46 protein-coding genes (2 of these 46 cut by a window edge) are annotated in these 57,671 nt (G+C 61.8%); 25 read left to right on the forward strand and 21 right to left on the reverse strand.

What is annotated here, in order from left to right; translation table 11 throughout:
- The 3 genes from CKW11_RS28720 to CKW11_RS00625 form a co-directional block, all read right to left on the reverse strand.
- Positions 1-604: the 5' portion of an acyltransferase gene (locus tag CKW11_RS28720; protein WP_256582006.1), read on the reverse strand. 251 nt of this gene lie to the left of the window's left edge; 604 of the gene's 855 nt are visible here — the first part of the coding sequence; its start codon is at positions 602-604; its stop codon lies beyond the left edge, outside the window.
- Between the two features lie 79 nt (positions 605-683).
- Positions 684-1,724, reverse strand: a complete 1,041-nt coding sequence (locus CKW11_RS00620) for an FUSC family protein (protein ID WP_177439972.1) — start codon at positions 1,722-1,724, stop codon at positions 684-686.
- A gap of 46 nt (positions 1,725-1,770) precedes the next feature.
- On the reverse strand, positions 1,771-3,396 hold the full coding sequence (locus CKW11_RS00625) for an NADP-dependent glyceraldehyde-3-phosphate dehydrogenase (RefSeq protein ID WP_064587355.1): 1,626 nt from the start codon (positions 3,394-3,396) through the stop codon (positions 1,771-1,773).
- 373 nt (positions 3,397-3,769) lie between these two features.
- Between CKW11_RS00625 and CKW11_RS00630 the strand changes: the two genes are divergently transcribed.
- From CKW11_RS00630 to CKW11_RS00695, 14 genes are all read left to right on the forward strand, one after another.
- Positions 3,770-4,123 carry a cytochrome c5 family protein gene (locus CKW11_RS00630; protein ID WP_095135482.1) on the forward strand — a complete coding sequence of 118 codons (354 nt, stop codon included), beginning with the start codon at positions 3,770-3,772 and terminating at the stop codon, positions 4,121-4,123.
- Positions 4,124-4,199: 76 nt separating this feature from the next.
- Complete coding sequence (locus CKW11_RS00635) at positions 4,200-5,528, forward strand: D-arabinono-1,4-lactone oxidase (protein WP_177439973.1); 1,329 nt, start codon at positions 4,200-4,202, stop codon at positions 5,526-5,528.
- 74 nt (positions 5,529-5,602) lie between these two features.
- The gene (locus CKW11_RS00640; protein WP_177439974.1) at positions 5,603-6,811 is read left to right on the forward strand and encodes a DSD1 family PLP-dependent enzyme; all 1,209 of its coding nucleotides are present in this window, start codon (positions 5,603-5,605) and stop codon (positions 6,809-6,811) included.
- A gap of 273 nt (positions 6,812-7,084) precedes the next feature.
- Positions 7,085-7,696 carry a transposase gene (locus tag CKW11_RS00645; protein ID WP_007969141.1) on the forward strand — a complete coding sequence of 204 codons (612 nt, stop codon included), beginning with the start codon at positions 7,085-7,087 and terminating at the stop codon, positions 7,694-7,696.
- A 57-nt stretch (positions 7,697-7,753) separates the two neighbouring features.
- The gene (locus tag CKW11_RS00650; RefSeq protein ID WP_095135488.1) at positions 7,754-9,352 is read left to right on the forward strand and encodes a ShlB/FhaC/HecB family hemolysin secretion/activation protein; all 1,599 of its coding nucleotides are present in this window, start codon (positions 7,754-7,756) and stop codon (positions 9,350-9,352) included.
- A gap of 12 nt (positions 9,353-9,364) precedes the next feature.
- Positions 9,365-11,164 carry a DUF2341 domain-containing protein gene (locus CKW11_RS00655; RefSeq protein WP_095135490.1) on the forward strand — a complete coding sequence of 600 codons (1,800 nt, stop codon included), beginning with the start codon at positions 9,365-9,367 and terminating at the stop codon, positions 11,162-11,164.
- Between the two features lie 11 nt (positions 11,165-11,175).
- Complete coding sequence (locus tag CKW11_RS00660) at positions 11,176-11,601, forward strand: biopolymer transporter ExbD (RefSeq protein ID WP_095135492.1); 426 nt, start codon at positions 11,176-11,178, stop codon at positions 11,599-11,601.
- 3 nt (positions 11,602-11,604) lie between these two features.
- Positions 11,605-12,309 (forward strand): energy transducer TonB, encoded by a 705-nt coding sequence (locus CKW11_RS00665; RefSeq protein WP_095135494.1) that lies wholly within the window; start codon positions 11,605-11,607, stop codon positions 12,307-12,309.
- A 39-nt stretch (positions 12,310-12,348) separates the two neighbouring features.
- On the forward strand, positions 12,349-14,046 hold the full coding sequence (locus CKW11_RS00670; protein WP_095135496.1) for a putative porin: 1,698 nt from the start codon (positions 12,349-12,351) through the stop codon (positions 14,044-14,046).
- 18 nt (positions 14,047-14,064) lie between these two features.
- Positions 14,065-14,694, forward strand: a complete 630-nt coding sequence (locus CKW11_RS00675; RefSeq protein ID WP_095135498.1) for a DNA repair protein — start codon at positions 14,065-14,067, stop codon at positions 14,692-14,694.
- A 29-nt stretch (positions 14,695-14,723) separates the two neighbouring features.
- Positions 14,724-15,194, forward strand: a complete 471-nt coding sequence (locus CKW11_RS00680; protein ID WP_095135500.1) for a YbjN domain-containing protein — start codon at positions 14,724-14,726, stop codon at positions 15,192-15,194.
- The gene (locus tag CKW11_RS00685) at positions 15,191-16,138 is read left to right on the forward strand and encodes a peptidylprolyl isomerase (RefSeq protein WP_095135502.1); all 948 of its coding nucleotides are present in this window, start codon (positions 15,191-15,193) and stop codon (positions 16,136-16,138) included. Before CKW11_RS00680 ends, CKW11_RS00685 begins: the two co-directional genes overlap by 4 nt.
- Positions 16,139-16,296: 158 nt before the next feature.
- On the forward strand, positions 16,297-17,277 hold the full coding sequence (locus CKW11_RS00690; protein ID WP_095135504.1) for a LysR family transcriptional regulator: 981 nt from the start codon (positions 16,297-16,299) through the stop codon (positions 17,275-17,277).
- Between the two features lie 186 nt (positions 17,278-17,463).
- Complete coding sequence (locus CKW11_RS00695; protein ID WP_095135506.1) at positions 17,464-17,973, forward strand: GNAT family N-acetyltransferase; 510 nt, start codon at positions 17,464-17,466, stop codon at positions 17,971-17,973.
- A gap of 112 nt (positions 17,974-18,085) precedes the next feature.
- Here the strand turns inward: CKW11_RS00695 and CKW11_RS00700 are convergent, their stop codons facing one another.
- Entirely contained in the window at positions 18,086-18,778 is a 693-nt protein-coding gene (locus CKW11_RS00700) for an aspartate/glutamate racemase family protein (protein WP_095135509.1), read from the reverse strand.
- A 205-nt stretch (positions 18,779-18,983) separates the two neighbouring features.
- On the opposite strand from CKW11_RS00700, the gene CKW11_RS00705 reads away from it, so the two are divergent.
- Complete coding sequence (locus CKW11_RS00705) at positions 18,984-19,475, forward strand: hypothetical protein (protein ID WP_095135511.1); 492 nt, start codon at positions 18,984-18,986, stop codon at positions 19,473-19,475.
- A 130-nt stretch (positions 19,476-19,605) separates the two neighbouring features.
- Here the strand turns inward: CKW11_RS00705 and CKW11_RS00710 are convergent, their stop codons facing one another.
- Together CKW11_RS00710 and ccoN are read right to left on the reverse strand one after the other, a co-directional pair.
- A complete protein-coding gene (locus CKW11_RS00710; RefSeq protein WP_095135514.1) occupies positions 19,606-19,824 on the reverse strand; it encodes a CcoQ/FixQ family Cbb3-type cytochrome c oxidase assembly chaperone in 219 nt (72 codons plus the stop codon).
- Between the two features lie 18 nt (positions 19,825-19,842).
- Entirely contained in the window at positions 19,843-21,270 is a 1,428-nt protein-coding gene (gene ccoN / locus CKW11_RS00715; protein ID WP_047294666.1) for a cytochrome-c oxidase, cbb3-type subunit I, read from the reverse strand.
- Between the two features lie 347 nt (positions 21,271-21,617).
- Here ccoN and CKW11_RS00725 point away from each other — a divergent pair, with 347 nt between their 5' ends.
- The 3 genes from CKW11_RS00725 (at position 21,618) to CKW11_RS00735 (ending at position 25,027) form a co-directional block, all read left to right on the forward strand.
- Complete coding sequence (locus tag CKW11_RS00725) at positions 21,618-23,291, forward strand: nitrite/sulfite reductase (protein WP_095135516.1); 1,674 nt, start codon at positions 21,618-21,620, stop codon at positions 23,289-23,291.
- A complete protein-coding gene (locus tag CKW11_RS00730) occupies positions 23,288-23,767 on the forward strand; it encodes a DUF934 domain-containing protein (RefSeq protein ID WP_047602172.1) in 480 nt (159 codons plus the stop codon). The genes CKW11_RS00725 and CKW11_RS00730 overlap by 4 nt, the downstream gene beginning before the upstream one ends.
- A gap of 285 nt (positions 23,768-24,052) precedes the next feature.
- Positions 24,053-25,027: a hypothetical protein gene (locus CKW11_RS00735; RefSeq protein ID WP_047602174.1), complete on the forward strand. Its 975-nt coding sequence runs from the start codon at positions 24,053-24,055 to the stop codon at positions 25,025-25,027.
- Positions 25,028-25,158: 131 nt separating this feature from the next.
- On the opposite strand, the gene CKW11_RS00740 is transcribed toward CKW11_RS00735, so the two are convergent.
- A complete protein-coding gene (locus tag CKW11_RS00740) occupies positions 25,159-27,519 on the reverse strand; it encodes a tetratricopeptide repeat protein (protein ID WP_095135518.1) in 2,361 nt (786 codons plus the stop codon).
- 215 nt (positions 27,520-27,734) lie between these two features.
- On the opposite strand from CKW11_RS00740, the gene CKW11_RS00745 reads away from it, so the two are divergent.
- A complete protein-coding gene (locus tag CKW11_RS00745) occupies positions 27,735-28,412 on the forward strand; it encodes a DUF3313 domain-containing protein (RefSeq protein ID WP_095135520.1) in 678 nt (225 codons plus the stop codon).
- 134 nt (positions 28,413-28,546) lie between these two features.
- Here CKW11_RS00745 and CKW11_RS00750 read toward each other — a convergent pair whose 3' ends face one another.
- The 14 genes from CKW11_RS00750 to CKW11_RS00815 all read right to left on the reverse strand — a co-directional run bounded on the left by CKW11_RS00750 (position 28,547) and on the right by CKW11_RS00815 (position 45,785).
- A complete protein-coding gene (locus tag CKW11_RS00750; RefSeq protein ID WP_095135522.1) occupies positions 28,547-31,051 on the reverse strand; it encodes a fused MFS/spermidine synthase in 2,505 nt (834 codons plus the stop codon).
- A gap of 193 nt (positions 31,052-31,244) precedes the next feature.
- Positions 31,245-32,834 carry an arylsulfatase gene (locus CKW11_RS00755; RefSeq protein ID WP_095135524.1) on the reverse strand — a complete coding sequence of 530 codons (1,590 nt, stop codon included), beginning with the start codon at positions 32,832-32,834 and terminating at the stop codon, positions 31,245-31,247.
- A gap of 71 nt (positions 32,835-32,905) precedes the next feature.
- Entirely contained in the window at positions 32,906-33,928 is a 1,023-nt protein-coding gene (locus CKW11_RS00760; RefSeq protein ID WP_095135526.1) for an HAD family phosphatase, read from the reverse strand.
- Positions 33,925-35,340, reverse strand: coding sequence for a BatD family protein (locus CKW11_RS00765; protein ID WP_095135528.1), 1,416 nt, complete (start codon positions 35,338-35,340; stop codon positions 33,925-33,927). Before CKW11_RS00765 ends, CKW11_RS00760 begins: the two co-directional genes overlap by 4 nt.
- The gene (locus CKW11_RS00770) at positions 35,337-36,917 is read right to left on the reverse strand and encodes a VWA domain-containing protein (protein ID WP_095135530.1); all 1,581 of its coding nucleotides are present in this window, start codon (positions 36,915-36,917) and stop codon (positions 35,337-35,339) included. The genes CKW11_RS00765 and CKW11_RS00770 overlap by 4 nt, the downstream gene beginning before the upstream one ends.
- 1 nt (position 36,918) lies before the next feature.
- The gene (locus CKW11_RS00775) at positions 36,919-37,911 is read right to left on the reverse strand and encodes a VWA domain-containing protein (protein ID WP_095135532.1); all 993 of its coding nucleotides are present in this window, start codon (positions 37,909-37,911) and stop codon (positions 36,919-36,921) included.
- Entirely contained in the window at positions 37,898-38,500 is a 603-nt protein-coding gene (locus CKW11_RS00780) for a DUF4381 domain-containing protein (RefSeq protein WP_095135534.1), read from the reverse strand. The genes CKW11_RS00775 and CKW11_RS00780 overlap by 14 nt, the downstream gene beginning before the upstream one ends.
- Positions 38,497-39,432: a DUF58 domain-containing protein gene (locus CKW11_RS00785; RefSeq protein ID WP_095135536.1), complete on the reverse strand. Its 936-nt coding sequence runs from the start codon at positions 39,430-39,432 to the stop codon at positions 38,497-38,499. Before CKW11_RS00785 ends, CKW11_RS00780 begins: the two co-directional genes overlap by 4 nt.
- Complete coding sequence (locus CKW11_RS00790) at positions 39,429-40,409, reverse strand: MoxR family ATPase (protein ID WP_095135538.1); 981 nt, start codon at positions 40,407-40,409, stop codon at positions 39,429-39,431. Before CKW11_RS00790 ends, CKW11_RS00785 begins: the two co-directional genes overlap by 4 nt.
- Before the next feature lie 22 nt (positions 40,410-40,431).
- Positions 40,432-41,382, reverse strand: a complete 951-nt coding sequence (locus CKW11_RS00795; RefSeq protein WP_047602192.1) for a transporter — start codon at positions 41,380-41,382, stop codon at positions 40,432-40,434.
- Positions 41,383-41,394: 12 nt separating this feature from the next.
- Positions 41,395-42,798, reverse strand: a complete 1,404-nt coding sequence (locus tag CKW11_RS00800; RefSeq protein ID WP_095135540.1) for a DUF1254 domain-containing protein — start codon at positions 42,796-42,798, stop codon at positions 41,395-41,397.
- Between the two features lie 13 nt (positions 42,799-42,811).
- On the reverse strand, positions 42,812-44,263 hold the full coding sequence (locus CKW11_RS00805) for a DUF1254 domain-containing protein (RefSeq protein WP_095135542.1): 1,452 nt from the start codon (positions 44,261-44,263) through the stop codon (positions 42,812-42,814).
- Positions 44,264-44,273: 10 nt separating this feature from the next.
- Positions 44,274-45,065 (reverse strand): hypothetical protein, encoded by a 792-nt coding sequence (locus CKW11_RS00810; protein ID WP_095135550.1) that lies wholly within the window; start codon positions 45,063-45,065, stop codon positions 44,274-44,276.
- Positions 45,066-45,359: 294 nt separating this feature from the next.
- Positions 45,360-45,785 (reverse strand): YciI family protein, encoded by a 426-nt coding sequence (locus CKW11_RS00815; protein WP_095135552.1) that lies wholly within the window; start codon positions 45,783-45,785, stop codon positions 45,360-45,362.
- 328 nt (positions 45,786-46,113) lie between these two features.
- Here CKW11_RS00815 and tpx point away from each other — a divergent pair, with 328 nt between their 5' ends.
- From tpx to CKW11_RS00845, 6 genes are all read left to right on the forward strand, one after another.
- A complete protein-coding gene (gene tpx / locus CKW11_RS00820; RefSeq protein WP_095135554.1) occupies positions 46,114-46,614 on the forward strand; it encodes a thiol peroxidase in 501 nt (166 codons plus the stop codon).
- Positions 46,615-46,789: 175 nt separating this feature from the next.
- The gene (locus CKW11_RS00825; protein ID WP_027613731.1) at positions 46,790-48,097 is read left to right on the forward strand and encodes an MdtA/MuxA family multidrug efflux RND transporter periplasmic adaptor subunit; all 1,308 of its coding nucleotides are present in this window, start codon (positions 46,790-46,792) and stop codon (positions 48,095-48,097) included.
- On the forward strand, positions 48,094-51,195 hold the full coding sequence (locus tag CKW11_RS00830) for an MdtB/MuxB family multidrug efflux RND transporter permease subunit (RefSeq protein WP_095135556.1): 3,102 nt from the start codon (positions 48,094-48,096) through the stop codon (positions 51,193-51,195). The genes CKW11_RS00825 and CKW11_RS00830 overlap by 4 nt, the downstream gene beginning before the upstream one ends.
- Before the next feature lie 142 nt (positions 51,196-51,337).
- A complete protein-coding gene (locus CKW11_RS00835; protein WP_095135558.1) occupies positions 51,338-54,445 on the forward strand; it encodes an efflux RND transporter permease subunit in 3,108 nt (1,035 codons plus the stop codon).
- Positions 54,442-55,902, forward strand: coding sequence for an efflux transporter outer membrane subunit (locus tag CKW11_RS00840; protein WP_095135560.1), 1,461 nt, complete (start codon positions 54,442-54,444; stop codon positions 55,900-55,902). The genes CKW11_RS00835 and CKW11_RS00840 overlap by 4 nt, the downstream gene beginning before the upstream one ends.
- A gap of 253 nt (positions 55,903-56,155) precedes the next feature.
- Positions 56,156-57,671, forward strand: the 5' portion of a protein-coding gene (locus CKW11_RS00845) for a bifunctional diguanylate cyclase/phosphodiesterase (RefSeq protein WP_095135562.1). The gene runs 566 nt beyond the window's last position; the window shows 1,516 of its 2,082 coding nt (coding positions 1-1,516); the start codon lies at positions 56,156-56,158; the stop codon falls past the right edge of the window.

Below are 57,671 nucleotides of genomic sequence, written 5' to 3' on the forward strand. Positions count from 1 at the left end.
CGATCATTTCCCAGGCGCGGGTGGGCAGCATGTAGAAGGCGAACGTCGGGTTGACGCGGGTCACAACGATGGACGCCAGCAGCGAAATCAGCGCCACGGCCAGCAAGGCAAAGCGGGTTTTATCGGCACCGAAGAACCGGTGCAGTCCCATCAACAACACGGGATAGAGCAGGTAGAACTGCCACTCCACCGACAATGACCAGGTGTGCAACAACCAGTTTTCATGCAGCGGCGCCGCAAAATAATTGCCGCTTTCAGCAAAGCTGAAGTTCGAGCTGAACAGCAGGCTGCTCTTGATCGTACGGATGGTTTCGCGCAAGTCGTCCAGCGGCAGATAAAGGTAGCCGAAGACCAGCAGCGCAACGCACAGAACCAGCAGGGCGGGAATGATGCGGCGGGCGCGGGAGGCGTAGAAACCGAGGAGGGAAAAGTTCTGCTGTTGCACACCCTTGAAGATGATGCCGGTCATCAGGAACCCGGAGATGACGAAGAACACGTCTACGCCGACGAATCCGCCTGCGAACCCGGGCACCTTGAAATGGAACAGCACCACCGACAAAACGGCGAGCGCGCGTAACGCGTTGATATTCGTCCTGAACTGCATTTTGCATCCATGTACACGTCCGTTGTGAGCCGCATTGTAGTGATGATGTCGGCTTTGTTACATGGATTTTTCCGTTGATTCAGATGTTCCAGCGCGGCGCCGTCATCGCCAGACGCTGACGCAGCTCACCAATGTTCGCGGCCAGTTGTCGGGTCAGCAAACGGTGACCGTCCAGCGTGCTGTAGACCGGTGTGTCGAGGCTGGCGTCAGGCAACTCCAGCGGGCGCTGCAGGCGTTGCGTGGCGCCGGACTTCAAGGCCCGGGCCATACCGATCAACTGTATGCGGATCACCCGGTGTTCGGCCCGCAGCGCTGATTGCAGGTGCGCCATGGCTTCGGGGTCGTTAGCATCCGGGCGGGTGTTGCCGAGGATCTCCAGAGTGCTGACGCACATCCGCAGGTTGCGTTGAATCGCGTCCAGTTCGGTCATGGAGATTTTCACTTCCTTGGACACCGAAGGCATCAGCGAGCGCAGTTGCACCATCACCGTGGTCACCCGGCCCATCAGCTTCAGATGTTCATCGGCGCTGACCGGTTGGCCGCTGATGATCCGCCCGTACAACGTGGCGCAGTCGCGCAAGGCATCGGCCAGGTTGTAGCGCCACGAATACACCGCGTACAGCGGCAGAGCGAAGGAAAACGCCAGGGCCAGGGCGATGCCGATCAGGATGTCGACCCCGCGCCACAAGCCGTCGGTGATCGGGTTGTCGCCGTGCCCGGCAACGATGAACACGGTAATTGCCGAGAGCAGGGCGGTGTACCCACCCTTGCCGATCGCGTGATAAGAAAAGAAGCCGCAGACCACCGCCATGGCAAAGTAGGTCAGCCACGGCAGGCCCAGCCACGCCTGTTGCGCCACCAGCAGCAGACCGACGCCGGCACCGATCAGGGTGCCGGTGGCGCGTTCGGCGGCTTTCTTGCCGATGTTGCCGTGGTGTTGCAGGCCGCCGATCACCACCAGCATGGTCACCGACGCCCACTCGCCGTGGGGCAGGTTGATGCCGGTGGTCAGCAGGATGGTCGCCAGCAGCCCCAGCGCTACCCGCACCGCGTGAATCAGTCGGGCGTGCCGGTAGCGGCGGTACGGGTCCAGCAACGGACGCAGGATTCGCCGCAGCAGCGGTGGCAGTCGTTGGGTGCTGAAGGTGCTCAGTGCAAAGTCCTCGTCAGAAGATGTAGTCGGTGGTCAGGAAGCTCGAATCGCGGCCGCGAATGATTTCGCTGATCAGGTCTTTGTTGCTGTCCTGGAACTTGGTTGCCACCAGTGTGCGGATCGAAAACACCCGCAGGGCATCGTGTACCGACAGCGTGCCTTCGGCGGAGTTCTTGCGCCCGTTGAACGGGTAGGTGTCCGGGCCGCGCTGGCACTGGGCGTTGAGGTTGATCCGCCCGACCTGGTTGGCGAAAGTGTCGACCAGTCGACCTATCGCCACCGGGTTGGTGCCGAACAGGCTCAGTTGCTGGCCGAAGTCCGATTCCAGCACGTAATCGATCACGGTATCGAGGTGACGGTACGGCACGATCGGCACCACCGGGCCGAACTGTTCTTCGTTGTACACGCGCATCTGCGGTGTCACCGGGTACAGCACCGCCGGGTAGAAGAACGACTCCCGGCTCTCGCCGCCGTTCGGGTTGACCACTTGTGCGCCCTTGCTCTGCGCATCGGCCACCAGACCGTGCAGGTAATCGACCTTGCCCGACTCCGGCAATGGCGTCAGCGCCACGCCGCTGTCCCACGGCATGCCCGGTTTCAGCGTAGCGAGTTTGGCGTTGAATTTTTCGATGAAGGCGTCGACCACGTCTTCGTGCACAAACAGGATTTTCAGCGCGGTGCAGCGCTGGCCGTTGAACGACAGCGAACCGGTGACCGCTTCGCTGACCGCATTGTCCAGATCGACTTCCGGCAGGACGATGCCGGGGTTTTTCGCGTCCAGGCCCAGCGCAGCGCGCAAGCGGTGTGGTTTCGGATGCAGTTTTTTCAGGTCGCTGGCAGCCTTGTTGGTGCCGATGAAGGCGAAGATGTCGATCTTGCCGCTGGCCATCAGTGCGCTGACGGTTTCGCGGCCGCTGCCGTAGATCACGTTGATCACGCCGGTCGGGAAGCTGTCGCGGAACGCTTCGAGCAACGGGCGGATCAGCAACACGCCGAGCTTGGCCGGTTTGAACACCACGGTGTTGCCCATGATCAGTGCCGGAATCAGCGTGGTGAAGGTTTCGTTCAGCGGATAGTTGTAAGGCCCCATGCACAGTGCCACGCCGAGCGGCACGCGACGGATCTGGCCGAGGGTGTCCTGTTCCAGTTCGAAACGGCTGGAGCGGCGGTCGAGTTCTTTCAGTGCATTGATGGTGTCGACGATGTAGTCGCAGGTGCGGTCGAACTCTTTTTCCGAGTCCTTGAGGTTCTTGCCGATCTCCCACATCAGCAGCTTGACCACGGCTTCGCGCTGCTGGCGCATCCGGCCGAGGAACGCCTCGACATGCTGAATGCGTTCGGCCACGCGCATGGTCGGCCACAGGCCCTGACCACGATCGTAGGCACGCACGGCGGCGTCGAGCGCGGTGAGGGCGGTGTCGGCATCCAGCAGCGGGGTGCTGCCGAGAATCACTTGTTCATCGCCGTTTTCACCGTGCAGGTACACCGGGCTGCGCACCGTGGCGAGCGGGCCGTCCCAGCGCCGCAGTTCACCGTCGACGAGGTATTCGCGTTGCTCGACCTGACCGTCGAGGCGGTATTTTTCCGGGATGTCGCTGACAGAAGGGAACAGATTGCCAAGGATGTTTGCTGTGGTCATGTCGCTACCCCGTGTTGATGTCCGTATTCAGATCAAAAAGTCTTTACAGGTTATACGCCTGAATGCGCCGACATTTAAACCCGCCAATGTCACGCGAATGTCACGCAGATCCCCGGAGCAGAGCTTTGACTGGTTTATGAAATCCACTGTGGGAGCGAGCTTGCTCGCGAATGCGTCCTTTCAACTGACATCCTCATTTGCTGACACACCGCATTCGCGAGCAAGCCCGCTCCCACAGTTGAATCGGGTTGCCTGAACACTTTCTACTGGCCCCGTTTGCCCCCATCGTTGTCCCGCAATGCCCTCAGCCCGCTGCCGTGCCTGCCTTAAGGTGGGATCACAACAATAAGCGCTGCCATCCTTGAGGATCGTTATGCGGGCAATCCCACTCACTTTACTGCTGGCGCTGTCCATGACGCTGTGCGGCTGCGACGAAAAATCCGCACCGCCGGCGACCACTCGCAACGCCACCCCCTCCGACCCGGCCCTGGCGCAGATCTACGTCAACAGCTGCCAACTGTGCCACGCCAATCCGGCTGCCAATGCGCCGCTCACTGGTGATCGTCAAGCCTGGGAACCACGCATCCGCCAAGGCGCCGACACGCTGCTCGACCACGCCATCAATGGCTACAACGGCATGCCGCCGATGGGCCAGTGCGTCGAGTGCACCGAAGAACAATTCCTGCAACTGATCGGCTTCATGGCCGACCAGCCCCTCCCACAGTAAGGGCGCGCGCATGAGCATGGATCTGACACGGCGTCAGTTGTTGCAACGGGCAAGCATCGTCGGCGCGTTCAGTGCGTTGGCGGCCAATCCCGCGCTGGGGCAATTGATGCGCGCACCACGGCTGATTCCCTGGCGCAACTGGTCGGGCGGGCAGAGTTGCCTGCCGGCGGCGCGGCTGGCGCCGAAGAACCTCGATGAACTGACCGCCGCGATCCGTCAGGCTCAGGGCAAAATCCGCCCGGTCGGTTCGGCACATTCGTTCAGTGCGCTGGTGCCCACCGACGGCACGCTGCTGTCGCTGAGCTACTTCACCGGGCTGCTCGACCACGACCCGAAAACCCTGCAGGCCGAATTCGCCGCCGGCACGCCGATGTCGCGCATGGGCGTGCCGCTGAAGGGCGTCGGCCAGGCCCTGCAGAACATGGCCGACATCGATTACCAGACCCTCGCCGGGGCGATTGCCACCTCGACCCACGGCACCGGCACAACCTTTCAGTCGTACTCGGCGCACGTCTGCGGCATGCAACTGGTGACGGCCAATGGCGAGGTGCTGGACTGCGACAGCCAGCGCCACCCGGAAGTGTTCAACGCCGCGCGGGTGTCCCTTGGGGCACTGGGCGTGGCGACGAAAATCCGTCTGCAAAACCGCCCGGCCTATCGCCTGCGCGAGCGCCAGTGGATCGCCAGGACCGAAGAGCTGCTGGAAGACCTTGACAAGAACACCCGGGAAAATCAGCACTGGGAAATGCTCGTGGTCACCCATTCCGACTACGCCTTGTCCATCGCCCTCAACGAAACCAGCGATCCGGCCACGCCGCCGATTCCGCCCGAAGAGGAGGGCGGCAATGAGTTCGTGACCCTGATCGAGAAGATCGACAAATACGGCAGCGACTTCCCCGAGCTGCGCCGCACGCTGCTCAACAGCCTGCGGCATATGGCGAGTTTCGATGATCGGGTCGGCGACTCGTTCGACATCTACGCCAACGTGCGCACCGTGCGCTTCAACGAGATGGAATACTCGGTGCCCGCCGAACACGGCCCGGCCTGTCTGCGTGAAATCCTCAAGCTGATTCAGGACAAGGACCTGCGCACCTGGTTTCCCATCGAGTACCGCTACGTCAAGGCCGACGACATTCCGCTGAGCATGTTCGAGGGCCGCGACAGCTGTTCGATCTCGGTGCACCAGCATTACCAGATGGATCACCACAACTTCTTCGCCGCGGTCGAGCCGATCTTCTGGAAGTACAACGGCCGCCCGCACTGGGGCAAATTGCACACGCTCAACGCGAAGAATCTGCAACCGCTGTACCCGCGCTGGCGCGAGTTTGTCGACGTGCGTCAGGCACTGGATCCGAGCGGGCGCTTTCTCAACGCGCATCTATCGTCGATTTTGGGGGGGAACTGATGGCGGTCAATCGACGCAATTTTCTCCTCGGCACGCTGGGTGTCGGCGCTTTGTTGGTGGGCGTGGGCGCCTGGCTGCGACCGAGTGATCGTGGCGGCCCGTACAGCGAGTATTTCCGCGCGCTGAATAAAGAGTTGAAGGACAACGGCCCGATGCGCCCGGTGCTGCTGATCGATCTGGATCGCCTCGATCACAACATCGACGTGGTGATGCAGTCGGTCAAACGCGGCGGCAAGCAATTGCGTCTGGTGGAAAAATCCCTGCCGTCACCGGGATTGTTGAGCTACATCGCACAACGGGCCGGGACGCAAAAACTCATGTCGTTTCACCAGCCGTTTCTCAATCACGATGCGCTCACGTTTCCGCAGTCCGACATCCTGCTCGGCAAGCCGCTGCCGGTGCGTTCGGCCGAGCTGTTCTATCAAACACACAAAGGCCCGTTCGATCCGTCCAGACAGTTGCAATGGCTGCTCGACGGGCCTGAGCGCTTGCAGCAATACCTCGCGCTGGCAAAGAGTTTGGGCACGCGGATGCGCATCAACATCGAACTGGATGTCGGCTTGCATCGGGGCGGGGTCAGGGATGTAAATGTGCTGGGGCAGATGCTCACGCTGATCAGCGCCAATCCACAGCATCTGCAGTTCGCCGGGTTCATGGGCTACGACCCGTTTGTGGGCATGGGCGTGCCGGGGATACTCGGCTCACCGGAAGACCTGTTCGCCAAGGTGATGGTGATTTATCAACGTTGCGTGGATTTCACTCGCCAGCAGTTCCCGGCGTTGTGGAACGAGAACCTGTGCCTGAACACCGCCGGCAGCCCGAGTTACCGCATCCACGAAAACGAAAAGCTGAGCACCGAGGTTTCGGTGGGCACGGCGATGCTCAAACCGACGCATTACGACCTGCCGTCGCTGGTTGACCACGTGCCGGCGACCTACATCGCCACCCCGGTGCTGAAGAGTACCGGTGCGGTGAATATTCCGGCGCTGGATGACAAGTCGACTTTGTTCTCGTGGTGGGACACCAATCAGCGCCAGACCTTTTTCATCTACGGCGGTTACTGGATGGCCGAGTTCGAATCGCCGCCGGGGTTGCAGAGCAATGGGGTGTATGGGCGTAGTTCGAATCAGGAAATGGTCAACGGTTCCAACGCCGTCGGCCTGACCGTCGAGGATCAAGTGTTTCTGCGCCCGACCCAGACCGAAGCTGTCCTCCTGCAATTCGGTGATCTGCTGGCGGTGCGTGACGGCAAGATCGTCGACACCTGGCCGGTCTACACCTGATCCCAAGCAACCACCCATCTCCTGTGGGAGCGGGCTTGCTCGCGAAAGCGTCCTGTCAGTCAGCATCTATTTGACTGTCACACCGCATTCGCGAGCAAGCTCGCTCCCACAGGGTTTTGTGTTGTCTGTCAAATCCGGATCAATTTCTGTAATGAAGCTTTTATGACAAAAGTTCGGTAGCACATAGCCAGTCCGGTCATGCCTATGTAACGCGCTTGAGGGGCCCAACGGGGCGCTTTTCACAAGCCGAGGCGGGACGCCGGGAGTGAGGCAATGGGGACTATGGAACGCTACTCGAAAGTGGGCATGCAGGAACTCGATCAGCGCCTGTCGAAGATCGTCGAAGCGGCGCGCAAGAAGCCGGTTTCGGTGTATCGCTACGGCGCGCCGTGGGTCTGGATCGTCTCGCAGGATGACTGGCAAGGAGCCTTGAAAGAGGTCTCCAGCTACATTCCGCCAGGCCATTCGCTGGTGTTGCTGCGCCCGCAGATCGACGACTTGCTCGACGCCCATCAAGGCCTTCTGCACGAACTGAATGCCGAGCCCGGCATGCTCATCCCCGCGCAAACCGTCATGCACATCCTGCTCCTGCAACTGCTGTATTCGGTGCCCAGCGAGCAGCAACTGTATGAACAACTCAATTACAACCTGCTGTTCCGCTGGTTCGTCGGTCTTGGCCTGAACCAGAAAGTCTGGAGCTTCAACGTCCTCAGTCGCGACATCGCCACGCTGCTCAACAACCCGCGTGCGGTGCAGCTCATTCAGAAAATCATCGGCGAAGTGTTCTGCGGTGCCTTGCTGCAAATGCCCGAGTTCTCCTTGAACTTCGCGCTGCTGCACACCTGGCTCGGCAAGCACAGCGGTGCCTCGACAGTCAGCAACTGACGCAACACACAAGGCGCGCTACAGCGCCAACAGGTCATCGCGAATTCAGGGGGTAGTGTGGATCAGATTTTCACGTCACGGCTGGCGCTGTGGGGCTGGCTGCTGGTGACGGCCGGCGCGCAACCGGCATTCGCCGAAGAGGCTGCCGAAAGCGCTGCGCCGCAACGTCTGGTGGACGTCAACGAATACTTCGTGCGCGGCAACACCGTGCTCGACGCGCGGGCCATCGAAGAGGCGGTGTATCCGTTTCTCGGCCCGCAAAAAGCCATGACTGACATCGAAGGCGCCCGCGATGCCTTGCAGAAGGCTTATCAGCAGCGGGGCTACCAATCGGTGTTCGTCGAGTTGCCGGAGCAAGCGGTAGCGGACGGCATCGTCTATCTGCAAGTCAGCGAAACCAAGGTCGGCCGCGTGCGTGTGGTCGGCGCCAAACACTATTCGCCGCTGGACATCCGCGACAACGTCCCGGCGCTGAAAGAGGGTGAAGTGCCGGACTTCGCCAAGGTTCAGGGCGAACTGGCGCAACTCAATAAAACCCCGGGCCGCCAGGTCATGCCGCTGGTGCGCGAAGGGCAACGCCCCGGCACCATGGACGTCGATTTGCAGGTCGAAGACCAGAACCCGTGGAGCGCCAGCGTCGGCCTCAACAACGATTACAGCGCCGACACCGAGAAGCTGCGCGCCGTGACCAGCCTCGGCTACAACAACCTCTGGCAGCTCGGCCACAGCATCAACCTGACGTACTTCACCGCGCCGCAGGACACCGACAACGCCAAGGTCTGGTCGGCTTCCTACACCGCGCCGCTGACCGAGCGCTGGAGCGTGCAGTTCTCCGGTTACCAGTCCGACAGCAACGTCGCCACCATCGGCGGCAGCAACGTGCTGGGCAAGGGCCATTCCTACGGCGTGTCGGCGATCTACACGTTGCCGTCCAGTGGCAACTGGTCGAACTCGCTGTCGGCGGGTATCGACTTCAAGGACTTCGACGAACGCCTGACTCTGTCCGGCGAGAGCGACAAAGTGCCGCTGAAATACGCGCCGTTCACCTTCGCCTACAACGGCTTCCGCTACACCGAAAAGAGCCAGCTCGGCCTCGGCCTGAGCCTGGTCGCGGCCACCCGCAGCATTTTCGGCTACGGCAGTTCCGACGAAGACTTCGACTACAAACGCTACCGCGCCAACCCGAGTTTCGCCGTGGTCAAGGGCGACAGCAACTTCACCTGGACCTTCGACAACGACTGGCAGAGCGCGAGCAAAGGCGCGTTCCAATTGGCGTCGGGGCCGCTGGTTTCCAACGAACAGTTTTCCGCTGGCGGCGCGACCTCGGTGCGCGGCTATCTGGCGGCCGAGCGCACCGGTGATGACGGCGTGCTGCTCAGTCAGGAGCTACGTACCCCGTCGCTGGCGAAATACGCCGGCAGCTGGATGCAGGAATGGCGCTTCTACGCCTTCGCCGAAGGCGCGCAACTGTATCTGCGTGACGAGTTGCCGGACCAGGACGCCAGTTATGCCCTGGCCAGCGTTGGCCTCGGCACCCGCGCCAGCCTGAGCAAATGGCTGTCCGGCAGCCTCGACTGGGGCTACCCGTTACTCGAAGGGCCGAACACCTCGAAGCAGGAATCGCGCCTGCACTTCAACCTTCAAGCCACTTTCTAAAGGAGCACGTTCATGCAGCGCCTCATTCTTTCGTTGTTGATCTGCCTGGGCTTCGTGCTCCCGGCCACGGCGCAGGCCTGGTGGCAGGACGACTGGCATTACCGCAAACAGATCGCCTTCGACACCACACCGCAGGGTGCCGGGATCAATCAGGCGCTGGGCCGCACTGCATTGCTGGTACGCCTGCACACCGGCAACTTCACCTTCGACGGGGTCAAGGAAGACGGCGCGGATTTGCGCTTCGTCGCCGCCGATGACAAAACCGTGCTCAACCACCAGATCGAAAGCTTCGACGCGCTGATGGGCATGGCGCTAATCTGGGTCGATGTGCCGAATGTCGAGGGCGGTCAGCGTCAGGACATCTGGATGTACTACGGCAATCAGAAGGCCCCGGCCACCGGCAACGGCCAGTTGACCTTCGATCCGAATTACACCGCGCTGTATCACTTCGACGGCGCCACCGGCACCCCGGCCAAGGACACCACCGCCTACGGCAACACCGCGCAAAGCGCCACCGGCGCGGCGATTGACGGCGTGGTCGGGCGCGCCTTGCAGTTCAGCGGTCAGCCGTTGTTGCTGCCGGCCAGTCCGTCGCTACAACACAGTGCTGGCAGCGCGTTCACCTTCAGCGCCTGGCTGCGTCTGGATCAGGCCAATGGCGAGCAACTGATCCTCGCCCGCCGCGAAGGCGCCAACAGTCTGCTGGTCGGGGTCAATCAAGGCGTGCCGTTCGTGGAGATCGACGGCCAGCGCGCCGTGGCCACGCAGCCGCTGAATCCAGGGCAATGGCAGCACGTCGCGCTGACCGCCGAAGGTTCGAAAGTCAGCCTGTACATCAATGGTCGTGAAGGCACGACGCTGGCTCAGGCGATGCCGGCGTTCAATTCAGTGATGGCGATTGGCGCCGATCCGGCCGCTGGCCCGTACCAGCCATTCGTGGGCGCCATCGACGAACTGCGCCTGTCGAAAGTCGCGCGTCCGGCGCCGTTGCTGCTGGCCGACGCCACCGCGCAAGGCGCCGAGTCGAAACTGGTGGCCTACGGCGTCGACGAGGAACAGTCCGGTTTCGGTTTCGGCAGCCTCGGTTTCCTGCTCAACGCGGTACCGGTGGACGCATGGGTGATCATCGCCGTGCTGGTGCTGATGATGTTCCAGTCGTGGATCATCATGCTGCGCAAGAACCGCACCCTCAGCCGCGTGAGCAAGGCCAACGAGGACTTCCGCGAGCAGTTCGCCAAGGTCGGCACCCGTCTGGAAATGTTCGCCGATGACGCGCAACTGGCCCAGCGTCTGCAGCACTCGCCGCTGTGGCGCCTGTACTCGGTGGCGGTCAAGGAAATCCGTACCCGCCGCGAGCAGGGCGCCGATACCTCTTCGGTGTCGGCAGCGACCATTGAAGCGATTCGCTGCTCGATGGACGGCGTGCGCACCCGCGAGAACCAGGCGCTCAGCTCGAAACTCTCGACCCTGTCCAACGCCATCGCCGGCGGCCCGTACATCGGCCTGCTCGGCACCGTGCTGGGGATCATGGTGGTGTTCCTCGGCACGGCCATGGCCGGCGACGTCAACATCAACGCCATCGCGCCCGGCATGGCTGCCGCATTGCTCGCCACCGCCATGGGCCTGTTCGTCGCGATCCCGGCGCTGTTTGGCTACAACCGCCTGATCACCCGCAACAAGGAAGTCAGCGCCGACATGCGCGTGTTCGTCGACGAGTTCATCACCCGTCTGGCGGAGATGCACGGCGAGAGCCAGTTCAGTGAGTCGTCGCATCAGCGCGGTCATCACGCCAACCACTCCGTACCGGCCTGAGGAGCACTGCCATGGCGTCCGTAAATGCCTCCCACGACGATGACGAAGATGCAGCGGTGGACAGCATCAACATCACCCCATTGGTCGACGTGCTGATGGTGGTGCTGGTGATGTTCATCCTCACCGCCACCGCGCAGGTCTCCGGGATCCAGATCAACCTGCCCAAGGCTAGCGCCTCGGTGTCGCTGTCGGAAGCCAAGACCAAGGCGATTTCGGTCAACGACGGCGGTCAGGTGTTCCTCGATGCCTACCCGGTGACCCTGGCCGAGCTGGAAGACCGCCTGCGCATCGAGAAAGCGCAGAGCCCGGACTTCCCGGTGATCGTGCGCGGCGACGCCACGGTGCAGTACCAGAAGGTCATTGAAGTGCTGGATCTGTTGCGCCGGCTCGAACTGTCTCAGGTCGGTCTGGTGACCGGCAAACCGACGCAGGGCTGAGTGATGACCGCACAACTTCCGATCGAGCCGCTGCCGGTGAAACGCTCGCCGTTGCGTTACCTGAAGTGGGGCGCCGGGCTGCTGCTCGGCGCGCTCGCCGCGTGGTTTCTGTGGCAGTGGGCCAACGACATGAGCGGCGTGCGCCGTGAAGCGCCGAAGGTGCCGACGATCATTCCGTTGCCGCCACCGCCACCGCCACCTCCGGAAAAACCGCCGGAGCCGGAAACCCCGGTGGAAGAAAAAGTCGTCGAGCCCGAGCCCACGCCCGAGCCGCAAGAGGTCAAGCCTGAGGAAGAGGCGCCGCCATCGCCGGCGGACGATCTGGCCAACCCGATGCAAATGGACGGTGACGCGCAGAGTGGCAACGACGCTTTCAACATCGGCGCCGGCAAGGGCGGCGGCATGGCCGGCGCGGGTGGCGGACGCCTGGGCACCGGCACTTACAGCCAGTTCCTCGCATTCACTTTTCAGCGTTTGCTGCGCGAAAACCCCGACCTGCGCAACCTCGCATTTTCGCTGCAGGCCGATGTGTGGCTGAGCAGCGTCGGCGAAATCACCCGGGTCGAGCTGGTCAAGTCAAGCGGCAAGCCCGAGATCGATACCCAGGTGCTGGCGGCGCTGCGTAACGCACCGCACCTGAGCGAACGGCCACCGGCCTCCATCACCTTGCCTGTGCGCCTGTCCCTGCAAGGGCGGCGTCCGGGTTAACCGAATTCATAAAGCTGTATGAAAAGGAGTTGTGTGCAGATGATTTCCAACGTGAATCGATTGTCCCTGGCGGTCGGCATGGTCATCGCGACCCTGGTCGGTCAGGCCGCGGCAGCGCCTGCGCCCTCGGAGAACGCCACGATCAATCTGATCCGCTTGCTGGTCGAGCAGGGCATTCTGAAACAGGACAAGGCCGACGCGCTGATCGCTCAGGCGCAGAACGAAGCGGCGCAGGCCAAGCAGGCCGCCGCTTCCACCGCCGTAGCGGCCGGGCCGGTGGCGGCACCAGGCGATGTGCGCGTGCAGTACGTACCGGCCGCGGTGCGCGACCAGATCCGCGATCAGGTCAAGGCCGAAGTCATGGCCACCGCCAAGCAGGAAAACTGGGCGGCGCCCAATACCTTCCCGGACTGGGCGTCGCGCATCAGCTTCGACGGCGACATCCGTCTGCGTGACGAGTCGCGCTACTACTCGGGCAGCAACAGCAACGAAATCGTCGACTTCGCCAAGCTCAACAACAACGGCCCGTACGACGTGAACCCCAACAGCAGCACCAATCTGCCGCCGTTGCTCAACACCCGTGAAGATCGCACCAACCAATTCCGCCTGCGCGCACGGCTCGGCATGAAAGCGGTGATCTCGCCGGAATGGATCGCCGGCATCCGCATCGGTACCGGCTCGGACAACAACCCGGTGTCGACCACGCAGAACCTCGGCGGCGGTTTCGCCAAGAAAGACATCTGGCTCGACCAGGGTTACCTGAACTGGAAACCCACCGACGAGCTGACCCTGACCGGCGGGCGCTTCGCCAACCCGTTCATGTCCACCGACATGCTCTATTCCAACGACCTGAACTTCGATGGCGTGGCGGCGATTTTCGACCACAAGCTCAATCGCGACTGGGGCGTGTTCGGCACCGTTGGTGCGTTCCCGGTGGATTACACCAACGACACCAGCACCAGCAACGGTTTCGACAAGGAAGAAAGCGACAACAAGTGGCTGTACGGCGCGCAGCTCGGCGCCAAGTGGGCGATCAACAGCAACAACCGCCTCAAGGGTGCGTTGGCTTATTACCGCTTCGACGACATTCAGGGGCAGCGTTCCAACCCTTGTGAGCCGTGGGCCGGCGCTCCGGGCTGCGACACCGATGGCAGCCGTGCGGCGTTCATGCAGAAGGGCAACAGCGTATTCCTGCTGCGCGACATCACGCCGAATCCCGCCAACCCGACCACCACACCGCAGCCACAGTTCGTCGGCCTGGCGTCGGAGTTCAACCTGCTCGACCTGAACCTGGTGTGGGACGCCGATCTGCCAGAGGACTTCAAGTTGCGCAGCCAGGGCAACTACATCCACAACCTCGGTTACGACGAAGGCGACATGCGCAAACGCTCCGAGGGGCAGATCGTCAACAACCTCAACAGCAACGGCGAGATCGAAAGCGGCGCCAATGCGTGGATGGTCCAGTTCACCCTCGGCAACGCGCTGGACCTGAAGAAGCAGGGCGACTGGAATATGTTCGCCGGCTACAAGTACATCCAGCCGGACGCCTTGCCCGATGGCTTCAACGATTCCTCGTTCCACCTCGGCGGCACCAACGCCAAGGGCTATTTCCTCGGTGGCAATTACGGTCTGGCGAAGAACGTCTACGCCACCGGCCGCTGGCTGAGCACCGAGGCGGTGTACGGCGCGCCGTTCGACATCGACGTCTTGCAGCTTGAGATCAACACGCGCTTCTAAGGCGCCGGGAGTACGGTCATGCACGCACGAGTTTTTCTGATGGGGCTGAGTCTGTTCATCGCTCAGGGGGCGAGTGCCGAAGGCATGGAAGAGCGTCTGCGTACCCAGTTGCGCAGCACCACTCAGCAGTTGCAGGCCCTGCAAAGCCAGCAGGCCCAGGCCAGCGCCGCGCAACTGGCGGCGCAGAACGAAACCAAGGCCGCTCAGGCGCAGATCAGGCAATTGACCGCCGAACTGGCCAAGGCCAAAGGCGTCGCCGAGCAGTTGGCCAGCCAGCAGCAGAACCTGCACAGCCAGGCGCAAGCGCAAGTCGCCGCCAGCAGCGAACAGGTCGGCAAGTTCAAGAAGGCCTACGACGAGTTGCTGGTCATGGCCCGTGCCAAAGAGGCAGAACGGTCTAAGCTTCAAGCGCAATTGGCTGAACGTGACACACAAGTGCAGCAATGTTCAGTCAAGAATCAGCAGATGTATGGCGTCGCCAAGCAGATCCTCACAGCCTACGAAAACATCGATGTGGCCGAGGTGATGAAGATCCGCCAGCCCTTCGCGGGCAGCGCCCGGGTCAAGTTCGATGAACTGGCTCAGGGCTTTGGCGATGAACTGTACAAGACTCAATTCGATGCGCCACAAGCTGCGATTGCGCACTGATTAAAAGACTCATAGACAAGGAAGAAGTAATGACTCAATTGATCTCCCACGTATCCCCACAATCCCTGACCGATGTCCTGCAAGCCGCCGGTTATCGCGTCAACCAGACCGAACAGAACGGCATCGTACAGTTGCTCAGCGCCAGTCAGGGCATCGGTTACGCCGTGCGTTTCGGCAACCCGGCGGTGGAGCAGGGCAGCTACGTCGATTTCACTTTCAGCTGTGCGCTGCGGGTGCAAGGTGAGTTGCCACAAGGCGTGGCCGAACAGTGGAACGCCACCCGGCGTTTTGCGCGGTTGTCGCTGCAGGGCGAGTTTCTGGTGATGGAAATGGACGTGGTGCTGGCCGCCGGTGTGAGCAACGATCACCTGCGCGGCAATCTGGAATTGTGGGATCGCCTGTTGCAGGAGTTCATCGTCTACCTGCGTGATTTCAGCCAGGCGGCGCAAGCCTCGACGGCCAAAGTCGCTTCCGCTGAGCAAGAGGAAGTCGCGCTGTGAAAAAGCCTGCCATGGTGATCGGCGCCGGGGCAGTGGCGCTGTTGGTGGTAGCCGTGGCGCTGGTGCTGCGACCGGGCACTGACCCGGTCGCAGCGCAGCAATCGTCGCCCTTGGCGGCGGTTGCTGTGGGGCCTGCGGTAGCGCGGTTGGGCAATCAGCAGGTGACGCCGCAGGAGTTGCAGGCGTTGTTGGCCACGGTCCCGCCGGCGACTCGCGAACAATTGCGCGGCAACCGTGAAGCGCTGGAACGCTGGATTCGTGCGCGTCTGGCTGAGAAAGCCGTGCTGGAGCAGGCCGACGCTCAGGGCTGGGCGCAGCGTCCGGACGTGGTGCGGCAAACCCGCGCGGCCACCGAGCAGATCGTCTTTCGCGATTACCTGCGCTCGGTCAGTACGGTGCCGGCGGACTACCCGAGTACGGCCGAGTTGCAGCAGGCATACGACGCTGGCAAGGGCAACTGGCAGACTCCGGCGTTGTACCGGGTGAGCCAGATTTTCCTCGCTGTGCCGGATGCGCAGAGCCTGGAAACCGTGCGCAAACAGGCGACCGAGCTAAGCAAGAAAGCCCAGAGCACGCCGGGGGATTTTGCCGCGCTGGCGACTCAGTATTCGCAGGATCGGCAGACTGCCGAGCGCGGCGGCGATACCGGGCTGCAACCGTTACAGCAATTGGTGCCGGAGGTACGGGGTGCGGTGGCGAAGCTGAAGGTCGGCGCAGTGTCAGACCCGCTGCAGAGTGCAGCCGGTTTCCACGTGATCAAACTCACCGAACAGCAACCGGCACGTACTGCGACCCTCGACGAACTGCGCGATCAACTGACCCAGGCCTTGCGTGCGCAACGGCAGGAGCAGATTGCTCAGGCGTATCTGGACGGGATGCTCAATACTGCGACTTTGAGTATTGATGGGGCCGAGCTGAACAAGGTCCTCGAAACCAACCATTAGAACACTGGCACACCACAAACCCTGTAGGAGTGAGCCTGCTCGCGATAGCGGTGTGTCAGGCAAAGAGATGTCAGCTGTGCCGACGCCATCGCGAGCAGGCTCACTCCTACAAGGGATCTGCGCAATGTCTAAATACAAAGATCGACAGGGAGTCATCGATGTCATTCACCGAACCCGCAGGACGACAGGGTAGCCCCGACTATCGCTGGGCACAGGGCGAACGCGAGCCGTGGCTGGCGCAAGCCGCGACCATTGATGCCGAGGTCGCGCAATATTTTCTGGTCAGTGCCCGTTGCGGTTGCTTCATGCAGGCGGCGCGCAGCCTCAACGTGCGCTCGACCTTGCTGCGCAAACAACTGGCGCAGCTCGAGCAGGAACTGCAGCACTCGCTGTTCAGCTTTCAGGGCAGCGCCCTGAGCCTGACCCGCGAGGGCCAGCAACTGCAGGCGCAACTGGTGGCGCTGGCCCACGAACGCAAACTGCCGGTGGTCGAGCAGCCGCTGGTGCGTCTGGCGGTAGCCGAATCGATCCTGCATGACATCCTCGGTCGCGACCTGATCGCATTGCTGCGGCGCAATGCCAGCGTGCGCCTGGAGATCATTGCGCTGGACAGCGAACTGGCGCTGCGTGCGGTCAGTGCCGACGTGGTGCTGTGGCTGGCCCACGGCGAAACCCCCAGCCCCGGCCCGACCTTCGCCACCAGTCAGCCGCAGGCCCTGGCGCGTCTGGATTACCTGCCACACATCGCCAAACGCTATTCCCGGGTCACCGCGCGCCCGGCGAGTGCCGATGATCTGAGCGATTTCATGCTGGTGCAATGGCAGCATGACCGGCAGATCGCCAGCTTTCGACCATGGAATGAGCTGGTCGAACAACGCCTGGCCGGCGTGGTGCAGATGCAGTCCTATGAGCTGATGCTGGAAATGATCCGCTGCAGCGCCTGCATCGGTTTGTTGCCGGCGTACATGAGCCGCTTCGATCGCGGGTTGATTGCGCTGCCGGGGCTGTTTGACGAGCCGATGCAGTTGCAGGCATGGCTGGCGGTCAACGCTGAATCCCGGGATGTCGCCGAAGTGCAAACCCTGGTCGAACTGATCCAGCACACCTTCAACGAACGCCAGGAATGGTTTCAGACCTGATCTTCCCAACACCCCCAATCCCCTGTGGGAGCGGGCTTGCTCGCGAAAGCGGTCTGAAATTCAACATCTGTGTTGCCTGACACACCGCTTTCGCGAGCAAGCCCGCTCCCACATTTTGATATTCGCCAGCCAGACGCTCAACGGTTTAGAGTAAGTGGCCACCCATCGATCCAGGAAGGATCCGCCATGCCCGACCACAACCCCGCCATCACCCTCGAACGCTTCAACGAATCGCATATCGAGGCCGTCACCGCGCTGTACAACGATCCAGCCGTGACCCGGCAGGTGCTGCAGATGCCGTTTCAGTCCACCGAGATCTGGCGGCAACGGCTGCTGGCGGAGAGCGAGCGGATGGTCAAACTGGTGGCGCTGCATCAGGGCGCGGTGGTCGGTCATCTTGGGCTGGAAAATTATTCACGAATTCGCCGCGCCCACGCCGGCAGTGTCGGCATGGCGGTCGCTGTGGCGTGGCAGGGCAAAGGTGTCGGGTCGAAACTGCTGGCGGCGGCGCTGGACGTCGCCGACAACTGGATGAACCTGCACCGGGTCGAACTCTCGGTGTACGCCGACAACCAGGCGGCCATCGGTCTCTACCGCAAGTTCGGCTTCGAGAACGAAGGCCTGTTTCGTGACTACGCCGTGCGCGACGGGCAATGGGTCGACACCCTGAGCATGGCCCGTCTGCGTCGTCGATAAGCCAAAAATCCTGTGGGAGCGTGGCTTGCCGGCGAAGAGTCACCGCGGTTTTTCAGGTATCACGCGTCATCGTTCTTCGCGGGCAAGCCACGCTCCCACAGGTTCTGTGAAGTCAGTCATCCACAGCGAACGCCACCGCCGCCTGCGCATGCAGCTCGGTGGTGTCGAGCAGGGGCAGGGCGCTGTGTTCGGGTTTGACCAGCAGGCCGATTTCCGTGCAGCCGAGGATGATCGCCTGGGCACCGCGCGCGGTCAGCGTTTCGATCACTCGTTGATAGATTTTGCGTGATTCGGCACTGATGACCCCGACGCACAGTTCGTCGTAGATGATCCGGTGCACGTCCTTGCGCTCGGCGTCGTCCGGCACCAGTACCGTCAGACCCTGTGCAATCAGACGCTGCTTGAGAAAGTCCTGCTCCATGGTGAACGCCGTGCCGAGCAGACCGACTGTGCGCGCGTCAATGTCCAGTGCCGCCTGCGCCGCCGGCTCGGCAATGTGCAGGAACGGAATGCTGATCGCTGCCTGAATCTGCGCCGCGACCTTGTGCATGGTATTGGTACACAGCACCACGCATTCGGCACCGCCGGCTTCGAGCCTGCGTGCGGCATCCACCAGAATCGCCGCTGCGTCGTCCCAGCGCCCGGCGTGCTGGGCCTGTTCGACCGGGCCGAAGTCGACGCTGTACATCAGGATTGGCGCCGAACGCAGCGGGCCGAGTCGGTCACGAACCTGTTGATTGATGAGACGATAATATTCAGCGCTGGATTCCCAGCTCATGCCGCCGATCAGGCCGATGGTGCGCATTGAAATTCCTCGAACAATGACCCGTATTGGAAAAGTCGGGCTCCGGCCGAGTGTCCATCGGTTCAACGACGGATGCCAGTACAAAGCAACTGTACCGTTGATCCTGTTGCCAAGTGTCACGGTGCCGGCGCTCAAGGTTTAACGTACGCCGGCGCTTCGATCTGTCACTATCGACTATCGCAGGCTCTCCCCGAGGAACGTACCGATGAACGACGTACAACAACTGGGCGAAATGCTTCGTCACTATGCCGAGAGTGAAGCGCACAAGAAGCAATTGTTCGAAACCCAGTCACAGGCGTGGGCCAGCCGCATCACCGAGCTGTTCGGCCAGATCCAGCAATGGCTGGAACCGGTGCAGGCACCGAACCTGCTGGAGGTGAGCCGCGAGGCTTACGTCGCATTCGGGCCGAGCACACCGGTGGAAACCTCGACCTTCAAGACCGAGAAACTGAGCATCGTGATTGCCGGCAAAGCGGTGGAGTTCGTGCCGGACGTGATGGGCAGCGCCGGGCAGATTTCCCTGGCGGTGATGGGCCTGACGGCGGCGCGCTATGGCAGCATTTCGCTGGTCGGCTTGCCCAGCGGCGAGTGGCAATGGCGCAAGACCAATGGCCTGAAGGATCCGGACACCTTTTTGTTTGATGCGGATTTTCTCGCCCAGCAGTTGCAGAGCCTGATTCCGCGCGACCGCGCCTAGATCTCAGGATTTGCACAAGTCCCCTGTAGGAGTGAGCCTGCTCGCGATAGCGGTATATCAGTCACCATAAAGTTGGCTGAATGACCGCAATCGCGAGCAGGCTCACTCCTACAAAGGGGCGGTGGTGGGGTTACATCTCGAGGTTCACCCAGCCCGGTTTCGCCTCTTCCGGCGCCACCGACTTCACGGTTTTGCCCGTCGCCAGTTCCACCCGCCGTGCCACCTCCGGATCATCGGCAAACGGCACCATGCTCGCGTCGTCGAGGCTCTCTGAGGTCTGGTGGCGCAGGCAGTACTCCACCGCCAGCCACAGAAACACCACCCCCAGCACATTCAAGAAAATATCCATCCTCTGCGGCTCCCTGCCTCAGGCGATCTGCGCTTGGCTGCGTGCCAGCGCCACGTCGGCGACCCGCACCGTGCGCCAGACGTTGTAGGCCATCAGCAGCATGCCGCTGAGGAAGAACACCCCGCCGGCAAAGCGCACGATGAACCCCGGATGACTGGCCTGTAGCGCTTCGACGAAGGAATAGGTCAGCGTGCCGTCCTCGTTGATCGCCCGCCACATCAGGCCCTGGGTGATGCCGTTGACCCACATCGACGCGATGTACAACACCGTGCCGATGGTCGCCAGCCAGAAGTGCAGGTTGATCAGCGGCGTGCTGTACATCTGCTCGCGGCCAAAGACTTTCGGCACCATGTGATAGGTCGCGCCGAAGGTGATCATCGCCACCCAGCCGAGCGCGCCGGCATGCACGTGGCCGATGGTCCAGTCGGTGTAGTGGGAGAGGGCGTTGACCGTTTTGATCGCCATCATCGGCCCTTCGAATGTCGACATGCCGTAAAACGCCAGCGACAGGACGAGGAAACGCAAAATCGGATCGGTGCGCAACTTATGCCAGGCGCCGGACAAGGTCATCATGCCGTTGATCATTCCGCCCCAGCTCGGCGCCAGCAGGATCAGCGACATCGCCATGCCCAGCGACTGCGCCCAGTCCGGCAGCGCGGTGTAGTGCAAGTGGTGCGGGCCGGCCCAGATGTACAGGGTGATCAGCGCCCAGAAATGCACGATCGACAACCGGTACGAATACACCGGGCGGTTGACCTGTTTCGGCACGAAGTAATACATCATTCCGAGGAAACCGGTGGTCAGGAAGAACCCCACCGCGTTATGCCCGTACCACCACTGCACCATGGCGTCGGTGGCCCCGGAATACACTGGATAGGATTTGAACCAGTCCACCGGGATCGACAGGTGATTGACCACGTGCAGCATGGCGATCACCAGAATGAACGCACCGAAAAACCAGTTGCCGACGTAGATATGCTTGGTCTTGCGCTGCACCACGGTGGTGAAAAACACGATGGCATACGCGACCCAGACCACCGCCATCCACACCGCGCCGGAGAATTCGATCTCGGCGTATTCCTTGGTGGTGGTGTAGCCCAGCGGCAGGGTGATCAGCATGATCACGATCACCGATTGCCAGCCCCAGAAGGTGAAGGCGGCGAGCTTGTCCGAGTACAGCCGCACCTGGCAGGTGCGCTGCACCGCGTAGTAACTGGCGGCGAATTGCGCGCTGCCGGCGAAACCGAAAATCACCAGGCTGGTGTGCAGTGGCCGCAAGCGGCCGAAGGTGGTCCAGGGCAGGTCGAGGTTCATGTCCGGCCACACCAGTTGCGAGGCGATCCATACCCCCATCGCCATGCCGACGACACCCCAGAAAACCGTCGCGATAACGAATTGGCGGACGACCTTGTAGTTATACGCCTGTCCGATTGTTGCTGTGCTCATGGTCAGTTCTTCCACGGTTGCAAAGTCTTGCCAGGCCACCCGGTCTGGCACGAGCTGCACTGTAGAAACAGCGCCAGAAACAAAACAGGCTCAGGAATACTTCATTTGTACGGATCAGATTGAAGTGCTGCCTGCGGCGTTCTGCCGCGCCCTGATATGGTTTTTATCGTTTCAGGTGAATCTGTTGCGTGCTGCGCTGCTCGTCCATAGTCGGGGAAAATCTGTAGGAGTGAGCCTGCTCGCGATTGCGGTGTGTCAGTCAACAAAGCAGTTGCCTGACACACCGCAATCGCGAGCAGGCTCACTCCTACAGGAATTGCGCACAATTCTGATGGGGTAGCCGCTGCATGTATCAATACGACGATTACGACCGCGCACTGGTGTCCGAGCGCGTTGCGCAATTTCGCGATCAGGTCGAGCGCTTCATGGCCGGCGAGTTGAGCGAGGAGGAGTTCCTGCCGCTGCGTCTGCAAAACGGCCTCTACCTGCAAAAGCACGCCTACATGCTGCGGGTGGCGATTCCCTACGGGACACTGAGTGCCGAGCAGATGCGTACGCTGGCGAGTATCGCCGCCGACTACGATCGCGGCTACGGTCACTTCACCACGCGGCAGAACCTGCAATTCAACTGGATCGAACTGGCGCAGGTGCCGGACATCCTTGACCGCCTGGCGCAGGTCAACATGCATGCGATCCAGACCTCCGGCAACTGCGTGCGCAACATCACCACTGAAGCGTTTGCCGGGGTCGCGGCGGACGAGCTGATCGACCCGCGCCCGCTGGCCGAAATCCTGCGGCAATGGTCGACGATCAACCCGGAATTCCTCTTCCTGCCGCGCAAATTCAAGATCGCCATCTGCTCGGCGAAGCAGGATCGTGCGGCGATCATGATGCATGACATTGGCCTGTATCTTTATCCGGGGCGCGACGGGCAGATGCTGTTGCGGGTGATCGTCGGTGGCGGGTTGGGGCGCACGCCGATCCTTGGTCTGCAGATCCGCGAAGGTTTGCCGTGGCAGCATCTGCTGTCCTATGTCGAAGCGATCCTGCGGGTCTACAACCGCCATGGCCGGCGCGACAACAAGTACAAGGCGCGGATCAAGATTCTGGTCAAGGCGCTGGGCATCGAGGCGTTCGCCAAAGAGGTCGAGGAAGAATGGCAACACCTCAAGGACGGCCCGGCGCAGCTGACCGAGGCTGAATATGAGCGGGTCGCCAGTGCCTTCGTGCCGCCGATCTATCACACCCTGGCCGACACCGATCTGGACTTCGGCACGCGCCTGGCCGAAAGCCCGGCGTTCGCCCGTTGGGTCGCGCGCAACGTGCAGCCGCACAAGAAAGCGGGTTACACCAGCGTGGTGCTGTCGACCAAACCGGGGCTGAGCGCACCGCCGGGGGATGTCACCGGTCAGCAGATGCTGGCCGTGGCCGACTGGTCAGAGCGTTTCGGCTTCGGCGAGATTCGCATTGCCCACGAACAGAATATCGTCCTGCCCGATGTGCAGAAGTCCGACCTGTATGAACTCTGGCGACTGGCCTGCGAGCACAATCTGGGCAGCGCCAACGTCGGCCTGCTGACCGACATCATCGCCTGCCCGGGCGGCGATTTCTGCGCGCTGGCCAACGCCAAGTCGATCCCGATTGCCCAGGCGATTCAGGCGCATTTCGACAACCTCGACTACCTGCACGACCTGGGCGACATCAGTCTGAACATCTCCGGTTGCATGAACGCCTGCGGCCACCACCACATCGGCAATATCGGCATTCTCGGCGTCGATAAGAACGGCAGCGAGTGGTACCAGATCACCCTCGGCGGCGCGCAGGGCAAGCACAGCGCACTGGGCAAGGTCATCGGCCCGTCGTTCAGCGCGACCGAAGTGCCACAGGTGATCGAACGGATCATCGGTACGTTTGTGCGTTACCGCGAAAGCGAGGAGTTGTTTGTCGACACCGTGGCGCGCATTGGCCTCGAGCCGTTCAAGGAGCGGGTCTACCCGAAAGCGCTGGAGGTGTCGGCATGAACAATCTGCTGCGCCTGGAGCAGGGTGTTGCGCGGCTGATCGAAGACGATCCTTGGACACTGATCCGCGAGCCGGAGCAGGGCAGGCCACAAGGATTGCTGATCCTGCCGCTGGCGCACTGGCTGCAATCGCCTTCGACTCACGCGGTGTGGCTGGGGCCGGACGACGAAGTCGAAAGCGTGGTGCCTTGGCTGGCTTCGCTACCGCTGATTGCCCTGGACTTCCCGAGCTTTCGCGACGGTCGCGCCTACAGTCAGGCGTATCTGTTGCGCAGCCGGTTTGGCTGGGCCGGCGAGTTGCGCGCGATCGGTGATGTGCTGCGTGATCAACTCAGCCATATGCGTCAGTGCGGGTTCGACAGCTTTGCGGTGCGCGAGGACAAATCGGCCGAGGATGCGCTGAAGGGACTGGCGGGGATGAGCGTGCTGTACGGCCGCTCGGTGATCGAACCACGGCCGCTATTCCGCAGACGCTGAAGACTTTGTGGCGAGGGAGCTTGCTCCCGCTGGAGTGCGCAGCACTCCAAAACAGGCATGATGCAATCGGTCAGATAAATCGCGTTGTCTGGTTTGGGGCGGCTTCGCCACCCAGCGGGAGCAAGCTCCCTCGCCACAGGTGTCTGGCGTTGCTCGTACAGGGGAAACCCTTACATCCCGCACCATTCCCGGATTTTTCCTTGGGTCGATGCTGGCCTTTTGGTAGAGTCGCCGTCGCCAGCGGGTTTTCGGCTGGACGACGGAACGAAGAAGGGAGTCTGGGTAGTGAGTGCGGGCAAAAAGATTTTGGGCCTCACGGCGTTGCTGTTGATGCTGACGCTGTGGGCCAGTTACTTCTATGTGTTCAAGGAAAACCGCGACGGCCAGTTGGGCGGCGCCGGTGAAAGCACCGCGTGGTGCGGCGCGCCGCCGTCCACCGAAGCGGCGCTGTTGGGCAAGGATCAACTGACCTTGCGCGTCACCAACAACCTGCGCGGCGAGTTCATGCTCAGTGGCTCGCTGGTGGTCTCCGAACGCACCTTCAACCGCTACGATCTGGGCCGCAACGAACTGCGTCTGCGCCTCGAACCGTTGCAGTGGTCGTACGGCGTCACGCCGATCTTCCTCGAACAGGTCAAGGTCCAGCCGCTGAGCCGCAACCTCGCCTCACCGACCAAGAGCGCCTACGCCGAGCTTGAGCCGCGGCCGATCGGCGTCCAGGGCCAAGTCACCGAATTCCCCTTCGACACCTATCGCTACGGCTACAAACCGGTGCTGTATTACCTCAAGGGCAGCGAGCGCATCGATTTGCGCTTCAAGAACATCACCACGCTGATGGACATGTCCAACACCTTCACACCGATCCAGAAGTACAACCGCGTCGAGTACATCAACGAGAAAAACTCGATGATCCGCGACGAAGACTACAAGGCCTACGGCCCCCACGAATGCGCGTTCAGTGTCGAGCGCAAAGGCTCGTTCAAGGTCGTGGTGCTGTTGTTCCTGCTGGTGCTGTGCCTGCCGCTGCTGCACGTGTTCTATCGCGACGAGCCGGGGATCGACTTCCTCGCCACGCTGGTGACGATTGCCGTGGTACGGGTGCTGCTGGTGGGGCCGGTGCAGGACTTCCAGCTGTACAACATCGACTTCCTGTTTGGCGCGGCGATCCTGCTGGTGGGCTCGGTGTCGCTGATCAAGGCGATGCGCGCCAACAGTCGGCGGGAGATGGCGTTGAAGAGTGGCGCGACGTCTTCCTGGTAACACCCGGCGCTTGAGATCAACACTGACCCTGTGGGAGCGGGCTTGCTCGCGAATGCGATACATCAATCACCCTTGATGTTGGCTGAGAGAATGCATTCGCGAGCAAGCCCGCTCCCACAAGGGATCAGCGGTTATTTCAGCGCCGGATCCCCCATGTTCATCTTCTTCCAGCCCTGCAACAGCACCTGCGCCTTCGGCTCCTGGCCGTTCTCCAGGTAGTACTGGATCAACGACAACCGCGCATTGCGGTTCGCCGGTTGTACCTTGAGCAAACGCTCCAGCGCGTCACACGCCTCAGTCACCTTGCCACTGTCGTGCAACGCCACCGCCAGCACATAACCGTACTGCGGGTTCTGCGGCTCCAGTTGCGCGGCTTGGTGCAGCGCGGTCATTGCTTGTGCCGTCTTGCCGGCGCGGATCAATGACAGGCCACGGGTGTGCTGCAACAACGCAGCCTCCGGGTGTGCCTTGAGGCTGTTGTCCAGCAGGGTTTGCGCTTCCTGTCCCCGGCCATTGGCCTCCAGCCATTGCACCAGCGTCACCAGTGCCGGGTAGAAGTCCGGATCGCGCTTGAGTGCCGTACGCAGCAATCCTTCGACCTCGGCAGCTCGGCCACTGGCTTGATACAGCATCGCCAGATTCAGGTTGGCCTCGGCCCGTTCCGCGAGACTTTTCTGCACCGCCTCATACTCGGCAATCGCCGCGTCCCAATTGGCCTGGGCGGCACCGAGGCCGTTGTTGCGCGCGACGCTGAGCAGGTCCCGCGCCGCGACGATGCGCACGGCTTTCACCGGATCGCCGAGCAGTGGCGTCAGCAACGACGCGCGCTCGGTGGGTGGCAGGAAGGCACTGATTGCCCGCACTGCACTTTCGCGAACCTGCGGCGCCGGATTCTGCAGATCCCGGGTCGCCAGTTTCAGGGATTGATCACTGGGATAAAGCGGCAGTTCGGCCAGCAACGTCGCACGCTGAATCGCCGGCAGATCGCTGCGCTGCAATTGCTCATGCAAAGCGTCCGCCGCTCCCGGCTGGCCGTTGCGGATCAGCCACAGGCTCTCGTCATAGCGTGGTGCCTGCGATGTCGCCGCGGAGGCATTCCACAACTTGAACTGCGCGCTGACCTTGTCGCCGGCCTTGCCCTGATGGCAGCTCAGACACGCATCGGGCGTACCGAGTTTTTGCGCGCGTTCCGGGTTGGGGATGCTGAAGCTGTGGTCATGGCGCCAGTCGTTACCCATGTAGAACTTGCCGGGCATGTGGCAATCCACGCACTGCGAGCCGGGCTGGCCTAGCGGGTGGCGGGTGTGTTCGATGGAATCGTAGTTCTTCGCGTGCAGGCCCTTGCCGTCGACGCCTGCGAGCGAAGTCTTGCCTGCCGTGTTGTGGCATTGCAGACACACGGCGTTGCCCGGCGCCTTGAGTTTAGTGCTGTGCGGATTGTGGCAGTTGCTGCAGCGCACACCCTTGTCGAACATTTTGCTTTGCAGGAACGAGCCGTGTTCGAACACTTCATCCTTGATCTTGCCGTCCAGCGCATACAGTTCGCGGGTGAGAGTGCTCGGCAGGTAGTCGTCCATCAAGCGCTTGCCGACGGTGTAGCCATCGCCCAGCGGCGCACGGCGCGCGTGGCAGCGGGCACAGGTTTCGATCTCGACGCTGGCGTTGTTGTCCTTGAGGTCGACGGCAAAACCCTTGTGGATCAGGTCGTCTTTTGTCTGCGCCCATTGCAGGTGATTCGATGCCGGGCCGTGGCAGGCCTGACAGCCGACACCGAGGCTGTTCCATTGGCTGTTGAACGTGTTGCTGGCCGCATCGAAATTGCGCTTGAAACCGGTGGTGTGGCACTCGACGCACATGAAGTTGGCGTTCTGACTGGGCTTGCTCCAGTGCAGCGGATTCTTGAAGTTCACACCCTGGCCGGGGTAGAGGTGAAACCAGCGGTGTTTCTCGGTATCCCACGCCACGCCGAGTGCCTGCAAACGGCCTTCGCCGACCTCGATCAGATATTGCTGCAACGGGGCAATGCCGAAGGTGTAGGCGACTTTGAAGTCAGCGTTCTTGCCATCGATACCCGGCGTATTGACCCAGAACTCGTCGCCCTTGCGCGAGAAGCGGGTAGTCTCGTTTTCAGCCTTGAAGGTGACGTTGTTGAAGTCGCCGAGCAGGGTTTCACCATTCGCTGCCTGCATCGCCAATTGGTGATGTGAGCCTTGCCAGTCCTTGACCTGCTCGGTGTGGCAGCCCTGACACTGTTGCTCATCGACCATGCTGGCGGGCTTCTGTGCCACCGGTTGCGGTTTGGCGGCGACAGGCGCCGCCGCGCTGATCGGCGGGGCCGTGTACGGCGCGGGCGCGGGGCTGAACAGAAACCAGCCAATCCCCGCCACTGCGGCCAGCAGCACACCGATGGTGAGGGGGAACAGGTAACGTGAAAGGGACGGTCGGGACGAATCAGGATCAGGCGGTACGACTTTATTTTTATGCTTGGGCATTACGACTTCCATGGTCCAGGTGCATTGGCCTGCTGGCGTGCATTCAAGCTTGATGCAGCTTTGCCGGATGCCCGGCGTCTGTCAAACGCCGGTTGTGAAGCAGCCCCCGAAGTTGTGTGAATTTTCCGGTTTTGCAGGGCAATCAGCGTGGTTTTAGCTATACCTGTAACTCCCCCATACGCAATACATTCAGGCCTTCTGACAGGAGTTACAGCATGAAGCTAGCCGTAATGATGGGCACCCTCTGCATCGCCACCCTTGGCGTGGTGGGTTGCTCCAGCAAAACCGTTGCTCCCGATGAGTATTCCGGCTTTCTCAAGGACTACAGCCAACTCAAGGAGGCCAAATCGCCGTCCGGTGCCGAGGTGATGCGCTGGATCGATCCGAAGGTCGACATCAGCAAGTTCACCAGCGTGTATATCGAGCCGACCCAGCTCTATCCAAAGCCGCAACCGACCGCGAAGATTTCGCAGCAGACCCTCAACGGCATCACTTCCTATTACGACCAGGCGCTCAAGCGTGAAATCAGCAAGGATCTGCCATTGGCCAACGGCCCCGGCCCAGGAGTGATTGTGGTGCGCGCGGCGATTACCGCCGTGAGCAGCAAGACCGAAGGCCTGCAGGTGTATGAAGTGATTCCGGTTGCGCTGGTCGCGGCAGCGGTCAGCACTGCCAGCGGTATCCGTGATCAGGAAACCACTCTGGCCACCGAAGCGGTGTTCCTCGACGGTGCGAGCAACAAGGTGGTGGCGCAAGTGGTGCGCAAAGGTACCGGCAAACCACTGGAAAATGACACCCAGGCGATGAAGGCCACCGACGTCAAACCGGTGATTGATGGCTGGGCCAATGACATGCATCAGATGTATGTAAAGCTCAAGGCCAGCTCCAAATAATCCAGCGAGGCGTGGGCCCATTCGCGAGCAAGCCCGCTCCCACATTGAGATCTGCGCCGGACACACAGCCTGTGTCACTGTAGATCCCCTGTGGGAGCGGGCTTGCTCGCGAAAGCGATCTTTCAGGCAACCCATTACTGCCCGGTAAACCAACGGAAGTAAGGGTTGCCGCCATCCCAACGCATCACTTCACGCATATCCCGCCCCCAGGCATCCCGATCACCGTCATACGCATGCAGGCTGGCGCGGTAGAACTGCATCAGACGTTGGCGGTGCGTGTCCATTCGCTCAGTGAACCCGGCATCGGCATTGACCAGTGGCGGCGGCACATATAGATCCAATAGCGCTGGCAGCACCCGGGTAATTTCCTTGCTGCGCACCCACGGCGCGTATTCGATCCGGGGCTGATCGTCGGTCACCGCCGGCGCATTCGCTGCAAAGCGCTCAAGGCCTGCACGGTCGGTGACCCAGGTTGCGAGCAACGCTGGGGCCGAGCCAATCCCGACATCTTGCAAGGTGCTGCGCACGCTGGCCTGCTGGAAGCGCTCGGTGATTTTCGCCGCGTCCAGCTCCATCGGTTGCAGCGAACCGACCAGCAGCATCTCGTGGAACTCGCTGGTCCACAGCGAGGCATACGGGAACACGTCGAGAAAGCTGCGCACCAGTGAACGCGAATCGTCGATGTTCTGGGTCGGCAGCGGCAGCCACTGTGCGGCGATGCCTTGTTGTGCCAGGCGACTGGCCGCCAACTGGTAGAAGTCCCGCGAGTACAGATTGACCACGCCGGCCGCCGATGGCGGTGGCGGTTCGAGGGTGATCAGGTCGTAGGTCTGCGGGCTGCGCAGCAGTTCCTGACGGCCATCGCGCAAGCGCACATCGACGCCGGGATCGCTGGCGGCGTTGAAGTTGCCCTTGAACAGCGGCGCAGCCTTGACCACCGATGGCAGCAGCTCGGCGACCACCCTATGTTCCAGCCCCGGATAGCGCAGCAGGGCGCCGGCGGTGATCCCGGTGCCGAAGCCGATCACCAGCGTCGAACGCGGCTCGCCGTTATGGATCAGCAACGGCAGCAGCGCCTGGATGCGCATGTAGCGCAGCGACGGCATGGCATCGCCGGTGTTGGACACGCCTTGAATGTACAAGCGGTGGAAGCTGTTCTCACCACGGCCCTGAGCGACCACTGCCACGGTGCCGCCACGGCCTTCCTCGTAGAACGCCAGCGTACCGTTGCGCGCACCCGGCAGCAGACTGGCAAGTTTGTCCACCGGGGTCAGTACAGCGAACGCAATCGACACCAGCCCCAGCGCGATCACCGCCTGACGCCGACCTTTTTTGACGTGATGACCCTTGCGCACGGCCACGTAGCCGATGCCGGCCGCGATGATTGCCAGCAAGCCCAACGTGCGCACCAGCCCCAGCAGCGGAATCAGCAGAAAACCGCAGAGCATCACCCCGACAATCCCGCCCAGCGTGTTGAACGCGACCACGGCCCCGACGTCGCGACCCACGCGCTCACGCCCCACACTCAAGCGCAGCGCCAGTGGAAACGCCGCGCCGAGCAACAGCGTCGGCACGAACACGATGCTCAGCGCTGCCACGGCAAAACGTGCGCTCATACCGGCCAGTTCGCTGGCACCCAAGGCCAGCAGCCAGCTCTCGGCCTGACTCTGGGCCACCACCAGCCAGCGCCCGAGCAGGGCAATTTCCAGCAAGGCGATCAGCCCGGCGCCGGCAATCAACAGACCGAACACGCCCCACGGATCGCGAATGCGCTCGACGCGACGGGCGAGCAGGGCGCTGCCGATGAACAGCCCGGTGAGATACGTCGCGAGCACCACGGCAAACGCGTAGGTGCGGGTGCTCATGAACTGCACGATCGACTGCGACCAGACCACTTCATAACCCAGCGCCACGCCGCCGGCGATGGCGTACAACCACAGTGCGGTGCGGTCTGTGGCTTTCTCGGCGTGATGTTTGACCGCAGCCGCAATCGGCGTCGGATGCTGACGCTGCAGCCACAGAGCAGCGGCCGCGGCCAGCAGATTGAGCATCGCCGCAAACAACGCACTGCCGCGCACACCGAGGGTGGCGATCAACGCGAACGCGGCGAGCAGGGTGCCAACAATCGCGCCGAGGGTGTTGGCCGCATACAGCTGACCGCCGGCCCTGCCCGGATCAGCCGCCAGCGAGCGCACCAACACCGGCAGCGTGCCGCCCATCAACACCGCCGGAATGCCCACCAGTGCGAATGGCAACAGCCAGGCCAGCAGGCCGACATGGCCTTGCAGCCAGGCAAACGGGCTCGCCGCCAGGCTCATCACAACCGTCGCGCCAACACCAAGAATCGCTACCAGCACTTCCAGCCCGGCATAGAGCAGCACCGGTTGCTGCAAGCGATCCGCCCAACGTCCGAACAGCCAGCCACCAATGGCCAGCCCGGCGAAAAACGCGCTGATGCCGGTGGTGATGGCATAGACCTCGACGCCGACCACCAGCGACAACTGTTTGATCCACAGCACCTGATACACCAGTGCGGCGGCGCCGGAGATGCACAGCAGCAGGACAGGGATCAGCAGCGCCGGGGTGGCGGCTTGGGTGGTGGGTATGGCCGACGGCTTGCTGGCGATACGTGAGGGCATGCGGATTGCCTTATTTCAATTCAGAAATTGCGGTGATGGTGCTGGCCTTTTCGCGAGCAAGCCCGCTCCCACAGGGGATCTCGGGTGTAGCGAAAATCCCTGTGGGAGCGAGCTTGCTCGCGAAGGGGCCGACACGGTCCCAAGTTGAAAACAGGGCCGCCCGCCGCTGAGGGCGGGCGGCAGTTCAACGGTCTTACTGAGCAGCCGGTGCCGCTTTCATTTTCTCTTCAATCTTCGCGTCCACCGCAGCACGGATCTGGTCGATGCTGAAACTCGCAGGTTTCTGGCTTGGTGGGTACTCGATGAAGGTCTGCAGGAAGCGTGCTGCCTTGGTTGTCGCAACGGCGACCAGATAAACGTTTTTGGTCGACCAGTCGTAGTATTGATCGGAAACCACGTCGGCCCGCTCGTACGGGTCCATTCTCAGGTTGAAGATCTTGGGCACGCGCAAGGGGGTAAACGGGTTGCTCCAGACTGCAAAACCCCCCGGTGCTCGCTGCTCGGCGAAGACGGCCTTCCAGTTGCCAAAGCGCATTGAAACCAGCATGCCGTCATCGTTGAAGTAATAGAACTCCTTACGCTCTCCGTTGGGTTGCTGGCCGGTCAGATAGGGCAACTGGTTGTAACCGTCCAGATGCACTTTGAAGTTGCTGCCTCCGGAAGCCGGCGCCCAGCCCTTGAGCAGCTTGTCTTTCACCTCGGTGTCACCGGCAGCAGCGAGCAAGGTCGGGAACCAGTCCAGGCCCGAGAACATCTCGTTGGACACTTCACCCGGCTTGATCTTGCCCGGCCAGCGAACCATCGCCGGTACGCGGTAGGCGCCTTCCCAGTTGGAGTTTTTCTCGTTACGGAACGGTGTGGTCGCCGCGTCCGGCCAGGAGAACTGGTTCGGGCCGTTGTCGGTGGTGTAGACCACGATCGTGTTGTCGGCGATTTTCAGGTCATCGAGGGTCTTGAGCAATTTGCCGACATCACCGTCGTGTTCCAGCATGCCGTCGGCGTATTCATTGCCGGGCATGCCGCTCTGGCCCTTCATCGAATCACGTACGTGGGTGAACAGGTGCATGCGCGTGGTGTTCATCCAGACGAAGAACGGCTTGTCGGCCTTGGCCTGTTTCTCGATGAACGCTTGTGCGGCAGCGGTGGTTTCGTCGTCGATGGTTTCCATGCGCTTGGTGGTCAGCGCGCCGGTGTCCTCGATCTTGCCGTCGGCGAAACTGTGGATTACGCCCCGTGGCGAGTTGGCTTTGACAAAGTCCGGGTCATCCTTGGGCCAGTAGGGGCGTTCGGGTTCCTCTTCGGCGTTCAGGTGATAGAGGTTGCCGAAGAATTCGTCGAAACCATGGTTGGTCGGCAGGTATTCATCCTTGTCCCCAAGGTGGTTTTTACCGAACTGGCCGGTGGCGTATCCCTGAGACTTGAGCGCCTGAGCGATGGTGATATCGCGCTTTTGCAGGCCGACAGTCGCTCCCGGCGCGCCGACTTTCGACAGGCCGGTACGCAGTGGCGTCTGGCCGGTGATGAACGAGGATCGTCCGGCGGTGCAGCTGTTCTCCGCGTAATAGTCGGTGAACATCATGCCTTCTTTGGCAATCCGGTCGATGTTCGGGGTCTTGTAGCCCACCACGCCCATGGAGTAGGCGCTGATGTTGGTCTGGCCGATGTCGTCGCCGAAGATCACCAGAATGTTGGGTTTCTCAGCCGCTGTGGCAGTTGCCGACAGCGCCATCACCGAGGTTGCCACCAGGGCGAGTTTCGGTAGCCACTTGCGTATGCGAGTCATCTGACTTGCTCCTTATCGCGGGGGTCGTTGTTGCGACTTACGTTTGTTGCAGTCCTGCATCACGCTTTTTCTTATTGCACCTGCCCGGTTGCCGGTGGATCGAACGGGTAGATCCGGCGCCATTCGGTCGCCATGTCCACCACGGTCCAGCCACGGGAATTTGCTTCGTCGAGGGCTTTGTCGAGTCGCCCGATATCGGATTTTCGGTCGTAGGCCCACTCGCGTCCGGCGTCGGTGTGGTGCACCAGCCCCATGAAGCGTTTGCCGGGGCCGGCGGCGGTCCATTGCAGCATCTGCAGGTCGCCGTCGGAGTTGCCGAACGCGAGAATCGGCCGTTTGCCGATCACTGCATCAATGCTTTCCGGTTTGCCCGGGCCGTCGTCGTTGTGCGCCAGTTTCCGGGTGCGCAGGATCGAAGCCTGGCCGTCCTTGAACTGGAACGCGGTGACGAACGTGGTGCCGATCACCTGTTCCGGCGGGATGCCGTAAACCTTCTCGGCGAAGGCGCGCATGAAGCCGGTGTCGCCGCCGGAAACGATGTAGGTCTTGAAGTCCTGGCTGCGCAGGTAGTCGAGCATTTCCAGCATCGGCTGGAAGATCATCTCGGTGTAGGGCTTGCCGGTTTTCGGATGTCGAGCCTGGCTCAGCCAGGTCTTGGCGTAATCGTCGAAAGCCTCGGTGGTCATGCCGGTGTGGGTGGCGCCGAAGATCTTGATAATCCCGTCCATGCCGGCAGCGGCCAGTGCCTTGTGGTCGTTTTCCAGCACCGCTTTGAACGGCTGGGTGGTTTGCCATTCCGGGTGCTGCGGCGCGTTGCGCTTGACCTCATCGAGGGCGAATAGCAACTCGAAATACATCGGCTGCTCGCTCCACAGGGTGCCGTCGTTGTCGAACACCGCGATACGCTCGGCGGGATGGACGAAGTCCTTGCTGTGCTGATCGGTGACCGCTTGCACGAACGCGATGATGTTGTTTTTCGCAGGGCCGTCATTCCATGACGGCAGTGGCTCGCTGGCCTGGGCCAGCAGTGGCAATGCCAGCGCGAACCACAGCGCAAGGCTGAAACGTTGTCGCTGCTGCGGTGGATTGGTCATCGGAAATCCCTTTCATGAACGGGGTTGAGCGGGCGCAGGGCCGACGCCGGTTTGTGCGCCTTTTGTTCGGCCTGACTGTGAAGCGTAGTCAACGATTCACGCAGTTGAGCGAGTGTTTGTGCAGTCTGCGGCTGACGTCCATAAAGTCCGCGCAACAGGCCTTGCAGGCGCGGGCCGGCATTCACCAGTTGCAGCCCGAGCCGACTGCGCCGCAGCCACAGATACAACGCGCTCAATTGCGCCGGTTGCGCCTGCAGTTGCGGGTTGATCTGCTGCCAGGCGAAGTCCGCCGATTGCTCCCAGGCCAGTCGACGCGCGTGCTTGCGTGCCTGCCATTGGCGCCGGGCGCGCATCAGCGCCGGACGCAGCCAATAACCGACGCCAATGCACACGGCAAGTAGCGCCAGCCACAGCAGCCAGCGCGTGGAAAAATGCGAGTTGTTGCGGTCGAGTTGCTGGAGATCCTTGGTGATCGAAAACACCGGTTTGTAGGCGCTATTGGCTGTGGCCTCAAAGGATATGGCGGGCACCTGCGCCGTTCGGCTCTGCTGCGTTTTGACATCCCACCATTTCACTGCGATGGCCGGCAGGGTGTAGGCGCCAGCCTTGTCGATGCGGTAGGTGACGGCGTCGATGCGCTGACCACCGAGCACGTTACCGCGACCGTCATCCAGGCGGGTGACTTGTGGGGTCTGCAGATAACGACTCAGGCCGGCCACGTCAGCCAATGACGGAACCGGGAGAGCCATCGCCAGTGCGCCATCGGCCTCCAGGATCAGTTGGCGGGTAACGCTGTCGCCGACTTTTAACGGGGTTGTCGAATTGATCAGGCTTTGGCTCAGGCGCACACCGCTGGCCACCAGCGGCGTTTCTCCGGGATTGAAACCGGGTGGCTGGGTGGCGCTGAAGTGCAATGGCTGGCTGTGTGCGCTGATCGCTGTGCTGGCCTGACCGGGTGTCGCACTCACCGTCAACGGCGGAATATCGAAGCGGCGGGCGACATTCGGGGTGATCAGGTAGCTGTAGCGCAAGCCGCTGAAGGTTTGTCCGTCGATGGTCTGATTCAGGTGTTGGGCCTGGCCGTCAGGTGGTGTTACCAGGGCGCCGTCGAGTTTCATCTCGGGCAGGGTGGCGGCGCTGGTGAACCAGGTGTCGGTGAGCACGTCGACTTGCAGCTCGACCAGTCCGCCGACCATTGCGCCTTCGGCGGGTTGCAGGTGGGCCTGGACTTTCAGTTGGGGTTCGGCGGCAGAGGCCTGGATTGTGAACAGGCAACTGGTGAGCAGGGGCAGCAGGGTTGCGGTGAGCAGGCGGGCGCCATCGCGAGCAGGCTCACTCCTACAGAAGATTTTCGGCGCACACAAATCCCCTGTAGGAGTGAGCCTGCTCGCGATGGCCGCAACCCGGTTCATGGTTTGGCCCCCGACTGATCCTGCAAACTGAACTTCTGCTTGAGAAACTTCGCCGGCGAGGTGCTCAGGTTTTGCAGCCACAACGCGTCGGACGCTGCCTGTTCGGTCTCGACTTTTTTGCTCTGGCCCTTGCCCGGTGCCTTGTCGAATTTCACTTCGTCCGGTTTGGTCTCGGGAGCGTTTTTCTCGGCGCTGTCGGTGTCCTTGAGCAACGCCTGCGCCAGCGCCAGATTGGCCGTGGCTTCGGGGAACTGCGGTTGCCGCTGCAAGGCCTGGGTGTAGGCGGCAATTGCCTGATCGAACTTGAAGCGCCGCACGTAAATGTTGCCCAGGTAGAACCACGCTTGCGCCGTGTCCAGCCGGGCAAAGGTCGCCAATGCGAGGTCGTAGTCCGCCGCGTGATAGGCCGCCACGCCTTTCCAGTACGGATCGACAAACAGCGCCGCTGCTTGCGGCCAATGCTCATGCTCGACAGCCCAGCGCCCTTGCTGATCGCGGGTGAAGAATGCATCGGTCAGTGCACTGGCCTGGGCTGGCGCGGCAGGCCAGCCAAGGCTTGTGGCCAATAGCAGCGCCGGTACCCAGTTGACGCTCCAGCCCTTGCGCACGCCGAGCAGCGCCAACAATAGAAGAGGCCAGCACAGCCAGTAACCGGCATCTTTCCAGTGCAATTGCTGCTGTTCGGCGCTGGCACTCTGGAAGTGTTGTTGGGCGTGCAACTCGATCCAGTCCAGATCATCGTCATCGAGGGTGAGGCTGCCCAGCGGGGCGTCGAGGCCGGCGGCCAGTTTTTTGAGTGCCGCCGGATCGAAATGGCCGAGCAGCGGACGCCCGTTGCTGTCGACTGCCGGCTGGCCGTTGGCGCCCTGAATCACGCCGCCATCCGCGTTGCCGACCGCCAGTACCAGTACCTGCAATTGGCTGTCGTCGAGTTGTTTGTCGAGACCTTCGAGCTGTGCAACGTCAGCGCCGTCGGTGATCAACAGCAGGCTGCCCGGGGTTTGCTCGGCGCTGAGCAGGCGTTTGGCCTGCTCGATGACGGCGCTAACGTCCTTGCCCGGTTTGTCGATGAGGCCTGTGCCCAGCGCCTGAATGAAGGTGTCGAGCAACGCCGGATCGTCGGTCGGCGGCAACACCAGATGCGCGCTGCCGGCATAGGCGATCAGCGCGGTGCGGGCGCCCGCGCGACGCTGGATCAGGTCGTGGAGTTTGTGTTTGGCCGCTTCCAGGCGCGTCGGAGGTACGTCGCGGGCGTCCATCGATGGTGACAGGTCCACCGCAACGATCAGTGGAGCGCGATTTTCCAGAAAGTCCGGACGATCCTGCTCCCAAGTCGGCCCAGCGGCGGCGATCGCCCCAAGGGCCAACACCGCGCACAGCCAGTGCACCGGGCGCAGGCGCTGCTGATCTTCTGGCGTGACCAGCAGGTGCGGCAGCAAGTGTTCGGCGATGTTGCTGCGCAACCGCCGCTGCAAGTCGCGGCTGCGGCGCCAGAGCAGCGGCAGCAGCGCGGCAAGCAGCGCGAGCAGCAGCCACAGCGGGCGTAAAAAGTACAAGTCGCTGAGATTGATCTCCATCTCAGACCTCCTGCCGCTGGCGGGCAAGCGCCAGGCGCGGGCGCAGCAGGGCGCCGAGGTGATACAGCGCCAACAACCCCAGCGCCGAGCCCAGCGGCCAATGGAACAACTCGCGTTGCGGCTGATGGCTGAGGGTTTTCACCTGATGCGTCGTGAGGCGGTCGAGGGTGCTGTAGACCTGATCCAGCGCCGTACGATCTTCGGCGCGGAAGAACTGCCCGCCAGTGGTTTGGGCGATCTGTTGCAGCCCGCGCAGATTGACCTGCGCCTCGCCGGAAGCCGTCGGGTCGCCGATGCCGATGGTGTGAATGACCACGCCCTTGTTGGCGGCCATTTCCGCTGCGTGGTCGGGGGTGATAGCGCTGCTGGTGTCGTTGCCGTCGGTGAGCAGGATCAGCACCTTTTGCTGTTCGTGCGCCTGGTCGAGCAGCTTCAGGCTCAAACCGATGGCATCGCCGATGGCGGTGTTCGGCCCGGCCATGCCGATGCCGGTGTCGGCCAGCAACAACGCAAGGCTGGCGTGATCGAGGGTCAGCGGCGCCTGCGGATAGGCGCCGCTGCCGAACACGATCAGACCGATGCGGTCGTCCTTGCGCTTGTCGATGAAGCCTTGCACCACCTGTTTGACGGCGGCGAGGCGATTGATTTTCTGGCCGTCGGCATTGCTGAAATCTTCAGTCTCCATCGACTGCGAAATGTCGATGGCAAGCATCAGGTCGCGCACTGGTTGCTGGCTTTCGATGGGTTTTTCAACGAACACCGGGCGCGCGGCGGCGAGCAGGATCAACGTCCACACCAGCAGATTGAGCAGCAGTTGCCAGGGGTTCTGGCGATTGCCAACCCGGCTCGGCGCTTCCCCGACGGCGCGGCTCATGGCGCCGAAAAACGGCACGCGCACGGCGCTGCGGGCCTCCTGATACGCCGGCAGATAACGCAAGGTCAGCCACGGCAGCGGCAGCAGGAGCAGCAGCCACGGGTAATCAAGCTGCCACATGGTGCTGCTCCACCCAGTGTTGGCAGGTGTCGAACAGCGCTTGGCGCTGTTCGGCGGGGAGGGCGCGCAGGGTGGCGTCGGGGGCGTAGGCGAGTTGGGCCAGTTGATCGCTGAAGTCGTCGGGCAGTTTCTTTTTACTGTGCCGCTGCAGAAAGGCCTGCCAATCCGATCTTCCCAACGCCGCCACCCCTTGTGGGAGCGAGCTTGCTCGCGAAAGCGGTGTGCCAGATAACACAGATGTTGAATGTGCTGACCTCTTCGCGAGCAAGCTCGCTCCCACAGGGTTTGCATTCCAGCGGAAAGATTTGCGTAGGGGCATCGAAAGGGCCACGCGTTTGAGCAGTTCGGGTAACTCGCGCAGGGCATTGAGGTCATCACTGCGCTCACGCAACTGCGCAAGCCGCACCAGCGCTTCGCGCCGATACTGATCCCGTCGCCACTGCCGATAACGGCGCACGCCAATGATCAGCGCCAGCACAATCAACAGCGCGAGCAACAGCCACCAGCCCCAGGTCTGCGGCGCATAACTGACCGGCGCCGGCAGGCTCAGCTCCTTGAGCTGGCTGATGTCGGGGATATTCGGGTTCATCGCCGTGGGCCGGCAGACTTGCCAAGCTCGGCACGCAATTGCGCGTGGGCCTCTTCGGCGGTGCTGAACATCATCAACGGCACCTGACTGCGGCGCAGCAGGGTGGCGACGTCCTTAAGGCGGCCACCGAGATAATCACCCAACGGCTGATGCACGCTGCGTTTCTCGACAGCCAGTTCCACCTGCAATTGGCCTTGGGTGACCAGCAACCGACCATCGCTCGGCAGCTTCAAGGCCAGTGGATCGTAGACTTGCAGGGCAATTACATCGTTATGCGCGCGCAGTTGCCGCATCAATTGCAAGGTGCGTTCACCCGCCCCGGCGAAGTCGCTGACGATGCAGATCAAATGGTCATGCCCGGCCAGCGCCAGGCAACGCTGCAAGGCCTTGTCCAACTGGTCCTCGTCTTCGGCGTCGGGATTGCCCGCGTTCAGCGCCTGATTCTGTTGCGCCACGCGGCTGAGCAAGGCTTCGACCCGTTTGCGGCTGCGCAACGGCGCGATGCTGTCGATGCGTTGATCATTGAACACCAGACCGCCGACCCGATCACCAGCGTTGAACACCATCCACGCCGCCAGCGCCGCGAGTTCTGCGGCCAGAGCGGATTTGAAACTGCGTTGCGAGCCGAAGAACATCGACATGCGCTGATCGACCACGATCAACGCCGGGCGATCGCGTTCTTCAGTAAAAGTGCGTACCACCGGTTTGCCGGTGCGCAGCGAGGCGCGCCAGTCGAGGTGGCGCAAATCATCACCGGGCTGATAACGGCGCAGCTCATCGAAGTTCAAGCCACGTCCACGCAGGCGCGAGGCATGGTTGCCGGCGAGGATGCTGCCCTGGGGCTGGCGCGCCAGAAAGCTCAGGTCACGGGCCTTGAACTCCAGCGCCATCAATTGCGCCAGAGACACGTAGACCAGACCGTCCGTGTTCATGCCGGAATCGCCACTTTATCCAGCAAACGGTCGAGCACCTGATCGGCAGTTACGCCATCTGCGACCGCGTCGTAGCTCAATTGCAGGCGATGGCGCAGCACCGGATGCACCACGGCGCGCACGTTATCCGGCGAGACAAAATCCTGGCCCTGCAACCACGCATCGGCCCGCGCGCAACGATCCAGGCCGATGCCGCCACGGGGACTGGCACCGATGCTGATCCAGCGTCCGAGGTCTTCGTCGTAATCGGCCGGGTGGCGAGTGGCGTTGATCAGGTCGATCAGGTAGCGGTCGATGGCCGGCGATACATGCACCGCGCTGACCTCCTTGCGCGCGGCGAAGATCACTTCCTGTGACAGGCTGAAGCCCTTGCCCGGCGCGGTGTTCGCACCTTGGGCAAACTCTTCGGCGCGCAACAGACGCAGCACCTGGCTTTCGTTGTCGGCGCTGGGGTAATCCAGCAGCACCTTCATCAGGAACCGGTCCATCTGCGCTTCCGGCAACGGATAAGTGCCTTCCTGCTCGATCGGGTTTTGCGTGGCGACCACAATGAACAGCTCCGGCAGCACATGGCTGGTGCCGGCCACGGTAATCTGCCGTTCTTCCATGGCTTCCAGCAGCGCCGCCTGCACCTTGGCCGGGGCGCGGTTGATCTCGTCGGCGAGGATCAGATTGCCGAACAGCGGGCCTGGCTGGAAGCGGATCTCGTTTTGCCCGGCGACCTGATGCAGCACTTCGGCGCCGGTGATGTCCGAGGGCAGCAAGTCGGGGGTGAACTGGATGCGACTCATCTTCGCGTCCAGGTGCGTAGCCAGCGCCTTGACCGTGCGCGTCTTGGCCAGCCCCGGCAGGCTTTCCAGCAGCAAATGCCCGTTGGCCAGCAGGCCGAGGAGGATCTGCCGAATGACCTGATCCTGGCCGAGTACGGCTTCGGCGATGCTCGCTTGCAGGGCGTTGAGGTCGGTGAGTGCGGTCATGGGACAGTCCTTTGTGGCCGGTCTAGAAAAACGCCAGGGTCATGTTGACGGCAATGCCGTTGCCTTCAGGACGGTTCTTAGTGTCGAACTCCGGCACCCAGCGCGCGCTGATGTTGGCTTGGGCGTCGGCGAATTTGCCTGCCCAGGCCACCACCGGCCCAGCGCCGACCGAGCGGCCACGGAAGCCATTCAGGCTGTCGGCGGTCTGCCCCTTGTCGTCGGTGACCTGCTGGATATAGCCGGCCGCCAGACCGGCGCTCCAGCCACTGCCGAAGCCGTGAGTCCACAAGGCGTCGAGGGTGAAGATGTTGCCGTTGCGGTAATCGGTGGCGGTGTTTTCGGTGTAGAACTCCAGGCCACTGGACAGTGTGAATTCACCACCCTTGCCGTCCAGATGGGTGAAGGCCACGGTGGGCATGAACGTGTAATTGTTCTGCCCCGGGTTGGCCAGGCGATTGTCGTTGTAGGCGCCGGTGGGCACATAGATCGGCAGGGAGAACGCGATGTGGTTCAACTCGTCGAAGTGGTAGCCGGCGGCAATCGGAGTGACCAGCGCGTCGGCGAACTGAGTCCCGGAATCGCTGGTGCCGAGGGTGCGTCCGCGCGGTCCGGTGATGGCCGCGTCTATGTCGGTGTACTGCACTGGAACACCGATTGCCGAGGCGAAGTTCCATGGGCCTTTGCCGGTGTCCCAGATGTGCGTCAGGTTGGTCATGGTGTAGGAGACTTTCATGTCGATCCCGGCACTGACTTCACCGGAAATCGGCGCGCCGCGACTGCCCTTTAGCGATCCGTCGTACCAGATGCTGGTGACCGAGACTACCCAGCCCGGTTCGGGCGGGATGATCCCGGCGTTGGAATACACCTGTTGCCCGGTGATTGGCCGGCCCACGCCACCTTCAGCTGCATAGAGTTGAGTACTGCCGATCATGCACAGCGCCAGCAGCGGACGCACAACGTAAGGCTTGACCATCACTGGCTCCGTTTATTGTTTTGAGTTGACCGGGTTGAGCAGCGGCATCTTCCATTCGCCGCTGGCCACTTCCGGCTTCGGCAGGTACAGGCGCAACACGCCATAGAACGGCCCGTCCGGTGCCGGCAGCCAGTTGGCCTGCTTGTCCTTGCCGGGATTTTTGTGCTGCACGTAGAGGGTCAGCCCGCCGTCGGCATCGAGCTTCAAGTCGGGCAGCATTCGCGAGTTGATCAGGTAGCGATTGAGCGGGTTGGCCACCAGCAATTTGCTCTTGCCGTCATACATGGTCAGCGACCAGAAGGCGTCGGCCGGGGGCAGGGCGCCCTTGTCGAAATGCAGGGTGTAGTCGTGTTTCGCCGCGTCGACCGGTTGGCCGTCCTTGTCGACGAAATAGCCTATGTAGTTCGCCTCTTCGGCAGAGTTGCCGAAGATGCCCATGTTGGCGCCGGCGTAGCGATACAGGTAATTGCCCTTGAGGTGATCGCGGGTGCCGAACAGGTCACCGCTGCTGATTTCATGCGTGTCGACCTTGTCTTTCTTGAACGCGGCGAATTCCGCCTTGGCGTCATTGATGCCGTCTTCGAGGGCCTTGCGTTGCTCGGCGCTGAGCTGTTTCAGGTCGAATGGCTGACCGGCACCGATGCCGATTTTGGCGAAGCGCGCGAGCAGGTCTTTTTCGACGTCCTGCGGCGGTGTGAAGGCGAGCATGAAGTTCAGGTAGCGGAACAGCTCCGGAGTTTCGCTCATGGTCGGCGTCGGTTTCGGCCAACTGACTTTCGGTGCCGGCGCCGGAGCTTTCTGTTTCACGTATTTGCTCAGCGGCTCGACCTTGTAGCCTTTCTGGATCTGCTTGACCTTGCCCAGATCTTTTTCGTCGAACAGCTGCGTGCGGTACAGCGCGTAGGCGATGTTGCTTTCGCTGCGCACCAGGCGGTCGATGTTGATCGGCTGCTGACCCTGCCAGTCGGGCCCGGCGATCATGAAATGGCCACCGTTATTGCCGGTGCTGCGGGTACCCAGGTAAGCGAAGTTCTGCGTGTAGGCGTCGATCAGTTGCACCGAGTAGTAACGGTGCTCTTCGATCGGCGGCAAGGTCAGGATCAGCGGTTCGCTGCGCAAGTCCATCCAGACGAACGAGTAGGGCGTGTCGGCGTTCGGCGTGACGAACGCGGTGTCTTTGGCAGTGAAGGCCTTGGCAGTGTTGCCGATCTGGTTGAACGGTGCCTTGAAGTTCGGGCTCTTGCTGTCCACGGCCTGGGTGTACAGGGTTTTGTACATTTCCACTACCGGGAAGCCATACAGATAAGCGTCCTTGGCGATGCCTCGGGCTTCTTCGGGGCTGGCGCTGAAATCGGCCCAGGCGCTGCTGCTCAGGGTGAGGGTCAGAGCGGTCAGCCATAGATTGCGTGTGTTCATGCGGCGTCCTTATTCATTGCACGACCGTGATGTCGTCGAGTTTCCAGCTCTTGTCGAAATAGGCTTCGGTCGGCGCGTACAGGCGGAAGTAGCTGAACCAGTGCTTGCCGGGCACGGTTTGCACCCAGTTGTTCTCGAAGCCTTTGGGTGCGCTCGGGCCGAAGTACAGATCCACCGAGCCGTCGGCGTTTTTCTTCAGATCCTGGCGCGAGGACAGGTCGGCCTTGCGCTGCGGATTGTCGATCAGGCAACGGCTGTCGATGTCGTACAAGGTCATCGACCAGAACTGCTTGGCTGGCGGGTTGGCGCCGACGTGCAGGCGATAGGTCTTGCCGCCGTCGAGCCAGTCACCCTTGGCGTCGGTGTAGGCACCGAGGTAGGTCTGACCGAGGCCCGGGGTCTTGGAAACCATGCCCTTGGTGTTGGTCACCGCTTCATAAAACCAGGCGCTGCGTTCCCACAACTGGTCGTAATAGGCCACGCGCTGCGACGGTTCGGCGATGTTCAGCACCGTGTCCCAATGCCGGTCGGGCCAGTACTGCGCCTGAGGAAAGCGCTTGGCAAAGGTGTTGGCCTTGGCGATCAGCTCACCGACCTGCGCGCCGGACTCCAGGGCCTGACGCTGCTGGGTGTTGGGGTTGAAGGGTTTGTCCTTCTCGATGCCGAGACTGGCGAGCATCGCCATGTAGAAGCGGTCACGTTCATTCACCGGTTCTTTCTGAATGATCTGATGCAGCCGCTGCCAGTAAGCGATGCCGCGCGGCTGGGTGCCCGACCACTTTTTACCGTCAGGCGACAGCAGGCGGGTCTTGCTCGGCTCGGCGCGTTTGGCGTACGGGTACATCTTGAATTGCTCGACCAGCGCCTTGCCCTTGGCCGGATCCGGATCCAGCACCCGGAAGCCCACCAGCACGTTCATGGTTTCCGATTTGGCCAGGTAATACTTGTCGGCATCGGCCGGTGGCTCCGCGCCCGGTGGCAGCACCAGATATTTGCCGCCCTGGCCTTTGTCCGGGCCGGTCTGACCCATGTCGATAATCGCCCGCTGCCAGAAATCGCCAATTCCGCCGGCGGTCGGTCCCGGTGGCAGTTGAATCACCAGCGGCCCGGTTTCGCTTAGGTCGACGAAACCGAGAATGTACGGCGTGGTGGCGTTGGCAGTGATCACGCCGAGCTTGTCTTCGTAGCTGTCGAGCACCATCAGATCGCCGCTGCGCGCGCCGAGCTTGTCGCGAAATTCTTCCTGCCACTGCGCGTAGGACACCAGCGGCAAGGCCCACAGGTAACTCTGGGTCGCTTGCTGGAAATCCAGCTCGGCGTAGAGTTTGGCGATCGACTCATGGGCCGGCAGTTCGCCCTCCATGGCGATCTTGCCGATACGGGTGTCGAGCTCCTGAGCACCGACGCCGCAGCTGGCGAACAGGGTCATGAGACTGAATCCGGCGGCGCGTAAAGCAATGTGCATGGCGATGTCCTTATTTTCCGAATGTCACGTTGATCCCCGCGAACAGGGTGAACTGCGGCACGCCATCGCCTTTGCGTTCGACGGTCCATTGCGGTTCGAGAAAGGCGTTGAGAATGTTGCTGCCGGACTTCCAGACCTTGCCCGCACCCAGACCGATCGGGATGTAGTGAGTGTTGTTTTTCAGATCGAACGTCCAGGTGCCGGTGGAGCGCAGGTACCAGCCCTTGTCGAGGTTATGAATGATGAACGGCTGCAGGGTTGCGGTTTCGACATGCGCTCGGTCGTGGTCGCCGGCGAACGAGCTCTGGTACTGCACCAGCGCACCGAGCAGGCCGCGCGGCGACGAGTCGATCGCCACCGCAGCCAGGCCGGCCTGCCACTTGCCCGTGCCCAGTTCGTCCTCGGCAGCGGTCGGCGCGGTGATCTGCGGGCCGATGCCCAACTGCACGCCGTCGGTCTTGAGCAGAAAGATGTCGAACAGATTGAGATCGCCGATGCCGGTGCTGTAGCCGCCGCGCGGATCGGGGCGGGTGCTGATCGGCATTGTTGCGCGCAGCAGTTGCGGCACACCGATGAAGTCGTTAGGCGCAATCGGTAACGTGCCGCGCAGCAACGCATCGTTGGTATGCAGATTGCTGTCGAACAGCTTCGGCGTGTAGTAATCCTGCAGGTTGGCGCCGGGCGCCAGGTTCAGCGGATTGTTGCTTTTGTTGGCCTCTTCGGCGTTATTCGCAAAGGCACAAACCACAGGCGCCAGCGAACTCGCCAGCAGCAAGGCGTGAATCCCCAATTTTTTCGACATGATCCCCGTTTCCCTGGTGGCTACTGCATGGAGGTCCCGGCGCTTCTCGGCCGTTGGACGTATTCCCTTTTTTATCAAGCCCGTAGGACACGTCTGAATGACGCTAGCAGCTAACGGGGAGTTAGCCAGTCGAATGGATTAATTCTTTGGTTTTGTCTACAGAGTCACACTAAAGGTGAGCGCCAAGATTTTTCGCCCCTGTAGGAGCTGCCGCAGGCTGCGATCTTTTGATCTGGCTTTTAAAAATCAAAGTCAAAAGATCGCAGCCTGCGGCAGCTCCTACAGAGGCAGGTATTACAGGTTTTTCTTGGCCTGTTCGCGAACACGCTCTTCCTGCGCCCGCGCCTCAGGCGTGAACTCGGCACCGAAATCCTCGGCGGAGAAGATCTGGCGGATTTCGATATCAGAGTCGCCCGGCATCGGATTCGGGCAGCGTTTGACCCATTCGATGGCTTCTTCCTTCGACTTCACTTCCCAGATCCAGTACCCGGCCACCAGCTCCTTGGTCTCGATGAACGGGCCGTCGATGACGGTGCGCTTGTCGCCGGAGAAATGCACGCGGACGCCTTTGCTGCTCGGGTGCAGGCCGTTGCCGTCGATGAGGATACCGGCCTTGACCAGTTCTTCGTTGAAGTTGCCCATGGCGGTGATCAGCTCTTCACTGGGCATGATGCCGGCTTCGGAATCGGCGCTGGCTTTGACAAGGATCATGAATCGCATGGTGGTTTCTCCAGGGAGGGGGATTCACTGCATAGTCGAACGGGCACCTCACGAATCGACAGAACTCCTAAGTAAATGATGCAAACTCGAGCTCCGCGAAGATCACTGTGGGAGCGAGCTTGCTCGCGAAGACGGCGGCACATTCAGCATAGCGTTGACTGGCAGATTGCTTTCGCGAGCAAGCTCGCTCCCACAGGATTTGCGGTTGTATACAATTTTTTGCGCAGGGCCCTGACAATTTTCTGTCAGGGCATAGGTCGTCGGACAATTTCGTGGTTAACTTCGGCCTCTTGCATGCTCAATAACCACGTTAAGAAGGACTAAAGTCATGGCTCAAGTCACCCTCAAAGGCAACCCGGTTCAAGTCAACGGCCAGTTGCCACAAGCCGGTTCCAAGGCGCCAGCCTTTTCTCTGGTTGCCGGCAATCTGTCCGACGTCACCCTGGCGAGCTTCGCCGGCAAGCGCAAAGTGCTGAACATTTTCCCAAGCGTCGACACCCCGACCTGCGCCACCTCCGTGCGCAAGTTCAACGCTCAGGCCAACGAACTGAACAACACCGTGGTGCTGTGCATCTCGGCTGACCTGCCATTCGCCCAGGCCCGTTTCTGCGGCGCCGAAGGCCTGGAGAACGTGCAGAACCTGTCGACCCTGCGCGGTGCCGAGTTCATCGAAAACTACGGCGTAGCCATCGCTGACGGCCCGCTCAAAGGCCTGACCGCCCGCGCCGTGGTGGTGCTGGACGAGAACGACAACGTTCTGCACAGCGAACTGGTCAAGGAAATCGCTGAAGAGCCGAACTACGACGCAGCACTCGCCGTTCTGAAATAAGCGCTTTTACAATTGTTAACGGCCTGGCCCTGTCCAGGCCGTTTTCATTTGTGTATCAGTGTTTTGCCTCACACCTTGAAACGTAAGTTGAAGGTAAATTGCCGGTAAAGCTGCTTTGCTTAAATCCGATCAGTGCTTATCGTTCAGCCTCCCGTAAAAGAAGCCCACGCGCCCAATGGTTAATCAATCCATGCAATCGTCCCCTCGCAATTCCCGTCGCTGGCTGATCAGCCTGCTCGTCCTGTTGGTCATCGCCGTTCTGTGCTGGAAATTCTGGCCCGCCGGTTCGGCCCACAAGGAGGGCGCCGACAAGGCTGCGAGCGGCCATGCCGGACGTTCGGGAATGATGCGGCCGGGCTTCGGCGGCGCGGCCGGGCCGATTCCGGTGCGGGTGGCGCCGGCGGTCACGGGGGACTTCCCGCTGTATTACAAGGCGCTGGGTACGGTGACCGCGCTCAACACCATCAATGTGCGCAGCCGGGTCGGCGGTGAACTGGTGAAGATCAACTTCGAGGAAGGGCAGATGGTCAAGGCCGGCGACCTGCTGGCAGAGATCGATCCGCGTCCGTACCAGAACGCCTTGCTCCAGGCTGAAGGCACCTTGCTGCAGAATCAGGCGCAGTTGAAAAACGCACAGGTCGACGTCGAGCGTTATCGCGGCCTGTACAAGGAAGACAGCATCGCCAAGCAGACCCTGGACACCGCCGAAGCGCTGGTCGGCCAATATCTGGGCACGGTCAAGACCAATCAGGCGGCGGTCAATGACGCCAAGCTCAATCTCGAATTCACCAAGATCCGCGCGCCGATTGCCGGTCGCGTCGGTCTGCGTCAGGTCGACGTCGGCAACCTCGTCGCCGCCAACGACACCACGTTCCTTGCGGTGATCACTCAGACCCAACCGATCAGCGTGGTCTTCACCTTGCCGGAAAACAGCCTCGAAACCGTATTGGCGCGCTACCACAGCGGCGCCAAACTGCCGGCCGAGGCCTGGGATCGCGGCGATACCAAGATCCAGGCCAGCGGCGTGCTGCAAAGCCTCGACAACCAGATCGACGTCGCCACCGGCACCCTGAAATTCAAGGCCCGTTACGATAACCGCGACCAGTCGCTGTTCCCCAATCAGTTCGTCAACGTCCATCTGCTGGCCGACACCCTCAAAGGCGTGGTACTGGCACCGTCGGCGGCGATTCAGTTCGGCACCAACGGCACTTTCGTTTACGCGTTGGACGGCGACAAGAAAGTCACCATCCGCCAACTGAAGATCGGCGCCAGTGACGGCACCAACACTGTGGTCACCGAAGGCCTCGCCGCGGGCGATCGCGTGGTGCTGGAAGGTACCGACCGTCTGAAGGAAGGCAGTGAAGTGGAAGTGGTCAACGACAGCAATGACGTGCCGACCACCCCGACCGGGCACCTGCAGGGCAAACCCGCCGCCAGTGCGCCGGACGCTGCCGCGGCTGACAAGGCCAAGAAGGGCGCATGAACATTTCGCGGCTGTTCATCCTCCGTCCGGTAGCCACCACCCTGAGCATGCTGGCCATTATTCTGGCCGGCCTGATTGCCTATCGCCTGCTGCCGGTCTCGGCGTTGCCGCAGGTCGATTACCCGACCATTCGCGTCATGACCCTGTACCCCGGCGCCAGTCCGGACGTGATGACCAGTGCCGTCACCGCGCCGCTCGAACGCCAGTTCGGGCAGATGCCGGGCCTGACGCAAATGGCTTCGACCAGCTCCGGCGGCGCTTCGGTGCTGACCCTGCGTTTCAGCCTCGACATCAACATGGACGTTGCCGAGCAGCAAGTGCAGGCCGCGATCAACGCCGCGACCAATCTGCTGCCGACCGACTTGCCGGCGCCGCCGGTGTACAACAAGGTCAACCCGGCGGATACCCCGGTGCTGACCCTGGCGATCACCTCGAAAACCATGCTCTTACCCAAACTCAATGACCTGGTCGACACGCGCATGGCGCAGAAGATCGCCCAGATCAGCGGCGTCGGCATGGTCAGCATTGCCGGCGGTCAGCGTCAGGCGGTGCGGATCAAGGTCAACCCGGAAGCCCTCGCGGCGAACAGCCTGAACCTGGAAGACGTGCGCACGCTGATTGGCGCGTCCAACGTCAACCAGCCGAAAGGTAACTTCGACGGCCCGACCCGGGTCTCGATGCTCGATGCCAACGACCAGCTGACGTCGCCCAAGGACTACGCCAACCTGATCCTCGCCTACAAGAACGGCGCGCCGTTGCGTCTGAAGGATGTGGCGGAAATCGTCGACGGCGCGGAGAACGAACGTCTCGCCGCGTGGGCCAACCAGAATCAGGCAGTGCTGCTCAATATCCAGCGTCAGCCGGGCGCCAACGTGATCGAGGTGGTCGACCGGATCAAGGCGTTGCTGCCGAGCATCACCGACAACCTGCCGGCCGGGCTCGATGTCACCGTACTCACCGACCGCACCCAGACCATCCGCGCCTCGGTGACTGACGTGCAGCACGAACTGCTGATCGCCATTGCTCTGGTGGTGATGGTGACGTTCCTGTTTTTGCGGCGTGCCAGCGCGACGATCATCCCGTCGGTGGCGGTGCCGCTGTCGCTGATCGGCACGTTTGGCGTGATGTATCTCGCCGGGTTCTCGGTCAACAACCTGACCTTGATGGCCCTGACCATCGCCACCGGTTTTGTGGTCGACGATGCGATCGTGATGCTGGAAAACATCGCGCGCTTCATCGAGGAGGGTGACAGTCCGATGCAGGCGGCGCTCAAAGGCGCGAAGCAGATCGGCTTCACCCTGATTTCCCTGACCCTGTCGCTGATCGCGGTACTGATTCCGCTGCTGTTCATGGCTGACGTGGTCGGGCGGCTGTTCCGCGAGTTCGCCATCACTCTGGCGGTGGCGATCCTGATTTCCCTGGTGGTCTCGCTGACCCTGACGCCGATGATGTGCGCGCGCTTGCTCAAACGTGAGCCGGAAGCCCACGAGCAGGGCCGCTTTTACCGGGCCAGCGGCGGCTTCATCGACTGGATGATCGCCGCCTACGGGCGCAAGTTGCAGTGGGTGCTCAAACACCAGCCGCTGACCCTGTTGGTGGCTATCGGTACGCTGGCGCTGACGGTGTTCCTATATATGGTGGTGCCCAAGGGCTTCTTCCCGGTGCAGGACACCGGGGTGATCCAGGGCATCTCCGAAGCGCCGCAGTCGATTTCCTTCGCGGCCATGGGCGAGCGTCAGCAGGCGCTGGCCAAGGTGATTCTCGAAGATCCGGCGGTGGAGAGCCTGTCGTCCTACATCGGCGTCGACGGCGACAACGCCACGCTCAACAGCGGTCGCCTGTTGATCAATCTCAAGCCCCACGGCCAGCGTGACCTGAGCGCCACCGAGGTGATCGCGCGCCTGCAACCGCAACTGGACAAACTGGTCGGCATCCGCCTGTTCATGCAGCCGGTGCAGGATCTGACCATCGAGGATCGAGTCAGCCGTACCCAGTACCAATTCAGTATGTCCTCGCCGGATTCTGAACTGCTCAGCCAGTGGAGCGGGCGTCTGGTCGAGGCACTGGCCCAGCGTCCGGAGCTGACCGACGTCGCCAGCGATTTGCAGGACAAGGGTTTGCAGGTCTATCTGGTGATCGACCGCGATGCGGCTTCGCGCCTCGGTGTGTCGGTGCAGAACATTACCGATGCGTTGTATGACGCCTTCGGCCAGCGGCAGATCTCGACCATTTACACCCAGGCCAGCCAGTATCGCGTGGTGCTGCAGGCACAGGCCGGGGAGAAGATCGGCCCGGCGGCGCTGGATCAGATTCACGTCAAGACCACTGACGGTGCGCAAGTGCGTCTGTCGAGCCTGGCCCATGTCGAGGAACGTCAGGCGCAACTGGCAATCACCCACATCGGCCAGTTCCCCGCCGTGATGATGTCGTTCAACCTCGCACCCGGCGTGGCGCTGGGGCATGCGGTGGACATCATCGAACAGGTGCAGCAGGACATCGGCATGCCGATTGGCGTGCAGACCCAGTTCCAGGGTGCGGCCGAAGCGTTTCAGGCCTCGCTGTCGAGCACCTTGCTGCTGATTCTGGCGGCGGTGGTGACCATGTACATCGTGCTCGGCGTGCTTTACGAAAGTTACATTCACCCGATCACCATTCTCTCGACCCTGCCGTCGGCGGCGGTTGGTGCGTTGCTCGCGTTGCTACTCAGCGGCAATGACCTGGGCATGATCGCAATCATCGGCATCATCCTTTTGATCGGTATCGTCAAGAAGAACGCGATCATGATGATCGACTTCGCCCTCGACGCCGAACGCACCCAGGGCATGGCGCCGGAGCAGGCGATCTATCAGGCGGCGCTGCTGCGCTTCCGGCCGATTTTGATGACTACGCTGGCGGCGCTGTTCGGCGCGGTGCCGTTGATGCTCGCCACCGGTTCCGGGGCGGAATTGCGTCAGCCACTGGGTCTGGTGATGGTCGGCGGCTTGCTGGTGAGCCAGGTGCTGACTCTGTTCACCACGCCGGTGATCTACCTGTACTTCGACCGCCTCGGTCGGCGCTTTGGCAAGACCAATGCTGACCGCGAAGAGGTTTCGGTATGAGTGTCCGTACACAGACCCCTTGTAGGAGTGAGCCTGCTCGCGATAGCGGTGTGTCTGTCCCTACCGATATTGAATGTGCCGACTTCATCGCGAGCAGGCTCACTCCTACAGGGGAGTGCGGTGAAAGTAAGGATCTTGGTCAATGAACCTCTCCGGTCCTTTCATCAAGCGCCCGGTCGCGACCATGCTCCTGAGTCTGGCGATCATGCTGCTGGGCGGTGTCAGTTTCGGTCTGTTGCCGGTGTCGCCGCTGCCGCAAATGGATTTCCCGGTGATCGTGGTTCAGGCCAGTCTGCCCGGCGCCAGTCCCGAGGTGATGGCGTCCACGGTGGCGACGCCGCTGGAGCGTTCGTTCGGGGCGATTGCCGGCGTCAACACCATGAGCAGCCGCTCCAGCCAGGGTTCGACCCGGGTCATTCTGCAATTCGACCTCGACCGTGACATCAACGGCGCGGCGCGCGAGGTGCAGGCGGCGATCAATGCTTCGCGCAACCTGTTGCCGAGTGGGATGCGCAGCATGCCGACCTACAAGAAGGTCAATCCGTCGCAGGCGCCGATCATGGTGCTGTCGCTGACGTCGGACGTGCTGGAAAAAGGCCAGCTCTATGACCTGGCCTCGACCATCCTCTCGCAGAGCCTGTCCCAGGTACAGGGCGTGGGTGAAGTGCAGATCGGCGGCAGTTCGCTGCCGGCGGTGCGTATCGAGCTCGAACCACAGGCGCTGAACCAGTACGGCGTGGCGCTCGATGATGTACGCAAGACCATCGCCGAGGCCAACGTGCGTCGGCCCAAGGGTTCGGTCGAGGACGGCGAACGCCTGTGGCAGATTCAAGCCAATGATCAGTTGGAGAAAGCCAAGGATTACGAGTCGCTGATCATCCATTACAAGGACGGTGCGGCCCTGCGCCTGAAGGATGTGGCCAAGGTCAGCGACGGCGTCGAAGACCGCTACAACAGTGGTTTCTTCAACGATGACGCGGCGGTGCTGCTGGTGATCAACCGCCAGGCCGGCGCCAACATCATCGAGACGGTCAACGAGATCAAGGCGCAGTTGCCGGCGTTGCAAGCGGTACTGCCGGCCAGCGTCAAACTGAACCTGGCGATGGACCGCTCGCCGGTGATCAAGGCCACACTGCACGAAGCGGAAATGACCCTGCTGATCGCTGTGGCGCTGGTGATTCTGGTGGTGTTCCTGTTTCTCGGTAACTTCCGCGCCTCGCTGATTCCGACGCTGGCGGTGCCGGTGTCGCTGGTCGGCACCTTCGCGGTGATGTACCTCTATGGTTTTTCGCTGAACAACTTGTCGCTGATGGCGCTGATTCTCGCGACCGGACTGGTGGTAGACGATGCCATCGTGGTGCTGGAAAACATTTCCCGGCACATCGACGAAGGCGTGAAACCGATGAAGGCTGCCTATCTCGGGGCCAAGGAAGTCGGTTTCACCTTGCTGTCGATGAACGTGTCGCTGGTGGCGGTGTTCCTGTCGATCCTGTTCATGGGCGGGATTGTCGAGAGTCTGTTCCGCGAGTTTTCCATCACCCTGGCAGCAGCCATCGTGGTCTCGCTGGTGGTCTCGCTGACGCTGACTCCGATGCTCTGCGCCCGCTGGCTCAAGCCGCACACGCCGGGCCAGGAAAATCGTTTGCAACGCTGGAGCCGCCGGACCAACGACTGGATGGTCGGCAAATATGCGGCCAGCCTCGATTGGGTGCTGCGCCATCGGCGTCTGACCCTGCTCAGCCTGATCATCACGGTCGGGGTCAACGTCGCGCTGTACGTAGTAGTACCGAAGACGTTCATGCCGCAGCAGGACACCGGCCAGTTGATCGGTTTCGTCCGGGGTGACGACGGTCTGTCGTTCAGCGTGATGCAGCCGAAAATGGAAACCTTCCGCCGCGCCGTGCTCAAGGACGAAGCAGTGGAAAGCGTCGCCGGGTTTATCGGCGGCAGCAACGGCACCAATAACGCCTTCATGCTGGTGCGCCTGAAGCCGATCAAGGAACGTAACCTGTCGGCGCAGAAAGTCATCGAGCGCCTGCGCAAGGAAATGCCCAAGGTGCCCGGCGCCCAGTTGATGCTGATGGCGGATCAGGATCTGCAGTTCGGTGGTGGCCGCGAGCAGACCACCTCGCAATACAGCTACATCCTGCAAAGCGGCGATCTGGGGGCGTTGCGCGAGTGGTACCCGAAAGTGGTGACCGCGCTGCGCGCACTGCCCGAGCTGACGGCGATCGACGCCCGCGAGGGCCGTGGCGCGCAGCAGGTGACGTTGATTGTCGACCGTGATCAGGCCAAGCGCCTGGGAGTCGACATGAACATGGTCACGGCGGTGTTGAACAACGCCTACAGCCAGCGGCAGATTTCGACGATCTACGACAGCCTCAACCAGTATCAGGTGGTGATGGAGGTCAACCCTAAATACGCGCAGGATCCGGTGACGCTCAATCAGGTGCAGGTGATTACCGCTGACGGTGCGCGGATTCCGTTGTCGACCATCGCCCATTACGAAAACAGCCTGGAAGACGACCGCGTCAGCCACGAAGGCCAGTTCGCTTCCGAAAGCATCGCGTTTGACATGGCCGAAGGCGTGACCGTGGAGCAGGGCAGTGCCGCGATCGAACGGGCGATTGCCAAGGTCGGTCTGCCGGAAGACGTGATCGCGAAAATGGCCGGCACCGCCGATGCCTTCGCCGCGACGCAGAAGAGTCAGCCGTTCATGATCCTCGGCGCGCTGCTGGCGGTGTATCTGGTGCTCGGTGTGCTGTATGAAAGCTACATTCACCCACTGACGATTCTTTCGACCTTGCCGTCGGCCGGGGTCGGTGCGTTGCTGTCGATCTATGCGCTGGGCGGCGAGTTCAGCCTGATTTCGCTGCTCGGATTGTTCCTGTTGATCGGGGTGGTGAAGAAAAACGCGATCCTGATGATCGACCTGGCGCTGCAACTGGAGCGCCATCAGGGCCTGTCGCCGCTGGAGTCGATCCGCAGCGCCTGCTTGCAACGGCTGCGGCCGATTCTGATGACCACCCTGGCGGCGATCCTCGGCGCCTTGCCGTTGCTGCTTGGCCGGGCGGAGGGCGCGGAAATGCGCCAGCCATTAGGCCTGACCATCATCGGCGGCCTGGTCTTCAGCCAGGTATTGACCCTTTACACCACGCCTGTGGTTTACCTCTATCTCGACAAGCTGCGCCACCGCTTCAACAAGTGGCGCGGCGTGCGTACTGACGCCGCTCTGGAAACTCCGCTATGACTGACCGTTCGCTTCTCAATCTGGCCACTGCGCGCGGTTCGCGCCTGTTGAGCCTGTCGCTGTGCGTGGCGATGCTCAGTGCCTGCGCCGTCGGCCCGGACTATCAACGTCCACAGACCGCCGAGGTCGCGCAATACAAAGAGGCCGAAGGCTGGCGTCAGGCTAATCCGAGCGACTCGCTGGCGCGCGGCGCCTGGTGGGAGTTATACGGCGATCAGCAGCTCAATGGCCTGATCGAAAAACTTAACAGTTCCAACCAGACCGTCGCGCAATCCGAAGCCCAGTTCCGTCAGGCCCAGGCCTTGGTGCGCAGTGCGCGTGGGGCGTTTTATCCCAGTGTCGACCTGAGCGTGGGCAAGACCCGCTCCAGCCAGGGCACCGGCAGCAGCAGCTCAAGCCTGAGCAGTTCTGCCAGCGGTATTCGCGATACCTACAACGCGCAGTTGGGCGTGAGTTGGGAAGCGGATATCTGGGGCAAATTGCGCCGAGGCCTGGAAGCCAACGAGGCCAGCGCCCAGGCGAGCTTCGCCGATCTGGCCGCGATGCGCCTGAGCCAGCAATCGGAGTTGGTGCAGAACTACTTGCAACTGCGGGTCATCGACCAGCAGAAACGTCTGCTTGAAGCCACCGTCGCGGCCTACGAAAAATCCCTGCAAATGACCCAGAACCAGTACCGCGCGGGGATTTCCGGGCGTGATGCGGTGGCGCAGGCGCAGACTCAGTTGAAAACCACTCAGGCCGATCTGGTCGACCTGATCTGGCAGCGGGCGCAGTTTGAAAATGCCATCGCCGTGCTCACCGGGCAGGCGCCGGCCGAATTCAGCATCGCCGAAACCCAGAACATCCCGAATCTGCCGCAGATTCCCCTGAGCCTGCCGTCGCAACTGCTGGAACGCCGCCCGGACATTGCCTCGGCGGAACGCTCGGTGATCGCCGCCAACGCCAATATCGGCGTGGCCAAAGCGGCGTACTACCCCGATCTGACCTTGAGCATGAGCGGCGGCTACAGCAGCAGTACCTCGAAAAATCTTTTAACGCTACCGAACCGTTTCTGGTCGGTCGGGCCGAAACTGAACTTGCCGATATTCGACGGTGGCATCCGTTCGGCCGAAGTTGATCGCACCGAGGCGGCGTACGACCAGACCGTCGCCAAGTATCGCCAGACCGTACTCGATGGCTTCCGTGAAGTGGAAAACTATCTGGTGCAATTGAAGGTTTATGAAGACGAAGCGGCGGTGCGTCAGGAAGCACTGGATGCCGCGCGCGATTCGCTGCGCCTGACCCAGAACCAGTACAAGGCCGGGTTGATTGCCTACATCGATGTGGTCGTCGTGCAGGCCACGGCGCTGAGCAACGAGCGGACTGTGCTGAACATTCTGCAAAGCCGCCTGATTGCCAGCGTGCAATTGATTGCGGCGCTGGGTGGCGGCTGGGACGGACAACTGGCCACCGAATAGCCTGTGTAGGAGCTGCGGCACGCTGCGATCTTTTGATCTTTAAAAACAAGGTCAAAAGATCGCAGCGTGCCGCAGCTCCTACAGGTTGTGATGGTTGTTCCAGAGCCTCGCAAAACCATCAAACAAGCGTTTCATCGGGTTGATGGCAAAATGATTACTTTGTCAGTGCGTTCTTCCGCGCAATCAGTACAATCGCCGCATTTGCCCGGCCGAGAATGGACGCAGTACGGCGTGGGTGGTCGCGAGAATCTTCATGCTCATCGGTAATTATTCCTTCACCCTGGTTTTCATTTCTTTGTGTGTGGCGATCCTCGCGTCCTACACCGCGCTCGATCTGACCGGGCGCATCGCCAGCGCCCGTGGGCGCGCAGTGCATTTCTGGACGGCGGGCGGTGCACTGGCGATGGGAGTCGGCGTCTGGTCGATGCACTTCATCGGCATGCTCGCCTTCAAGCTGCCGATCGAACTGGGTTACGACATTGCGATTACCGCGCTGTCGCTACTGATCGCGGTGCTGTCCTGCGGGTTTGCCCTGTGGCTGGTCAGCCAGCCGAAATTGCCGATCCTGCAGTTGGGTTTCGGCGCCTTGATCATGGGCGCCGGCATCAGTGCAATGCATTACACCGGCATGGCCGCGCTGCGCATGACGCCTGGCATCGATTACGACCCGAGCCTGTTCGGCGCTTCGTTGCTGATTGCTGTCGCAGCTTCGGCAGCGGCGTTATGGATCGCCTTCCGCCTGCGCCAGCACTCGCCTTATGTGCGTCTGATTCGTGGTGGTGCGGCAGTGATCATGGGCATCGCGATTGTCGGCATGCACTACACCGGCATGGCCGCCGCGCAGTTTCCTGATGGCAGTTTCTGCGGCGCAACGCTCGACGGCCTCAAGGGCAACGGCCTCGACAATCTGGTGCTGATCACCACGCTGGCAGTGCTGTCGATCGCCTTGCTCACTTCGATTCTCGATGCTCGCCTTGAAGCGCGCACTGCCGATCTGGCGCATTCGCTGACCCTGGCCAACCGTGAACTGACGCAACTGGCTTTGCACGACACCCTGACCGGTCTGCCGAACCGCATGTTGCTGGACGACCGGATCAATCAGGCGATGAAAAAGGTCGAGGAGCAGGGCGGCTGTTTTGCGCTGATGTTCATTGATCTGGACGGTTTCAAACCGGTCAACGATGCCTTCGGCCATCACATGGGCGACCAGTTGCTGCGCGAAGTCGGGGTGCGCCTGCGCGAAGATCTGCGCAGTCAGGATACGCTCGCGCGAATTGGCGGCGACGAGTTCGTACTGCTGGTGCGTCTGAGCGAACCCGACGATGCACTGGGGCTGGCTGCGCGTCAGGTCGGGCTGCTCGGTCAGGCGTTCCGCGTGGCCGAGCACGACTTGCAGATTTCTGCCAGCGTCGGCATCGCCCTGTACCCGGGCAACGGCCTGAACGCTCAGGAATTGCTGATGAACGCCGACGCGGCGATGTATCACGCCAAGGGCAGTGGCAAAAACGGTTACAGCTTCTTCGATGCCTCGATGAACAGCAACGCGCGCAAGCAGTTGCAGCTGTTGCAAGATCTGCGCGCCGCGCTGGAGCACAGTCAGTTCAGCCTGTATTTCCAACCCAAATTCGACGCCGCCAGCGGTCGTCCGGTCGGTGCCGAAGCACTGCTGCGCTGGCAGCATCCAACGCAGGGCATGTTGCTGCCGGACAAATTTATCGATCTGGCAGAGAAGACCGGCCTGATCATCGCCATCGGTGAATGGGTGCTCA

The sequence above is a fragment of the Pseudomonas sp. Irchel s3a10 genome (assembly GCF_900187525.1).
Taxonomy (GTDB): domain Bacteria; phylum Pseudomonadota; class Gammaproteobacteria; order Pseudomonadales; family Pseudomonadaceae; genus Aquipseudomonas; species Aquipseudomonas koreensis_G.

What these genes read in the sequence shown, in the direction of transcription:
- CKW11_RS00655 (WP_095135490.1), top strand. Translation starts at nt 9,365, where the DNA reads ATGCAGCGCCTCATTCTTTCGTTGTTGATCTGCCTGGGCTTCGTGCTC.
- CKW11_RS00645 (WP_007969141.1), top strand. Translation starts at nt 7,085, where the DNA reads ATGGGGACTATGGAACGCTACTCGAAAGTGGGCATGCAGGAACTCGAT.
- CKW11_RS00750 (WP_095135522.1), bottom strand. Translation starts at nt 31,051, where the DNA reads ATGCCCTCACGTATCGCCAGCAAGCCGTCGGCCATACCCACCACCCAA.
- CKW11_RS00690 (WP_095135504.1), top strand. Translation starts at nt 16,297, where the DNA reads ATGTCATTCACCGAACCCGCAGGACGACAGGGTAGCCCCGACTATCGC.
- CKW11_RS00700 (WP_095135509.1), bottom strand. Translation starts at nt 18,778, where the DNA reads ATGCGCACCATCGGCCTGATCGGCGGCATGAGCTGGGAATCCAGCGCT.
- CKW11_RS00765 (WP_095135528.1), bottom strand. Translation starts at nt 35,340, where the DNA reads ATGAACCGGGTTGCGGCCATCGCGAGCAGGCTCACTCCTACAGGGGAT.
- CKW11_RS00630 (WP_095135482.1), top strand. Translation starts at nt 3,770, where the DNA reads ATGCGGGCAATCCCACTCACTTTACTGCTGGCGCTGTCCATGACGCTG.
- CKW11_RS00675 (WP_095135498.1), top strand. Translation starts at nt 14,065, where the DNA reads ATGCACGCACGAGTTTTTCTGATGGGGCTGAGTCTGTTCATCGCTCAG.
- CKW11_RS00695 (WP_095135506.1), top strand. Translation starts at nt 17,464, where the DNA reads ATGCCCGACCACAACCCCGCCATCACCCTCGAACGCTTCAACGAATCG.
- CKW11_RS00775 (WP_095135532.1), bottom strand. Translation starts at nt 37,911, where the DNA reads ATGTGGCAGCTTGATTACCCGTGGCTGCTGCTCCTGCTGCCGCTGCCG.
- CKW11_RS00670 (WP_095135496.1), top strand. Translation starts at nt 12,349, where the DNA reads ATGATTTCCAACGTGAATCGATTGTCCCTGGCGGTCGGCATGGTCATC.
- CKW11_RS00710 (WP_095135514.1), bottom strand. Translation starts at nt 19,824, where the DNA reads ATGGATATTTTCTTGAATGTGCTGGGGGTGGTGTTTCTGTGGCTGGCG.
- CKW11_RS00625 (WP_064587355.1), bottom strand. Translation starts at nt 3,396, where the DNA reads ATGACCACAGCAAACATCCTTGGCAATCTGTTCCCTTCTGTCAGCGAC.
- CKW11_RS00665 (WP_095135494.1), top strand. Translation starts at nt 11,605, where the DNA reads ATGACCGCACAACTTCCGATCGAGCCGCTGCCGGTGAAACGCTCGCCG.
- CKW11_RS00815 (WP_095135552.1), bottom strand. Translation starts at nt 45,785, where the DNA reads ATGCGATTCATGATCCTTGTCAAAGCCAGCGCCGATTCCGAAGCCGGC.
- CKW11_RS00680 (WP_095135500.1), top strand. Translation starts at nt 14,724, where the DNA reads ATGACTCAATTGATCTCCCACGTATCCCCACAATCCCTGACCGATGTC.
- CKW11_RS00770 (WP_095135530.1), bottom strand. Translation starts at nt 36,917, where the DNA reads ATGGAGATCAATCTCAGCGACTTGTACTTTTTACGCCCGCTGTGGCTG.
- CKW11_RS00760 (WP_095135526.1), bottom strand. Translation starts at nt 33,928, where the DNA reads ATGACCAATCCACCGCAGCAGCGACAACGTTTCAGCCTTGCGCTGTGG.
- CKW11_RS00725 (WP_095135516.1), top strand. Translation starts at nt 21,618, where the DNA reads ATGTATCAATACGACGATTACGACCGCGCACTGGTGTCCGAGCGCGTT.
- CKW11_RS00805 (WP_095135542.1), bottom strand. Translation starts at nt 44,263, where the DNA reads ATGCACATTGCTTTACGCGCCGCCGGATTCAGTCTCATGACCCTGTTC.
- CKW11_RS00660 (WP_095135492.1), top strand. Translation starts at nt 11,176, where the DNA reads ATGGCGTCCGTAAATGCCTCCCACGACGATGACGAAGATGCAGCGGTG.
- ccoN (WP_047294666.1), bottom strand. Translation starts at nt 21,270, where the DNA reads ATGAGCACAGCAACAATCGGACAGGCGTATAACTACAAGGTCGTCCGC.
- CKW11_RS00800 (WP_095135540.1), bottom strand. Translation starts at nt 42,798, where the DNA reads ATGAACACACGCAATCTATGGCTGACCGCTCTGACCCTCACCCTGAGC.
- CKW11_RS00780 (WP_095135534.1), bottom strand. Translation starts at nt 38,500, where the DNA reads ATGAACCCGAATATCCCCGACATCAGCCAGCTCAAGGAGCTGAGCCTG.
- CKW11_RS00705 (WP_095135511.1), top strand. Translation starts at nt 18,984, where the DNA reads ATGAACGACGTACAACAACTGGGCGAAATGCTTCGTCACTATGCCGAG.
- CKW11_RS00745 (WP_095135520.1), top strand. Translation starts at nt 27,735, where the DNA reads ATGAAGCTAGCCGTAATGATGGGCACCCTCTGCATCGCCACCCTTGGC.
- CKW11_RS00830 (WP_095135556.1), top strand. Translation starts at nt 48,094, where the DNA reads ATGAACATTTCGCGGCTGTTCATCCTCCGTCCGGTAGCCACCACCCTG.
- CKW11_RS00795 (WP_047602192.1), bottom strand. Translation starts at nt 41,382, where the DNA reads ATGGTCAAGCCTTACGTTGTGCGTCCGCTGCTGGCGCTGTGCATGATC.
- CKW11_RS00825 (WP_027613731.1), top strand. Translation starts at nt 46,790, where the DNA reads ATGGTTAATCAATCCATGCAATCGTCCCCTCGCAATTCCCGTCGCTGG.
- CKW11_RS00740 (WP_095135518.1), bottom strand. Translation starts at nt 27,519, where the DNA reads ATGCCCAAGCATAAAAATAAAGTCGTACCGCCTGATCCTGATTCGTCC.
- CKW11_RS00785 (WP_095135536.1), bottom strand. Translation starts at nt 39,432, where the DNA reads ATGAACACGGACGGTCTGGTCTACGTGTCTCTGGCGCAATTGATGGCG.
- CKW11_RS00790 (WP_095135538.1), bottom strand. Translation starts at nt 40,409, where the DNA reads ATGACCGCACTCACCGACCTCAACGCCCTGCAAGCGAGCATCGCCGAA.
- CKW11_RS00835 (WP_095135558.1), top strand. Translation starts at nt 51,338, where the DNA reads ATGAACCTCTCCGGTCCTTTCATCAAGCGCCCGGTCGCGACCATGCTC.
- CKW11_RS00810 (WP_095135550.1), bottom strand. Translation starts at nt 45,065, where the DNA reads ATGTCGAAAAAATTGGGGATTCACGCCTTGCTGCTGGCGAGTTCGCTG.
- CKW11_RS00755 (WP_095135524.1), bottom strand. Translation starts at nt 32,834, where the DNA reads ATGACTCGCATACGCAAGTGGCTACCGAAACTCGCCCTGGTGGCAACC.
- CKW11_RS00840 (WP_095135560.1), top strand. Translation starts at nt 54,442, where the DNA reads ATGACTGACCGTTCGCTTCTCAATCTGGCCACTGCGCGCGGTTCGCGC.
- CKW11_RS00730 (WP_047602172.1), top strand. Translation starts at nt 23,288, where the DNA reads ATGAACAATCTGCTGCGCCTGGAGCAGGGTGTTGCGCGGCTGATCGAA.
- tpx (WP_095135554.1), top strand. Translation starts at nt 46,114, where the DNA reads ATGGCTCAAGTCACCCTCAAAGGCAACCCGGTTCAAGTCAACGGCCAG.